Raw genomic sequence first — 57,671 nt, 5'->3', positions numbered from 1 at the left:
GAGCCGGGCCCGTCAGGCCGGCCGGCCCCTGCCCGACGACATCCGGCGCCCGCTGTGGATCCTGCTGGACCGGCCCGGCCTCCTCTGCCGGCTGACCACCGCCACGGGCGGCCGCCCCGACCCCCTCGAACTGCTCCAGGCGCCACTGCGGCACGGCAGGGCGACCGGCGTCACCGTGGTCCTGGCCGACCAGTTCGACAGCCTGGACGCCCTCGGCGAGGGCATCCGCAGGCAGGCGCGGGCCCGGGTCGTGCTCGGCCGCTGCTCCCGCGAGGAGGTGGCGGCGGTGCTCGGCGCCGAGCCGGACACCACCCCCGCCCCCGAGAGCCCGCCCGGCCGGGGCTACGCGCGCCTCGGCACCGGTCCGGTACTGCGCCTCCAGGTCCCGGCCACCCCCGACCCGTACGACGAGACGGCCGACGAGGCACACCGGCAGGCGGTGCTCGGGCTGCTCCCCGGGCGGCGGGACGCGGTCGCGGCGGCCGGGGCGGAGCAGCCCGCCGCCCCGGAACCGACCGGCGTCCCGGAACCCCTGCTGCCGCGCGCGGTGACCGTCGACAACCTGGCGGTCACCGACTGACGGACGGGGCGCCGCGCCCGGTCAGGCGACGTACGTGCGCGGCGCCTCGGCCCCCGCGCCCGTCCCCGAGCCGACCAGCCGGGCCGCCGCCGCGAGCCGGACCGCCGCCTCGTCCGCCACCGGCCCCGCGACCGTGAACGGCAGCCGCACGTACCCCTCGAAGGCGCCGTCGACACCGAACCGCGGGCCGGACGGGACCCGGACGCCGACCTGCTCCCCGGCCACCGCCAGCCGCGACCCGGAGAGCCCGCCGGTGCGCACCCAGAGCGTCAGGCCGCCGCTCGGGACGGCGAACTCCCAGTCGGGCAGCTCCCGGCGGACCGCGGCGACCAGCGCGTCCCGGTTCTCCCGCGCCTGCTCCCGCCGCAGCCGCACGGCCTCCTCCCAGCCCCCGGTGCGCATCAGCCAGTTCAGGGCGAGCTGTTCGAGGACGGGCGTGCCCATGTCGGCGTAGGCGCGGGCGGCGACCAGGCTGCGGATCACGTCCGGGGCGGCGCGCACCCAGCCGATCCGCAGCCCCGCCCAGAACGCCTTGCTCGCCGATCCGACCGTGATCACGGTGGAGCCAGCCGGGTCGAAGGCGCAGACCCGGCGCGGCATGCTCACGTCGGGATCGAGGCGGAGTTCGTTCATGGTCTCGTCCACGACCAGGACCGTCCCGGCCGAGCGGGCCGCGTCGACCAGGCCGCGCCGCCGGTCCTCGTCGGCCAGGGCGCCGGTCGGGTTGTGGAAGTCGGCGACGACGTAGGCGAGGCGCGGCGCCGCCTCCCGCAGGACCTGCCGCCAGCGGTTCAGGTCCCAGCCGCCGAGCCCCTCCTCCATCGCCACCGGGACAAGCCGGGCACCCGCCTCCCGCATCAGCTGGAGGATGTTGGCGTAGCTCGGGGACTCCACCGCGATCCGCTCGCCGCGCCCCGCGAAGAGATGGCAGATCGCGTCGATGGCCCCCATGGCACCGGTGGTGACCATGATCTGTTCGGGCATGGTCGGCACCCCGCGCGCGCTGTACCGCTCGGCGATCATCTGCCGCAGCGCGGGCAGCCCGGCCGGGTAGTCGCCGTGGGTGTGGGCGTACGGCGGCAGTTCCTCGATGGCGCCCTGCACGGCCCGGGTCAGCCACGGCTCGGGGGCGGGCAGCGCTGCGCAGCCCAGGTCGATCAGGGAGCCGAGGGACTCCGGGGGCAGCGGTTCCAGACCCCGCGCGGGCAGCGGATTGCCCGCGGGCACCGCCGTCCAGCTCCCGGCCCCGCGGCGGGACTCCAGGAACCCCTCGGTGCGCAGCGTCTCGTAGGCGGCGGCGACGGTGGTGCGGCTCACGGAGAGGGCGAGGGCCAGCTCGCGCTCGGCGGGGAGCCGGGCGGCGACGGGCACCCGGCCCTCCAGTACGAGCAGGCGGACCCCGTCGGCCAGCGCCCGGTAGGCGGGCGGGCGGCGGGTGCCCGGCCCGGCGGGCCGGGGCTGCTGTGCCTGGAGCTGTCGGGCCAGCTGGGCCGCCCCGACCGCCGAAGTCCACTCGGCCATGGAAATCAGTCCACCTTCCTCGGATTGGCCATGGTTGGCGGCCAATCCCCTGCCACAGAGTGACATGCGGCAGTCCGCCGCCACCACATCAGGGGGTACCACTTGTCCACCGCCTCCGCCCCTCGCGGGGCGCGTCTCACCCGTCGGCTGCTCCAGCTCTACGCCGGTCTCGCGCTGTACGGGGCCAGCTCCGCGCTCCTGGTCCGGGCCGGTCTGGGGCTGGAGCCCTGGGGCGTGCTGCACCAGGGGCTCGCCGGGCGCACCGGGCTGTCCATCGGGGTCGTCTCGATCGTCGTCGGTGCCGTGGTGCTGCTGCTGTGGATACCGCTGCGCCAGCGGCCCGGGCTCGGCACCGTCTCCAACGTCTTCGCGGTCGGCCTCGCGATGGACGGCACGCTCGCGTTCGTCCCCGCCCTGCACGGCCCGGCCGCCCGGATCGCGGTGCTGGTCGCGGGGGTCGTGCTCAACGGTGTCGCGACCGGGCTGTACATCGCGGCACGGTTCGGGCCGGGCCCCCGCGACGGGCTGATGACCGGGCTGCACCTGCGGACCGGCCGCTCCATCCGGCTGATGCGGACGCTGATCGAGGTCGCGGTGGTCGTGAGCGGCTTCCTGCTCGGCGGTTCGCTCGGCGTCGGCACGGTGCTGTACGCCCTGGCCATCGGCCCGCTCGCCCAGTTCTTCCTGCGGATCTTCGCGGACGACCGGGAGCCCGCCGACGAGGAGGAGGACCCGGCCGGTGAGCCCGTCGGGGAGACTCCCGCCGCTCCCGCGCCGGGCGACGGCGGCACCTGCCTCACCCCGCCGACACCCGGGCAGGCCATACTTCCGCGGTGACCTCAGTACGCCACCCCTATCTGGACCATCCCACGACGATCCCCTTCGCCCACCGGGGCGGTGCGGCGGACGGGATCGAGAACACCACCGAGGCGTTCCGCCGGGCCTCCGACGCCGGGTACCGCTACTTCGAGACCGATGTGCACACCACGTCGGACGGCCGGCTGGTGGCCTTCCACGACACCACGCTGGACCGGGTCACCGACGCCCGCGGCCGGATCGCCGAGCTTCCGTGGAGCGAGGTGCGGCGGGCCAGGGTGGCGGGCCGGGAGCCGCTGCCGCTCTTCGAGGAGCTGCTGGAGACGTTCCCGGACGCCCGCTGGAACGTCGATCTCAAGGCCGCCTCCGCGCTGGAGCCGCTGATCGGGCTGATCCGCCGGACGAACGCCTGGGACCGGGTGTGCGTGGGCTCCTTCTCCGAGGCGCGGGTCGCCAGTGCGCACCGGCTGGCGGGCCCCCGCCTCGCCACCTCCTACGGCGTCCGGGGCGTGCTCGCCCTGCGGCTGCGCTCGTACGGGATACCGGCGGCGCTGCGGGCCGGGGCGGTCTGCGCGCAGGTGCCGGAGAGCCAGAGCGGCATCCGGGTGGTCGACCGCCGCTTCGTGCGCGAGGCGCACGCGCGCGGCCTCCAGGTGCACGTCTGGACGGTGAACGAACCGGAACGGATGGCAGCCCTCCTGGACCTCGGCGTGGATGGCATCATGACCGATCACATCGAGACACTGCGCACGGTGCTGAGCGAGCGGGGGGCCTGGGCCTGATGCCTGCCGTGCGGGGTCCTCACGGGGCGATACGAGGGGGTGCGGCTTGAGCACCGAGACCGCGGAAACCACTGGACCGGCGGGCCCGGACGCGGAGGCGGCCGCGGGCCGCAGACGCGAACAGCGCGGCTGGTATTTCTACGACTTCGCGTGCTCCGTCTATTCGACGAGCGTGCTGACGGTCTTCATCGGGCCCTATCTGACCTCGATCGCCAAGGCCGCCGCGGACGCCGAGGGGTACGTGCACCCGCTCGGCATTCCGGTCCGGGCCGGTTCGCTGTTCGCGTACGCGGTATCGGTCTCGGTCGTGCTCGCCGTGATCGTCATGCCGATCGCGGGCGCCGCGGCCGACCGTACGGGGCGCAAGAAGCCGCTGCTGGCGGTCGCCGCCTACACCGGGGCCGCCGCGACCACCGGCATGTTCTTCCTGGACGGCCACCGCTACCTGCTGGGCGCGTTCCTGCTGATCGTCGCGAACGCGGCGATCTCGGTGTCGATGGTGCTGTACAACGCGTACCTGCCGCAGATCGCCGAGCCCGACGAGCGGGACCGGGTCTCCTCGCGCGGCTGGGCCTTCGGCTACACCTCGGGCGCGCTGGTCCTGGTGCTGAACCTGGTCCTGTACACGGGCCACGACTCCTTCGGCCTGTCGGAGTCCGACTCGGTGCGGATCTGCCTCGCCTCGGCCGGTCTCTGGTGGGGCGCCTTCACGCTGGTACCGCTGCGCCGGCTGCGCGACCGGGGCGTGGCGGCGAACGGCGAGGGGGCGGTCGGCTCGGGGTGGAAGCAGCTGCTGGCCACTCTGCGCGACATGCGCCGCCATCCGCTGACGCTCTCCTTCCTGCTGGCGTACCTGGTCTACAACGACGGTGTGCAGACGGTGATCTCCCAGGCGTCGGTGTACGGCTCGGAGGAGCTGGGGCTCGACCAGACCACGCTGATCACGGCGGTGCTGCTGGTGCAGGTGCTGGCGGTGGCCGGGGCGCTGGGGATGGGGCGGCTGGCCCGCTCGTACGGCGCGAAGCGCACGATCCTCGGCTCGCTCGTGGTCTGGACGCTGATCCTCGTCGCCGGGTACTTCCTCCCCTCCGGGGCACCGGCCTACTTCTACGCCCTGGCCGCGGCGATCGGCATGGTGCTGGGCGGCAGCCAGGCGCTCTCGCGCTCGCTCTTCTCGCACCTGGTGCCGCGCGGCAAGGAGGCCGAGTACTTCTCCGCGTACGAGATGAGCGACCGCGGGCTGAGCTGGCTGGGGCCGCTGGTGTTCGGGCTCGCCTTCCAGCTGACCGGCAGCTACCGGGACGCGATCATCTCGTTGGTGATCTTCTTCGTGGTCGGTGCCGCGCTGCTCGCGAGGGTGCCGGTGCGCAGGGCGGTGGCCGCCGCGGGCAATCCCGTACCGGAACGGATTTAGACGTTGAAGTGAAAGGCCGGTAGTGTACGCCTTTGGCCTGCCCGGAGGACCGTTACTGCGCGTGGAAGAGACAGAACCGTTGGGTGACAACTTCCACCAGATGTGACAATCCGGGCATTGCTGGGTACTTGGAACCCTGGGAAACCTTAAGAAGCAGCGGCACGACGGGCGACGCATGACCGGCAACGGGAATCTTTGCCGCCGACCGGACGTTGACCGGATGACGACGACAGCGACACCTGTCCTGTGGGCGACAAGCCCGGGAGGCACGATTCATGAGTGAGCGAGCTCTCCGCGGCACGCGACTCGTGGTTACCAGCTACGAGACGGACCGCGGCATCGATCTGGCCCCGCGCCAGGCGGTGGAGTACGCATGCCAGAACGGACATCGATTCGAGATGCCGTTCTCGGTAGAGGCGGAGATTCCGCCGGAGTGGGAGTGCAAGGCGTGCGGCGCCATGGCACTCCTGGTGGACGGGGACGGCCCCGAGGAGAAGAAGGGCAAGCCTGCGCGTACGCACTGGGACATGCTCATGGAGCGGCGCACCCGCGAGGAGCTCGAGGAAGTACTCGCCGAGCGGCTGGCGGTGCTGCGTTCCGGCGCCATGAACATCGCCGTGCACCCGAGGGACAGCAGGAAGTCCGCCTGACCCCTTACGCACCACCTCAGTACGACAGAGCCGCGGGCCGTGACACCGATCGTGTGTCACGGCCCGCGGCTCTGTCGCGTCCGGGCGTTCCCGGGTCTCAGGGGGTCAGCGGCGGCCGCGGGCCCTCGTCGGGGCGCGGGGCCTGCTGCCCGCCGTCCGGCCGGATGACCTCACCCTGCACGACCTTTCCGTCCGGGCGGTGAATGCGCGCCTGCTGGAAGGCGTCGGAGAAGCTGCCGGGGCTCGCGGCGCGCATCCGGCGCTCCAGCGACCGCTCCGCGTACCGGCCGAGCCGGGTACGGACCGCCGGGACCAGCAGGGCGAGCCCCGCCACGTCGGAGACGATCCCGGGGATCATCAGGAGCAGCCCGCCGAGCATCAGGAAGCCGTTGCCCCGGCTGTCGGCGGGAGTCTCGGCCTGCTCCGGCGCGGCGCCGGGCTGCCCCGGCATCCGCTGGAGCGTCTCGGTGAGGTTGCGGAAGGCCCGGCGGCCGGCCCGCTTGATCACCGCGGCACCGAAGACGATGCCCGCCGCCAGGAGCAGCAGCACGGTGAACCCGCCCGCCGCGTCGGCCACGACGGTGAGCAGCCAGATCTCCAGTACCGCCCAGGCGGCGACGGCGAGGGGGAGGTAGGTGCGGACGCGTGAACGTCCGCGGGCGGTCGGGGGCTGGGTACCGGTCGTCATGGTCCCCAGTGTGCCCGTACGGGCGTAGGAGTGGCGCAAGGGGGTGATCCCGCGCCGGGCTCCGCGGCCGGGCGCGTCAGAGCGGCTTGCGGCCCAGTACCCGGTTCGCGCGGGACGTGACGCCCCAGGCCGTGACCCGCCAGAGCGCCTCGACCAGGATGTCGCGGCTCATCTTCGAATCGCCGACCTCCCGGTCGACGAAGGTGATCGGGACCTCCACGACGTGGTACCCGGCCTCGACGGCCCGGCGCGCCAGGTCGACCTGGAAGCAGTAGCCCTGCGAGGCGACCTTGTCGAGGCCGAGGCCGTCCAGGGTCTCAGCGCGGAAGGCCCGGAAACCGCCGGTGACGTCCCGGGTCCGCAGCCCGAGCAGGAGCCGGGAGTAGGTGCTGCCGCCGCGGGAGATCATCTCGCGCGACTTGGGCCAGTTGACCACCCGCCCGCCCGGCACCCAGCGGGAGCCGAGCACCAGGTCGGCGCTCTTGAGCGCGGTCAGCAGCCGGGGCAGCTCCTCGGGCTGGTGGGAGCCGTCCGCGTCCATCTCCACGAGCACGCCGTAGCCGTGGCCGGTGCCCCAGCCGAAGCCGGCGAGGTAGGCCGCGCCGAGCCCTTCCTTGCCCTTGCGGTGCAGCACCCGGACCTGCTCGTCCTCGGCGGCGATCTCGTCGGCGATCTTGCCGGTGCCGTCCGGGCTGTTGTCGTCGGCGATCAGGATGTCGGCCTCCGGCACCGCGGTACGCACCCGGCTGACGATCGGCTTGATGTTCTCGGCCTCGTTGTAGGTCGGGATGATCACCAGGATCTTGCCGAGCGGCCCGTACCGCCGCTGACCGCCGTCGTTCACTTACTGCCCCTTAAGTCCGTACGCAGGTGCCCACCATATCCAGCGGGCGGGGGGCGCTCGGCGACGCGGTCGGGCCGGATCGCCGCCCGGCCGGGACAGAAGGAGGGAAGTACGGACAGAAGCCCGACCCCCGGGCGGGACGGGTTCTGCGGATGGGGGCCCGGCGCCCTTCGGGCCGACCTGGGGCCCGCTGGCTGCGGGTCGACCTAGAGCCGTTGTCTACTGAACGTCCGGGCCCCATCCGGGTCGCACCGCCGACCGGCTGAAACCTTCCCTCGTCCCGAGGCGCGGGCGCTGAACCTGGCTGACAGTGGTGGTGCGCCGGTGCGGCACACCACCCCGTGACCCAGCGGCGTTCGACGACTGCGTGGAGGCTCGACCGGTCGGACGTCCTGTGGTGGACCCGGCCGAACCTACCGGCCGGTGGGCGCATTCTGTCAATAGCCGTCTGACCTGCAATATTTACGAAACTTGCCTGGTCAGTAGCGAAGATCCCCAGGTGACGGCGGAACGAACCCCGTCGCCGGTGGCGGGACGGGGCATCCGTACGTCACTCGTTCGGCCGCTCGTAGACCGTGTGTCCGAGAACCACGGTCCGCAGGCATACCGGGAGCTCGGCGCCGGGGGTGAGATCGGGCAGTCCGGGGGTGCCGGAACGGGGGTCGGTCGACCAGCGGGCGACCCGGTCGTCCGGGGCCTGGACCAGCAGTTCCGAGGTGCGCCAGACCACGTAGTCGGCCGGGGCGCCGGGGACCAGGAGGCCCGCGTCGTCACGGCCCACGGCCCGCCAGCCGCCCCTGGTGTGCGCGGTGAAGCCGGCCCGTACGGAGATCCGGTGCTCGGGCGTGCGGTGGAAGGCCGCGGCCCGCACGGTGCCCCACGGGTCGAACGGGGTGACCGGGCTGTCGGAACCGAAGGCCAGCGGCACACCGGCCCGCAGGAGCGCCGCGTACGGGTTGAGGGTGCGGGCCCGCTCGGCGCCGAGCCGGCGCGCGTACATGCCCTCCTCGCCGCCCCAGGCCGCGTCGAAGGCGGGCTGGACGGAGGCGGTCAGGCCCAGTTCGGCGAAGGCGGCGACGGTCTCGGGGGTGAGCATCTCGGCGTGCTCGACGCGGTGCCGGGCGCCCCGGATCCGGGCCAGGCCGAGCGTCTCGGCGGCGGCCCGGACGCCCTCGACGACGGCGGTGACCGCGGCGTCGCCGATGGCGTGGAAACCGGCCTGGAGCCCCGCCTCGGTGCACGCGGTGACATGGGCGGCGATCTGCGCGGCGTCCAGGTGGGCGGTGCCGGTGTGCCCGGCCGGGCCGTCGGCGTACGGCTCGTGCAGGCAGGCGGTGTGCGAGCCGAGGGAACCGTCCACGAAGAGGTCCCCGGCGGCGCCGATCGCGCCGAGTTCGCGGATGCGGAGGGCGTCCTTCTCGTCGGCGACCTGCTCGGCCCAGTAGCCGTGGACGCGCGGGCCGCTCTCCTCGGCGGCGAGCTTCAGCAGACCGGCGAAGTCCTCCTCGTCGGAGATGTCCGGGCCGCCGCACTCGTGGAGGGTGCCGATGCCGAGCGAGGCGGCGTGCCGCAGGGCGGCGCGCTGGGCGGCGGCGCGCTGGACCGGGGAGACGGCGCCGTGGGCCGCGGCGCGGACCGCGTGGTGGGCGGCCCCGGTCAGCGGGGCGTCGGGGTGGTAGCCGGTCAGCCCGGTGACGCCGGGGACGAGGTCGAGCAGCGCGGTGGTCACCACCGCGGAGTGCACGTCGATCCGCGGCAGGTAGACGGGGCGGCCCCCGGCCGCCGCGTCGAGTTCGGCGCGCGACGGGGGGCGCTGTTCCGGCCAGCGGGCGGCGTCCCAGCCGTGGCCGAGAACCACCCGGTCCTCGGGGTGCGCGGCCACGTGCGAGCGCAGCAGAACGAGCGCCTCGTCCAGGTTCCGGGCTCCGGAGAGGTCGAGGCCGGTGAGGGCGAGGCCGCTCGACGTGGTGTGGACGTGGGCGTCGGTGAACGCGGGGGTGACCAGCGCTCCGTCGAGGTCGACGACCTCGTCGACGCCGCTCGCGAAGGCGTCGGCGGCCCCTTCCGAGCCCACCCAGGCGACATGGCCGCGTTCGACCACCATGGCGGTGGCGAAGGGGTCGGCGGGGCTGTGGACGTCTCCACCGCGCAGCAGCACGGTGCGGTGGTCGCTCTGAAGGGCGGTGCTCTCGGTCATGGGACCAGTCTCGCGCCTGTCCGGACCCGCGCGGTCCGCGCCCCCCGTCAGATGCGCGGCGGCCGTGCCTCGTACGGGGTGGACAGGACGACCGTGGTGCGGGTGGAGACACCGGCCAGCGAGCGGATCCGGCTGAGCAGGTGCTCCAGCTCCAGCGGCGTGGCGACCCGCACCTTGAGGATGTAGTTCTCGTCGCCCGCGACGCTGTGGCACGCCTCCAGCTCCGGGACCCCGGCGAGCCGCTCGGCGATGTCGTCCGGTGCGCTCGGGTCGAACGGTTTCACCGAGATGAACGCGGTGAGCGGCAGGCCCACGGCCTCCGGGTCGACGACCGCGGCGTAGCCCCGGATCACCCCGCGCTGCTCCAGCCTGCGGACACGCTGATGAACCGCCGACGTGGACAGGCCCGTGGCCTTGCCCAGGTCGGTGTAGCTCATCCGCCCGTCCTTGACGAGCAACTCCACGATCTGTCGGTCCAGCTCCTCCATGCGGATCAACTTATTGCCCCTTGTCCCTCCAGGCACAGCGCCGGGGGCCCCGGAGGGGCGGCACACCGGGTTCATGTGACGAACACCACAGGTTTACGGATGGGTAGCCGACCCCCTCGCGGTTACGGGGGATCCGCGACGGGAAGTGCTTGCTGTGGCCACGGCCACGTCACCTGGCCGGCCCACCCGAGGGGGGAATTTCCCATGCAGCGCCTGAAGCTCACCGAACGCACCGAACCGGACTCCGTCGAGGACGCGGTCTCCGGCGAGGAGCCCGTTCCCGACGCGTACGACACCTTCGAGATGTACCGGGTCGTGTGCCCGGACTGCGCGCAGCCGATCGCGCTGCTCGCGGGCGAGGAGGTGCTCCCGGAGCACGCGCTGTGCCCGACGCCGTGGAATCCGTTCGTGCTGACCGTCTGCTCGGGGACGGGACGCGCCGCCTCGCAGGCGCGGCCCGCCGACGACTCCCTCGACGCCCAGGAGCAGGAGACGGGTCTGCTGCTGACGCTTCCCCAGGGGCTCGACTGGCGGATGCAGCCGTTCTCCCACGCCGGCGGCCCCGGCTCCCGTCCGCTGCGGATGCCGCGGATGCGGCGCGACGCCGCCTGACGGCCGCCCCGTACCGCCCGCCGCTTGCGCGCACCACGACGGCCCCGCCGGTGTGGTGCCCACGGTGGGCACCCGGCCCCGTCCGCGCGGCGGCGCCGCGCCCCGGACGGAGCGTGGTGCGGCCCTCGTGGGCCGCCACGACCGGGGGCGGAGCCGGATCGTGGCGACGCCGGGGCGGCCGGAGCGGCCGCCCGGAGGTCAGCGGGTCTCGGGCCCCGCGAGATGGCGTGCGATGACCATCCGCTGGATCTGGTTGGTGCCCTCGACGATCTGCAGCACCTTGGCCTCGCGCATCAGCCGCTCGACGGGGAAGTCGAGGGTGTAGCCGTATCCGCCGAGCACCTGGACGGCGTCGACGGTGACCTTCATGGCGGTGTCGGTGCAGAACAGCTTGGCCATGGCCGCCTGGCGCGAGAAGGGCTTGCCCGCGTCGCGGAGCCGGGCCGCCTCCAGGTAGAGCGCCCGGCCGGCCTCGATCTGGGTGGCCATGTCGGCGAGCATGAAGCGCAGCCCCTGGAAGTCCGCGATGGGGCGGCCGAACTGCCGCCGTCCGGCGGCGTACTCGACGGCCTCGCTCAGGGCGGCCTGGGCGACACCGATCGCGCAGGCGGCGATGCCCAGCCGCCCGGAGTCGAGCGCGGACAGCGCGATCGCGAAGCCCTGGCCCTCCTCGCCGATCCGGCGCGCGTCGGGGATCCGGACGCCGTCGAAGTTCAGCTGGGCGGTGGGCGAGCCCTTCATGCCCATCTTCTTCTCGGGGGCGGCCGCGTTCAGCCCCTCGGCGTTGCCGGGGACCAGGAAGGCGGTGATCCCGCGGGCGCCCTCGGCGCCGGTGCGGGCCAGGACCGTGTAGAAGTCCGCGACACCACCGTGGGTGATCCATGCCTTGGTGCCGGTGATGACCCAGTCGTCGCCGTCGCGCACGGCCTTGGTGCGCAGCGAGGCGGCGTCGGAGCCCGCGGCGGGCTCGGAGAGGCAGTAGGCGCCCAGCAGGCCGCCGCCCAGCATCGACGGGAGGTGCTCGGCGCGCTGCTCGTCGGTGCCGTATCCGGCGACCGCGTGGCAGGCCAGGGAGTGGACGCTGACGCCGAGGCCGACGGTGAGCCGGGCGGCCGCGAGCTCTTCGAGGACCTGCAGGTAGACCTCGTACGGCTGGTCGCCGCCGCCGTGGGCGGAGTCGTAGGGCAGGCCCAGCAGTCCGGATTCGGAGAGCAGCGAGAAGATCTCGCGCGGGAACAGGCCCGCTTCCTCCTCCTCGGCGGCCTTGGGGACTATCTCCCGCTGGGCGATGTCGCGGACGAGCGCGATCAGTTCCCTGGACTCCTCGGTGGGCAGTCGACGTTCCACCATGTACGAAGCACGGTCGGTCATGACGGCGCTCTCCTCCCTGTCGGGCGTTGCGACGGTCGCGCGCGAGGGGTGTGGGCGGCGCCGCCGGGGGGTTCCGGGCGCGCCCGGAGAAGCACTGCGGTCCGGCCGCTCCCGTCGGCCCCTCGGATCACGAGAGCCGCTGGCCGGCGGCCGTGGCGGGTCGAGTATGCCCGATCGGACGATATCCGTCACGGGGCACCCGGGCGACTCGGCCGGGGGCGGAAGGATCACCGGACTTGGTCCACACCATTGACCCGACTGGTCTAGTCCATCTACGGTTCCCACCGAACGGCATTTGCGCGTTCATGCCAAGTTCGCGCGACGGCCGACTCACTCTCCCCACAAGCGAGTTCCCTCCCCCACGAGGAGACAAGATGTTCGGACCGCATCGACTTCGCGCCCGCTTCCGGGCGTTCGCCGCAGCCGCCTGTACCGCCGCCCTCGGCGCCGCCCTGCTGGGCGTCGCGGGCACCGCACCGGCCGGCGCCACCCCCACCACCACGCGGGCAGCGGCGCCCGCCACCACCGGCGCGACCCCCACCGCGGCCGGCGGCAAAGTGGTCGGATACTTCACCAACTGGGGCGTCTACGGACGCAATTACCACGTGCGGAACATCGAGACCTCCGGCTCGGCCGCCAAACTCACCCACATCAACTACGCCTTCGGCAACGTCACCGGCGGCAAGTGCACGATCGGCGACTCGTACGCCGACTACGAGAAGGCGTACACCGCCGACCAGTCCGTCGACGGCGTCGCCGACACCTGGGACCAGGATCTGCGCGGCAACTTCAACCAGTTGCGCAAGCTGAAGAAGCTGCACCCCGACCTGAAGGTCATCTGGTCGTTCGGCGGCTGGACCTGGTCCGGCGGCTTCGGCGAGGCCGCCAAGAACCCGGCCGCGTTCGCCGAGTCCTGCTACAGCCTGGTCGAGGACCCGCGCTGGGCCGACGTCTTCGACGGCATCGACATCGACTGGGAGTACCCCAACGCCTGCGGCCTGACCTGCGACACCAGCGGCCGTGAGGCCTACGGCAACCTGATGGCGGCGCTGCGCGCCAAGTTCGGCACGAGCAACCTGGTCACCTCGGCGATCAGCGCCGACGCCTCGGACGGCGGCAAGCTGGACGCGGTCGACTACGGGGCCGCCGCGCAGTACGTCGACTGGTACAACCCGATGACGTACGACTACTTCGGCGCCTGGGACGCGAAGGGCCCGACCGCCCCGCACTCCCCGCTCACCTCGTACGACGGCATCCCGCAGGAGGGCTTCAACAGCGAGGCCACCATCGCCAAGCTGAAGGCCCAGGGCGTCCCCGCGTCCAAGCTGCTCCTCGGCATCGGCTTCTACGGCCGCGGCTGGACCGGCGTCACCCAGGACGCCCCCGGCGGCACCGCCACCGGCGCCGCCCCCGGCACCTACGAGGCCGGCATCGAGGACTACAAGGTCCTCAAGAACACCTGCCCGTCCACCGGCACCGTCGCCGGCACCGCCTACGCCCGCTGCGGCAGCAACTGGTGGAGCTACGACACCCCGGCCACCATCGCGTCCAAGATGAGCTGGAAGAACCAGCAGGGGCTCGGCGGCACCTTCTTCTGGGAGCTCAGCGGTGACACCACCGACGGCGAGCTGATCAAGGCCATCGACTAGGCACGCACGGGACTCCGGGCGCGGAGGAGCGGAGCGGGGCGGCGGGCCGACGGGCCTGCCGCCCCGTTCCCCTTGTCGACCGTTCCGTCGCCCCGTTTCCCGTCACCGTCGGATACTCCGCCCGGGTCCGGAAATGCCGTTGAATACTCCGCCCGGGGCCGGAAATGAGCGGGTCACTACCGCTCATGTTGCATGACCATGCGATGTGGTGCATAGTCTTGCCATGTCCAAAGTCCTTACCTCCCTCCCCACCGGCGAGCGCGTCGGCATCGCCTTCTCCGGCGGCCTCGACACCTCCGTAGCCGTCGCCTGGATGCGTGACAAGGGCGCCGTGCCCTGCACGTACACCGCCGACATCGGCCAGTACGACGAGCCCGACATCGCGTCCGTGCCCGGCCGCGCCTCCGCGTACGGCGCCGAGATCACCCGGCTCGTCGACTGCCGGGCCGCGCTGGTCGAGGAAGGGCTGGCCGCGCTCTCCTGCGGCGCGTTCCACATCCGTTCGGGTGGGCGCCCCTACTTCAACACGACGCCGCTGGGGCGGGCCGTGACCGGCACCCTGCTGGTCCGCGCCATGCTTGAGGACGGGGTGCAGATCTGGGGCGACGGCTCCACCTTCAAGGGCAACGACATCGAGCGCTTCTACCGGTACGGGCTGCTCGCCAACCCGCACCTGCGCATCTACAAGCCCTGGCTGGACGCGGACTTCGTCACGGAGCTCGGCGGCCGCAAGGAGATGTCGGAGTGGCTGCTCGCGCACGGGCTGCCGTACCGGGACTCGACGGAGAAGGCGTACTCCACGGACGCCAACATCTGGGGCGCCACCCACGAGGCCAAGACGCTGGAGCACCTCGACACCGGGGTCGAGACGGTCGAGCCGATCATGGGCGTGCGGTTCTGGGACCCGTCGGTGGAAATCCCCACCGAGGACGTGACGGTCGGCTTCGACCAGGGCCGTCCGGTCACCATCAACGGCAAGGAGTTCGCCTCCCCCGTCGACCTCGTGATGGAGGCCAACGCGATCGGCGGCCGCCACGGCCTCGGCATGTCCGACCAGATCGAGAACCGGATCATCGAGGCGAAGAGCCGCGGCATCTACGAGGCGCCCGGCATGGCGCTGCTGCACATCGTCTACGAGCGCCTGGTCAACGCGATCCACAACGAGGACACGCTGGCCGCGTACCACAACGAGGGCCGGCGGCTCGGCCGGCTGATGTACGAGGGCCGCTGGCTGGACCCGCAGGCGCTGATGATCCGCGAGTCGCTCCAGCGCTGGGTCGGCGCGGCCGTCACCGGCGAGGTGACGCTGCGGCTGCGGCGCGGCGAGGACTACTCGGTCCTCGACACCACGGGCCCGGCGTTCAGCTACCACCCGGACAAGCTCTCCATGGAGCGCACCGAGGACTCGGCGTTCGGCCCGGTGGACCGGATCGGCCAGCTGACCATGCGGAACCTGGACATCGCCGACTCGCGGGCACGGCTGGAGCAGTACGCGGGGCTCGGCCTGGTCGGCAGCGGCCACCCGACGCCGATCGGCGCGGCGCAGGCCGCTTCGACCGGGCTGATCGGCGCCATGGACCGCGGCGGCGCCCAGGCGATCGCCTCGCGCGGCGAGGCCGCGGACGAGGAGGCCATGCTGGACCGTGCCGCGATGGAGTCCGGCACGGACTGACACCGGTCACCGGCCGTCACCCGGCGGGCCCCGGCGGATTCCTTCCGCCGGGGCCCGCCGCCGTTCCGGGCGGCACGGGCGCTCCGCACGCGGGGCGCTCCCCCGAACGTGCCGCATGCCATGTCCCGGGCGTCCCGCATGCCACGTCCCGGCAGGACGGAAGCAGCCCGGACGTCACCGGCGGTTCATCCGGCGCTGATGGGCTGTGGTTCGTCGGTGCTGCCCGCCGACCGGATCAAGGAGATATGCATGCCCATACAGCGCCTGTCCCGCAAGCACCTGATGGCCGCCGGCGCCGTCCTCGCGGCGACCGCCACCGCTGCCGTCGCGCTCACCGCCACGGCCGGCGCGCACGACACCAAGGACTACGCGAAGAGCGCCATCAAGGGCGGCAAGGCGAAGAACGTCATCCTGCTCATCGGTGACGGCATGGGCGACTCCGAGATCACCCTGGCCCGCGACTACACCGTGGGCGCGGCCGGCCGCCTGAACATGGACAAGTTCCCGCTGACCGGCGCGTACACCACGTACGCCGTGCACGAGAACGGCACGCCGGACTACGTCACCGACTCCGCGGCCAGCGGTTCCGGCTGGGCGACCGGCGTGAAGACCGTCAACGGCCGGATCTCCAAGACGCCGGGCACCAACAAGGCCGTCCCGACCATCCTGGAGCTGGCGCAGAAGGGCGGCTTCGCCACCGGTTCGGTGACCACCGCCGAGCTGACCGACGCCACCCCGGCCGTCCTCGCCTCGCACGTCACCGACCGCTCCTGCCAGGGCCCGGCCGACATGGCCAAGTGCTCCGTCGACACCATCGCCAGGGGCGGCCCCGGCTCCATCGCCGAGCAGAGCGTGAACCACAAGGTCGACGTCCTCCTCGGCGGCGGCAAGCAGCGCTTCGACCAGAAGATCACCGAGGGCCCGTACAAGGGCCTGACCGTCACCGAGCAGGCGCGCAAGCTCGGCTACCAGGTCGTCACCGACGACGCCTCCCTGAAGGCGACCAAGGGCGACAAGCCGGTGCTCGGCCTCTTCGCCCCGGGCAACGTCCCCACCGAGTGGACCGGCAAGCCCGCCGCGCTCGGCGGCACCGACCCGCAGCGCTGCGTGACCTCCAACGCCAACCGGCCCGCCGGCACCCCGGAGCTGGCCGACCAGACCGCGAAGGCCATCCAGCTGCTGGAGGCGAAGCAGAAGCGGAACCACGGCAAGCAGGGCTTCTTCCTCCAGGTCGAGGGCGCGTCGATCGACAAGCAGGACCACGCCGCCGACCCCTGCGGCCAGATCGGTGAGACCGCCGCCTTCGACCGCGCGGTGAAGACGGCTCGCGCGTACGCGGCCAAGCACCCCGACACCCTGGTCGTCACCACCGCCGACCACGGCCACACCAGCCAGATCATCCCGCTGGAGGCCCAGCCGCCCGGCCTGAGCTCCACGCTCATCACCGACGAGGGCCAGCCGATCAAGGTCAACTACTCGACCAACACGCCCGGCCAGTCCCAGGAGCACACCGGCACCGAGGTCCGGATCGCCGCGCAGGGTCCGCAGGCCTACCGCGTCCTGGGCGTCACCGACCAGACCGACCTGTTCGGCACGATCCGCGAGGCGCTCCGCCTCCGCTGACCCCTCGGGCCCCCGGCACCAGCCCCTTTCACCCTCGCTTCCACCGGAAGCCTCGCGGCACGCGCCCCGGGCCCCGTCGGCACCAGCAGTACGCCGACGGGGCCCGGGGCTTTCGGCGCCGCCACTTGACGCCTACGCGGAGCCTGTTACTCAGCGACGGCCGGACCCTCGTACGTGCCCGGCGACCTCGGAAGCTCACGCAGTACCGCGATCCACGCCTGGGAGGCATTGACGCGGGACGGGGCCGTCCTTAAGGTAACCGTTGACCCCATCGTTTACCCATCTTTAACGTGGCAGTTGGGGTAAACGTTTACCTTCAGGCAGTCAACGACGGGAAGGGCACACGATGCCGACTGGCGGACGCGTGACACTCAAGACGATCGCCGAGTCGCTGGGGGTCTCCGCGAAGACCGTGTCGCGGGCCCTGGCGGGCAAGGACTCGGTCGGTGAGGAGCTGCGAGCGCGCATTCGCGCCGAGGCCGACCGGCTCGGCTACGTTCCGAACTCGATGGCCAGATCGCTGGTGTCCGGCTCCGCGATGACGCTGGGCATGGTCATCACCCACCCGGCCAACCCGTTCTACTCGTTGTTGATCAGCGCCGTCGAGGAGCGTTGCCGAGCGAACGGCTACTCGCTCCTGCTCATGGTCACGGAAGAGGACCTGGAGACGGAGCGGGACGCGGCGGAGGCTCTCCTGCGGTGGGGCGTGGACGGAGCCGTGGTGATTCCCGTCCAGGAGGGCGCGGAGCACTGGGAGCGGCTGAAGGACTCCGGCGTGCCGATCGTGCTGGTCAACCGCGGGCTGGACGGGTTCGAGTGCGACTTCGTCGGTGTCGACCACGAGCGTGGGGCTTATGAAGCGGCTTCCCATCTGCTCGACTCCGGTGCCACCAGCGTTCACCTGCTGGAGGAGGACGTGCCGTTCTCCTCGGCGGCCGACCGACGCGCGGGCTTCCAGCGCGCGCTCGCCGAACGCGGCCTCCCCTCGGACGACGCCATCACGCTGGTGCCGCAGTCCACGCACGGAAGGCGAGTGCTGCCGTGGGAGCCGGAGGCCGCCTACCAGTGCGCCCGGCAACTGGTGAGCAGGCTCGAACCGGGCGCTGCGGTACTGACCGGAAGTGACTACTTCGCTCTCGGCCTGTACCGCGCACTGGCCGAGAAGGGTATCGACATTCCCGGCCACGTCGCGGTGATCGGCCATGGCGATCTGCCGTTCGCCGCCTATCTCCAACCCGCGCTGGCCAGCGTCCGCCCACCCGCCGACGAGATCGGCGCGAGGGCCGCGGACCTGCTGTTCGAGCGCATTCAGGGCTCGACGGCTCCCAGCGTGAGCATCTGCCTCCCGCCGGAGCTGAAGATCCGTGCCTCGGCCAGCGACCGAGACCACCACGAACCGAACCGAGAGAACTAAGAGGACCATGACGATGCCGAATGCGGCAGAGCGACAGATGACTGTGCACGAACAGGCCCGGGAGATCCCGGTGGTGGCCGACGTGGACGTGCTGGTCGTCGGTGGCGGACCGGCCGGTGTGTGTGCCGCCGTCGCCGCGGCGCGGGCGGGGGCGAGCACGTTCCTCGTCGAGCGGCACGGCTTCCTCGGCGGCATGTGGACAGCGGGAATGGTCCTCACGCTCGCTGGTTACAACTCCTGGCTGCGCCCCTACGCCCGCTGCGTGGAGGGTGTCCCCGCCGAGTGGCTGGCCCGTGCCGCCAAGCAGGGCGGTGCGGTCGACGGCGACGGCTGGGTGTTGAATTCCGACCCGGAGGTCATGAAGCGCGTCGCCGACGACATGATCGAAGCCGAGGGCATCGGGATACTGCTGCACAGCTGGGGCGCCCGCCCGATCGTCGAGGACGGTGCCGTACGGGGCGTGTACGTCGAGAACGTCGACGGTCGACGCGCCATCCGTGCCTCGGTCACCGTGGACTGCACCGGCAACGGCGACATCGTGGCCGGAGCCGGTTCCGATTGGGCCAAGGGCAACACGCTGCAGCCCATGACCATGCCGTTCCGTGTGGGCGGCGTGAGCCCGGATCCGGACCGTGAGCACGCCGCACCCGTGAACATCCCGATCGGTCCGGAGGCCACGCTCCTGAAGGAGCCGCTGCTGAGTCGGTATGCCTCGACGCGCAGGGACATCGATCTGGACGTGGACGCCATGCGCGCGGCCCGGGCACGGGGCGAGCTGCCGCCGTTCGGCGGTCCGTGGTTCGGCGGCATGGAGAAGGACATCGCCTGGGTCAACACCACCCGGGTCATCGGCGACGCGTCCGACGCGGAAGAACTCACCCGCGCGGAGATCACCGGCCGCAAGGACTCCGTCGTCATGCTCGACGCCCTGCGCGAGCACAGCCCGGCGTTCGCGAACGGGCGGCTGCTGCACACGAGCACCCAGATCGGTGTGCGCGAGACCAGGCGCCTGGTAGGGGCGTACACGCTGACCGGTGACGACATCCGCACCAACGCCCGCTTCGACGACAGCATCGCGGTCGGCTGCTGGCCGATCGACGTGCACCCGGCCGGGGACGTTGGCGTGCACGCCATGTACGTGCCGCTGCCCTACGAGATCCCGTATCGCAGCCTGCTGCCGCAGACCACCGAGGGCCTGCTCGTGGCCGGCCGCTGCATCTCGGTGGACCGCGAGGCGCTCGGATCGGCGCGAGTGGGCGCCACGTGCGCCGCGACGGGCCAGGCCGCCGGCGTGGCCGCCGCGCTGGCGGCGACCGGCGGGCAGCAGCCGCGGCAGTTGGACACCACGAAGATCAGGACCGTGATCCAGGAACAGGGCGGCCGTGTGTCGCCGCCGGCACATTAGGATTTTCAGGAGAACGCCATGCACAACAAAGACGATGCGGAAGACCAGAGAATCAGTCCGCAGGCCCGCAAGGTGCTTGTGGCGGCGGGCATCGGTCACTTCATCGAGTGGTACGACGTCGGCACCTACGGGCTGCTGGCCACCTTCCTCGCCGCGAACTTCTTCGTCTCCGACAATCCGACGGCCGCGCTGCTCGCCACCTTCGCCGTCTCCGCGGTCGGGTTCGTTCTGCGGCCGCTCGGTGGCCTCTTCTTCGGACCGCTCGGAGACCGCATCGGCCGACAGCGGACGCTGGTGATCGTCGTCCTGCTCACGTCGGGTTCCACCTTCGCGATGGGTGTGCTGCCCACCTACGACAGCGTGGGCGTCCTCGCTCCCGTGCTGCTGGTGATCGCCAGGATGTTGCAGGGCTTCGGGGCAGGCGGCGAGACGTCCAACGCGGTGGCGCTCCTGTTCGAGCACTCGCCCCGCACCCGCCGCGGGTACATGACGAGCTGGATGGACGGAATCGGGTTCGTCGCGTCCGTCGTCGGCTCCGCACTCGCCCTCGTCCTGATCAACGTGCTCGGAGACGGGGCGATGACGGACTGGGGCTGGCGGATTCCGTTCCTCCTCGCCCTGCCGCTGGGGCTCGTCGGCCTGTACCTCAGACTCCAGCTGACGGACTCGCCGGAGTTCCGCGAGATGGAGGCCGTGGGCGAGGTGGCGCAATCGCCGACGAAGGAGGCCTTCCGTACCGGTTACAAGCCGATGCTGATCCTGTGTGGCGTCCTTCTCCTCAAGGCGATCGGGCACTGGGCGCTGGTGTCCTTCCTGCCGAGCTTCCTCAGCGGCGATCTCGGGTTCAGTACCAGCGACGCGTTCACGACCACGACCGTGGCCATCGGTGTCACCGCGCTCGCCGTACCGGTCATGGGCGCGCTCTCCGACCGCGTCGGCCGCAAGCCGATGCTCATCGCGGGCAGCGCGGGCATCGTCGTGGTCAGCTGGCCGGCGTTCTACCTCATGTCGCTCGGCAACATAGCCGCGGCCATCGCCGCGATGCTCCTCCTCGGTCTCATGATTGCCGTGTTCGACGGCGCGCTGAGCGCGATGATGGCCGAGCAGTTCCCCGCCAGGATCCGCAGCGGCGCAATGGCCATTCCGTACAACCTGGTGGTCTCGGCGTTCGGCGGCACGGTTCCCTACGTGGCCACCTGGCTGGTCTCCAGTACCGGCAGCAAGCTCGCGCCCTCCTTCTACGTGATGCTCCTGGCCGCCGTCACCCTGGGCTTCGTGGTGGCGGCGATCCGCGAAACCGCCCCGCGGCGGACACAGGTCGCTCCTGACCAGCACGCCGAACCGATACGGCAGCCGTAGTCCCCGGGCTCTGGCCGCGTACCCGGAGCATGACGACGGCGTGCCGGACCGGCTGCTCCGGGCGCGCGGCGGCCTCGGGCCCGCGAGGCCGTATCGGCCGTCGGGGAACGAGCAGGACCACTCGTGGCCCCGCCGCCGGGAACGCCCGCCCGGCTCACTCACCTGTGTACGGCCTCCGGACCCGAGACCCCGGGCCGCCCGGGACCCCCGCGCCTCGTCGCGCCCGTCCCTCGCGCGGGCCACGCACAACACACCGAACGGAACCTCTTTGCCATGTCCCAGCCGAACCGACGCGTACTCGTCCGGTCCATCGACGACATCAGCCTCGAAGAAGTGCCCACACCTCAGGCCGGCGAAAACGAACTCCTCGTCCGCAGCACGGTCATCGGCGTCTGCGGGTCCGACACCCACGCCGCCCTCGGACACCACCCCTTCATCGACCTGCCCTACCGACCCGGTCACGAGGTCGTGGGCATGGTCGTCTCCGTCGGCCCGGGGGCCGAGGACTTCGCTGTCGGCACCCGCGTGATCGTCGAACCGAATCTGTACTGTGGCCAGTGCCCGCAGTGCCGCTCCGGCCGCTACAACATCTGCCGGGACCTGAAGGTATTCGGTTGCCAGACCCCCGGCGGCATGGCCGACCTCTTCACGATCCCCGCCGACCGCGTCCACCGCGTGCCGGAGGAGATGTCGGACATCCGGGCGGCCCTCGTCGAACCGCTCGCCACGCCCGTCCACGCCGTCGCCAAGGCCGGTGACCTCTCCGGCCGGACCGTGGCCGTCCTCGGCGCAGGCCCGATCGGGCTGCTGGTCGTGGCCGCCGCCCGGCACGCCGGTGCCGCCCGGATCGTGGTCACCGACCTGCTGGAGACCAAACGGGAACGGGCCGTTCGCCTCGGCGCGACCGACGCGCTCTCGGCCGACGCGGCCGACCTGGTCGCACAGGCCCATGCGGTGCTCGGCGGTCCGGCCGACGTGGTCTTCGACTGCGTCGCCCGTGAACAGTCCATGTCCCAGGCCGTCGACATCGTGGCCAAGGGGGGCCAGATCGTCGTCGTCGGCGTGGGCGCTCCCGGGGCCACTCCCATCCGGCTGGACCTTGTCCAGGACCGTGAGATCCGCATCGAAGGGACTCTCATGTACACCGCGGACGACTACCGGACATCCATCGATCTGATCAACTCGGGCGCCGTGGACGTCGAGGCGATCGTCACCGCCACCTACCCGCTGGAAGAAGCCTGCGAGGCGTTCGCCGCGTCGCTGCGCCCGGAGCACGTGAAGGTGCTCCTCACCGCCGACCGCACCGTGAGGGCCGCCTGAACACCGTCGTCGCCCCACGGAGCGGAGGGGCCCGAAGCCGTCGCGCCCCGTCTCCGCCAGATTCCGTCCCTCCCCCTGCGAAAGGAACCCGCAGTGATCGTTGTCGCTGGTGAGGCACTGATCGACCTGGTGCCGGCAGACGATACCGACGCCACGGCACCTCTGCTGCCGGCCCGCGGCGGCGGGCCGTACAACACGGCGGTCGGGCTCGCCCGCCTCGGCACCTCAACCGCCTTCTGCGGGCGAATCTCGACGGACGCCTTCGGCACCGCCCTGGCCGACCGCCTGTGTCAGGAGAAGGTCGACCTCGGCCTCGTGCAGCGAGGCCCGGAGCCGACCACACTGGCCGTGGCCTCCATCGCGAGGGGCGGCTCGGCCGTGTACGCCTTCTACTGCCAGGGCACGGCCGACCGTCTTTTCACCTTGCCGGGGTCACTGCCTGCCGGGACCAGGGCGGTGTCGTTCGGTACTTGTTCGCTGGTCCTGGAGCCAGGGGCGAGCGCCTACGAAGAGCTGATGCACCGCGAGGCCCGACTCGGACGCTTCATCGCCCTGGACCCCAACATCCGCGCCGATCTCATCCTCGACCCGGATGCTTACCGGGCCCGCTTCGACCGCATGTTGCCGTCGGTCTCGCTCCTCAAGCTCAGCGAGGAGGACGCGCGATGGCTCGGGGACGACATCGACGGCTGGCTGGCCGCAGGCCCTTCCGCCGTCGTTGTCACCCGGGGCGGGGCCGGCCTGACGGTCCACACCAGCAGCGGCGGGGAGTTCTCGGTGCCTGGCGAGTCCGTCCGGGTCGCCGACACCATAGGAGCCGGTGACACCGTCAACGCGGCGCTCCTGCACGCGCTGTCCGAACGGAACCTGCTGTCCGCCGAAGCCCTCGCCGTACTGCCCGCAGATGCCTGGCGGCAGATACTGGGATTCGCCGCCCGCGCAGCCGCGATCACCTGCACCCGGGCGGGCGCCGAACCGCCCTTCGCGCACGAAGTCCCGGCCCTCGCGCCCGCCAGACGGTTCGGCTCGCCACGCTGACCGCCGCCCGGGCCGCCGCAGGTCAGAGGAACGGACCGCGCGAGGCAAATCGAGCGCAGACGCGCTGGCGCTGACCCGGTGGTGACTTCCACTGGCGTCCGTTCCGGTCCGTTCGGGTGCGTCGCGCTGGATCGGTGCTGGCCTCCGGAGCCCTCGCCGACCGCGCTCTCCCTGATCCCCACCACCTTCGAGGAGGGGCCCGAAACACACCCGAGCCTTCGGCGTGTCGCGGGAGTGCAGTCGGACGGCGGAGCGATCGGCCTGCCGCGGGTGGAGCGCTCGTCGAATGGCTCGACTGGCGCTGGGTCTTCTTCGTGGACGCGCCGATCGCCTCTGCCTGGCGGCGGCGATCTTCGGCGGGTCCTTCTTCCCGTGCTATTCGTGCAGCAGGTGCTGGGCCTCAGCCCACTGGAGGCGGACCTCGCCTTCCTGCCGGTCAGCACGGTGATCGAGGTGGTGGCCGGCCTCGCCTCCCAACTCCTGCGAAGTACGGCTCGAAGCACTTCATGATCCTGGGCTCGCTCTGCCTGGCCTTGGGCCTCTCCTGGCTGACCCTGACGGACGCCCGCTCCACCCACGAGGGCTCGATCCTCGGCCCGATGCTGGTGTTCAGCACGGTATGGGCATGATGTTCGTCTCGCTGACCCTGATGGCCCTCTCCGACGTCCGGCCCGCCGAGTCCGGCGCGGCCTCCGGCCTCCTCAACGCCACCCAGCAGGTCGGCAGCTCGCTGGGCCCCTCCATCCTGGTGACCGTCTTCGGCACCGCCGACCGCAACGAGATAGACCAGCAGATCCCGACCTTCCTCGCCCGGGCGTACCCGGCCGAGAATGCCCTCTTCGCCCGCTCCGACCGGCTCCCGCCCGCCTGAGGCAACCAGATGCTCATCTCCGGCGTCTCGGCCGGCTTCATCGTCGCCGCCGCCTTCGCCTGGCCGCCTTCCTGGTTGCCCTCTTTGCCATCCAGGTCCATCCCTCCGAAATGGAACGACTCAAGGGCAGCGGGATGATGCCGGGTGGCTAAACAGAAATAACTCGGCCGTTCTATTTGTGATGCGCGCACCGACTTGTGAATTCCATGCCCATCCGGAGTTCCCCTCCTCTAGCTTGACCGCATGAGCGAAGATGATTCTCTTCCGCCGGCTCCTCTGTGTGCTCTGGTGCCGGACGAGGAATGGGCGCGACTGACGCAGTATCCGGAGCAGACCTACCTCGCGGGCCGCGCCCTGCTGCGGCAAGGCGACCGGGGCACGCATGTGCTTGCCCTGGTGGAGGGGCTGGTGAAGGTCGTCAGGACCGAGCCCGATGGGCGGCAGCGCGTGCTCGGTTTCCGGGGGCGGGGCGAGATCCTGGGGGAGATGGCTCTTCAGCCCAAAAGCGTCCGGATGGCCGATGTGTGGGCGCTGAGGAAAAGCAGAGCATGCATTGTGCCCGAACAGGATTTCCATCGCTTCGTCCAGGAGAACAAGCTCGCACCCCCCATTTTTGGATTGGCCTGGAATCGTATGCGCGAACAGGTCGAGCTGTGTGAGGGGGCTGTTCACGAACGTCTCGCCCTGGCCCTGCTCCGCCTGGTCGCGGCCGCCGGTGGAGAGAAACCCTGCTTCTCCCTCACCAGGGAGGAGCTGGCCCAGCACATCGATGTGGGCCGCAAAGCCGTCAGCAAGGCGCTCGAACGGCTCGGCCCTGACTGCGTGCGAGCGGGAAACCGCCGGATCGAGGTGGTGAGCGTGGAGGGCCTGCGCAAGGCGGCCGGCGGCCACGCGGGCAGCTGATACCTCCGTCGGGGATGTGACCCACGTCACTCCTTATCGGGTCCTGCGGAACGGAACGGCTCCCCGCCCGCTGTGAAGCTCGACGTGCTCGACATCGCACGCGACAGCGTCCCCACTCGGCTCGAGAGCGGCCGGGCGGGCTTCACGGAGGAGTGACATGCCCGAGTTCAGTAACGCCCTACCCCGGCGGATCGCCGCCCCGTACACCCACAGCCGGCCGTTGCCTCCCTACCGGGGCATTCTGGCTGTCGATGCGAAGGACTTCACGGGCCGCTCGGCGATCGAGCACGAGGCCGTCAGCCGGGTCGTCCCCGAACTCCTCAAGACCGCGCTGCTCAGGGCCGACCTCGGAGACCTGTGGGAGGACCGTACGTTCCCGGCCACCACCGGGGACGGCTATGTCTTCGGGTTCGACCCGGCACGCATGCCCTTCGTCATCCACCCCCTGCTGCTCGCCCTCCAGGAAGTTCTGACCGACTTCAACGTCCTCTCCCACGGGGCGGTGCCGATCAGGCTCCGCGTCAGTCTGCACGTCGGCCCGCTGCCGGAGACCGGGGACGAGTTCGGCGGCAACGGCACAGCGCGCAACGACACCCACCGGCTGCTCGACTCGCGCCCCGTCAAGGCCGTGCTCACCTCCCACAACGAGAACATCACCCACGTCGCGGCCATCCTCTCCGAGCGGTGCTACGAGGACGCGGTCGCCGGCGGGTACACGGGGCGCCACCCCGACCACTTCGTGGAGGTGGCCGCGACGGTCGAGGGCAAGTCGTTCTCCCGACGGGCATGGCTCTACGTCCCCCAGCCCTCCGGCCCCCTCTACGAGGGCACCCCCGTCGACGGCGCCGCTCCGGAGCCCGTGCCGGAGCCCTCCCCGCGGTCCGCCGAATCGTCCGGCGACGACACGACGGCACGCCGGACGGACGCCATCGCCGCCCCCCGCGGCAACATCAACACCGGTACCGTCCACGGCGGTCAGAGCGTGCGCAATCACCACGTGGCGGGTGACCACGTGGCGGGCGACCAGATCGCTGGTGATTACGTGGAGGGCCACAAGATCGGCAAGATCCGCCGCTTCCAGGGCGATCAGGTCCGCGGCGACAAGCGCCAGGGGCGCAAGTGACGGGGACCGGGAGAACGGGGGCGGCCGGGCTGCCCGGCCCCGGACCCCTGTCCGAGGACGGGGCTCCGCGATCCGAAGCGGAGTACGACATCACCGAGTTGATCGGCGGGGCGAAGGAGTGGGCGTCCGTCATCTACGCTCCCGGAGGGAACATCAACAACGGTTCCGTGTACGGCGGGCAGGGCGTACGCAACGGCTCCGGGCCGGAAGGGCGGCCACGGGAAAGCAGAGTGCGCGAGGGGCCGATCCCCAACATGGAGAGGGAGGCCGCCGCGCACGGTTTCGCACGCCCCGACTGGTTCGAAGCAGCCCTCGCAAAGCTGAAGCAGGGGCCCCTGTTCCTGGCCGGCCGACCAGGAACAGGCCGTCGTACCGCGGCGCTCAACCTGCTACGGGAGAGCTGTGGGGCTGATGCGCCGCTGCGGGCACTGGACGGCGTCACCGAACTGGACCGCTGGAAGCCCACCGACGCCTCGGCGCGGGGCTATCTGATAGACGGGCTGTTCCCCTCCCGACCTCTTTCCCCGGTCATGCTGAGAAACGTGCGGGAGCTGCTCAAGAAGGCCCATGCGTGCATGGTGATCGTCCTGCCCGACGACACGGCCCTGCTGCACCGCCTCGAACGGGACCTCCACATCAGCGCCACCGTGTGCTCCCCGCCGTCACCCTCCCTGGTGTTCGGCAGCCGATTCGAGGCGGTGGTGCCGGAGCGGTGGGAGCGGGACCGGCTGCTGTCCGCGCTCGCCAGCCGTCATGACCTGGGCGAACTTCTGGTGCCGGAGCTGGTACCCGCAGAAGTGGTGGAGCTGGTGACGGCCCTCGTCGAGGCCGATGGCGATCCGGAAGCCCTCGGCGACCTGGGGCTCCGGCTGAGCTACCGGGCCGAGCGGGAGGTCCCGGAGCTCATCAAGAGCTTGTGCGACGAGCCGGAATAACTGGCCTTCCTGCTGGCCGCTTCGGTCTACGAGGGACTGGACCAGCAGATCGTCAGGAATGAGGCCGACCGGTTGACAAAGCTGGCGGGCGACCGGCTGACGGCTGTGCTGCCCGGCACAGACGCCGACGGGGCCGCGAAGCCGGACCGGCCCAATCCGAAGTTCGTCTTCCGGCGCTCCCTGACAGAACTGCTGCACGCCGTGCGCGCGGTCCGCAAGGACCGCGAGATCCGGGCAGAGGGAGCCTACTCGCACAGTGTGGAGGCTGTGACGTTCATCAGGCATCGACAGGCCGAGGCCGTCCTCAGACATGTGTGGCGCGAGTACGGGCAGTTGTCAGAACTGGTCGTCGAGTGGTTGCGGGACGTACCCCGCTCCAGCGGGCTCGCCGGACCGGCAGGCCGGGCCATGGGACGGGTGGCGAGCTGGGGCGGCGGGCACAACGCCCTGGTGCACCTCCGGGAACTCGCCCGGTCGGACCGTGCGACCAGCCGGCTCGTCGTTGCGAACGCGCTGGGCGTCGCGGCCGAGGACCCCGTGCTCGTCGCCGAGATTCGCTACCGACTGCATCACTGGAGCAAAGCGACCGACTTCCGTCTCAGGACGACGGTGGCGCACGCGTGCGGCGAGGAATTCGGCCTGGCCCGACCCGACCTGGCCCTGCGGCTCCTTCAAAATCTCTTCCGCGCGGCACAGGTCGGGAAGGAAGAGGAGTACCAGGTGAAGGTGGCGGTGGAAGCGGCAATCCTGCGGCTGTTCCAGGCCGGCAACGAGACGAAGGTATTCGACTTGCTCCGGAAGTGGCTGGACGACGGGGGGTACGACCAGGAGCAGGTGCTCTCGCTCTTCAGCCGAATGCTCTGGTCTCCCCAGTGGTTCATGAGGAACCTCGCCCTGTGGACGCCCGCGGCGCAGGTGCTGGCCGACCTCACGGGCCGCGCCCTGAACACGGAGAGTTCCTTCGAAACGACGTGCGGGACGTTGCTGCGCTGGGCGGAGTCGGGCCAGTGGGACGACGAACAGTTCCGGGCCGTCGAGAACCTGTTCGCGGCCATGGCCCAGTCCATGCGCTCCGGTGAATTCGGGTTGTTCGTGGAAATGGACCAGGCGGGTGCGAACGGCTGGCCCGGCCTCGTCACCGCCCGCGACGCGCTCCATCGGTGGCGGACCGGCGCGCGCAGGGAGGCAACATGAACGACGACACGACCGACCGTCTCTTTCACCGGCTGGACAGGCCGCCCTGGCGGGAGATCCTCGGCCACCGCTGGTCCGCGTCGAAGGACTGGGCGCTGGTGCTCAGGGACGAGACGGGGGAGTACTCCTTCCTCGGCCGGCGAGGGGACCCGGAGGGTTCCGGTGCCTATGCGCCCCTGGTGGACGAGGCCCCCGCTCCCCACCTGCACGGAAAGTACAGCGACGTCTTCCGGGTGGACACGACGGAGCACGTGGACACGCGGGCGGTCGGTCTCCCCACGGTCTACGGTACGGAGTCGGTCGACCTGTGGGTCTCCTGGTGGGTCCACGACCCCGTACGCGTCGTCCGGGCGAGGAGTCTGCACGGCTGGCACGTGGTACGGACCCATCTCGCCTCTGTCCTGCGTTACTTGGTGGATGCCCAGGCCGACTCCGGCAACGGGCTGGGGGCGCCGGAGATCATGCAGCATCTCGGTCCGCCGCAGCGACTGGAGGAACACGGCCTGAGCTACCGGGTGTTCGACGTGCGGCTCCGGGACAACGGTGAGGAGCTGCTTCTCGGGCGACGGGAAGGCGACGGGGTCCGTTACTCCTGGACGGCCAGCCGTCGGGGCGAGTACGAGTTCTGCCTCCAGACCCTCCACGCCGGCCCGGTATCGCTGGCGGCACTGTGGTTGCTTCGTCACCCCGAAGAGGTGCGGCAGGTGCTGGACTGGGCGGTCGACCACCAGGATCTGCTGAGTCCGCCGCGTTCCGACTGGCAGGAGGAGCTGGCCTCCCTGCTGGGCACGTTGACCGAACAGGAGCGCAAGGAGCTCTCCAGCCTACTGCGTGACCGGATCGGGGCGCTCGGGAGGCAGGTGCCCGGCGAGTACATCTGACCCTGGGGAATATATTCGAATATTGAATTTCTGAGCGGGTGTTTCGCCTTCCGGTGACACACCCGCTCTTCTTCTCCACGCCGTTCCGTAAACCCTTTCCGTGTGTGACTCGGGTTACTTGATTCCTGGTCCTCCGGAGCGGACTCGGGGATGAATCCGCGGGAATCTCGACGTGTCCGAAAGGAAGGCGCCCGCACAATTCCCGGGTGCCCACGGAAGGAAAGGGCGACATGCGAGCAGAAGAACCCCAGGCCCCGGACAATGTCCTCGCGTTCCGCCGGCGACGAGAGACCACAGGCCGGGCGCACGAGGCAGAGGCAGCCCCGGACGCCGCTCCCCGGGCGGCGGCCTCCCCCGCGACGGTGCTGAACGCCGAGCGCGGCATCATCAACACCGGCACCGTCCACGGCGGTCAGCACGTCACCACCGTCGGCTTCTCCGGCCACTCCGGCGGAGGAACCGATGGCGACAGCTGATCTCCCCAGCGAGACCGAGCCCGAGACCGAATTCGCCGAGTTCGCGATGGCTCTGGCGGGTCGGGGGCCGGCGATCTGGGCCCCCAACGGCGTCATCAACACCGGATGGCTGACAGGCGGCCAGCACCAGCGGCTCGCACCTTCGGCGGAGGGCGGCGCGGCCCCGAGGCCGATACGGCAAGGCCCCGTACGGGCGAAGCATGTGCAGGCGGCGCGGCGGCGCTTCGTGCCGCCGCCCGGCTTCGAGGAAGCCCTCGCGGTGCGCGAATCCGGCATCGTGGTGCTCGTCGGCGAGGCCGGGACGGGGCGGGAAACACACGCGCTCAACCTGCTCGCGCACGGCCACGAGGCCCCCGTCCTCGTCCAGGTCGACGGAACGGCCAACCTCTCCCGGTGGTCGCCGCGTGCTCAGGGCGTGGACGGATACCTGGTGACGGAGCCCGCGGATCCTTTCGCGCTCCGGGCGTGGGACCTGGCCCGCCTCGAAGGGCTCCTGACGGAGGCGGGCGCCCGCCTCGTCATCGTCCTGGCGGAGGCCCCCGGCCTGGTGGGCGCACTGGAGGACCACCTCGGCATGCCGGTCCTGCGCCACCGGCCGCCGGACCCCCGGAAGGTCTTCACCACCCACCTCGCGGACAGCTGCCCCGACGAGGCGGTACGCGCCCAGTTGCTGCGGGCCCTGAAACCCGGCGATCTCGACGAACTGTTGCCCGACGGCCTGCCGCCACGCCACGCCGCACAGGCCGCGGACACCCTGCGGCGCCTGGGGGCGGCGGGCGGCCCGGCCCCGGGGGAGCTCATGCGCACCCTGGCCGGGGCCGAGGGCCCCGAGATCCTGGCCCGGGCCCAGCGCGATCCCGCCCTCCTGGCCTGTCTGCTCTCCCTCGGCGTCTACGGCGGGCTGCACCGTGCCGTCGTGATGGAACGGGCGCGGGAACTGCTGCGGCTGGCAGACACGGACAGGATGCGGGGCCCCGGCTCCTACCGTCATCCGGACGAGGACCCCCCGACGAGGCCACCGGCCGAGGTCCTGCGGATCCTCGGAGCCCATCGCGTGAGCCGCGCCGATGACGAGGTCACCGACACGGTGTCCTTCTTCTGGCCCGCCGTGAGCGGGGCCGTGTGGGAGAGCCTGTGCCGGGACCGTGCGGACCTCGTGCCGGTGGTCCACGCCTGGCTCGCCGACCCCGGCCCGGAGGAGGACCAGATCGAGCGGGCCGGCCGGGCCGTCGCCGCTCTGGCGGAGGCCACGAGCGGCCAGTCCCTGGAACTGCTGCCCGCGCTGGCCTCCGCTCCGGTCCTTCCCGCCCCGCGGGTGGCTGCGCGATGCCTGGCGACACGCTTCCGGGACCCGGCGGTGGCACAAATGGCGGCCGACCTGCTCGACCTGTGGAGCGTCACGCCCGAAGCCTCCTTGAAGCACGCTGTGGCGTACGCCTGTGAGGAGCCCGAGGGGCTCGGGGACGAGCAGGCGTTGCAACTGCTGGAAAAGCTCACGGAGACCCTGGGCGCCGGGCCGGACGATCTCTCCGTCTTCGAGGCTGCCAAGGGGGCACTCGTACGACGCTTCAACAGAGGCGACCACACCACCAGGGTGACCGTCCTGCACCGGATGCGGGACTGGGCGCGGACCGACACCACGGTCGGCCTGCTGACCGCCTGCGCCTTTCCCGTCCTGGCCCGCACCGACTTCCTGTGGTGGAGCGGACGGGTTCTGGCCCGCGCCGGGTCGGCGGCGGTCGCTGTCCACCTCGTCGGACACTCCCTGAACGAGTCGGTCGCCTTCTCCAGCATGGGAGACGCCCTGCTCACCTGGTGTGCCGGGACGGCTGGCACCAAGGGCCGGTCCCGGGCGGTCGCCCGGCTCCTCGACGGGCTGGTGACCGCCCGGGAGCCGGGTTTCCTCCGCTGGCTCCTGGCCGTGGAAAGAGGCCCGGACACGATGCCCGGCAAGGTACCCGCCGCCCGCGCGCTGAAGACCTGGCGGGACAACACCCCGGCCCCACAGGCCGGTTGAACAGGAGGCAACCCATGACTTTCTTCTCTCGCCCCGGCATCTTCACCACCATCGAACGCCGGTGGGCCGACAACGACCCCACGCCCCCGCTGCGTTTGTTCGACGGCACGGAACCGGCGGGCGTACCCCTTTCCCTGAACCGGGCCCGTGCGTTGCTCTACGACCGCACGGCGTGCTCCCTGGCACGGGCTTCCCTGTGGCACCAGGTCGCGGAGCGCTTCCGGACCGGAGGGACCGACTGGCGGGAGGCGGTGGTGTGGCTGGGGCTCCGGGGATTGCGCCGCAACGCGTCCCGGATCACCTGGTGCCGCCGTGCCGTCCGCGAGGACGTCGAGGCGGAGCTCGTCACCTGCTACCTCGAAGAGCTGGCGAAGCTGGACCCGCGGGACCCTGAACCCGGGAGGACGGTGCTGCGGTCTGCCTGTTCCCGCGCCTGGGAGGTATGGCGCGACACGCACCGCGAGAACACGGTGGAGGACGTGGAACGCGCGGTTGGTACTTCCCCCAGCGCGGGCAGCGACGACGTCTGGCGGGCGGACTACGACCCGGCCCCGCGCCGGTCGGGGCTCTCCGCGAGTCTGCGGATCTCCGTACCCGCGCACCGTGTCGAAGGCGTACGGATCGGCGCTCTCGCCAGTGCCTGGGACGTGGCCGGTACGGCCACGAGTGTCGGGCACTCCGGCCGGGGCCGCCGGGTCGCCACCCTTTCCCTGCGCCGGGTAGGGAGGAAGGGATGAGCGGCCGCCACGACACCCCCCTCACCTTCCGCGAGATCTTCGACCTGCCGGTGAGCGTCGACCTGCGCACGGCGGCCCGGGCGTTCGGTATGTGCATGGGCACCGCCTACCGGTTGGTCGCCCGTGACGAGTTCCCCTGTCCCACTGTGCCCGTCGGCCGCCGCCACCGGGTGCGGACCGTGGAACTGCTGGCCGCGCTGGGCATCGAGGAGCGTCCCGTCTTCGCTGACGAGATCGCCGACGGCGTGGCACTCACGCTCTTCGACTGACCCCTTTCCCGCCCTGCCGGACCACCACCGAGAGGAATCCACCATGCCCACCTGCCTCGTCATCGACGGGACCGCTGCCACCACCTACTCCGCCGCCCCCTGCCTCCCGGAGGCGCGGCACCGGTCCGCCGTCCTCCACGAGGAGATCGTGCGCCCGGTATGCGAACAACTCGGCCTCACCCTGCTGAGGGCGGGCAGCCTCGCCGAGGCCGGCCTGCCCCTGGACCAACTGCTGCACCTGCTCACTGAGGCGGACGTCGTCGTCGCGGACCTCGGCGGTTCCGACCCGGAGCTGGCCTTCGCCTTCGGCGCGCGCCACGCGCTCGGCCGGCGCACCGTCCACGTCACCCAGGACGCCGAGTGCCGTCCCGCTCCCGGGACAGTGCTCCACCTGGCCTTCCCGTCCCACCCGGGCGGCACCGCCACTGCCCGGAAGCAGCTGCTGGACACGCTGGCGGCGGACCCGCTGCGGACGGACGGCCCGATCGAGACGGGCTCCGCGACCGAAGTGGAAAACGGCCCCGACGAGAACCTCCCGGGCATGTTCGATCTGATCGTGGAGGCCGAGACCCAGCTGGAGCTACTCGCCGACGACATGGCCGACGTGGACGCGGCCATGTCGGACCTCACGGAGCTCATGATGCTCCTTGGGGAGGAAATGACCCAGGCCAACCACTCCGGGGCCCCGGCGAGCAAGAGGATGGCCGTGGTGAACCGTCTGGCCAAGGCCATCGAGGGACCGACCGAAGAACTGGAGGCTGCGGCGGACCGCTTCGTCGAACGTATGCGCACCTCCTACACCGCCTTCCAGGTATTCCTGGACTGGCTGGCCACCACTCCTCCCGCCGAATGGCCGGAGGATGCGGAGGAAGCGCTGGAACAGATCGCCTTGATGGACTGGGGCGCCGAGATCGAATCGGCTTCCGTCCAGGAAGGCACGGCCATGATCAACATGTTCGGTGCCGCCAGCCGCCTCATGCGCCGCCCCGCACGCAGGATCACGTCGGCCTTCCGGAAAATGCTCCACAGCATCACCATGATGCAGGAACTGCACTCCAAGGCAGTGGAGTTGCGTCGCTCCTGAACAGTGCCCCCGGCGCGGCGCGGCCCCTGGGATTGTCGAACTCGCCGACCATCACGACGTTGTCCGACGTCGAACTGAAACGGTCAGGTGTGCCATCCCCGCTCAACACCACGCGGCAGCTGGTGGGTTGGGTTCCTTCGCCCTGTCGCCCCTGAGTGACGGTCTTCGACACCATGAGCCGCAACAGGGAGGCGGAGACCTTGGTCTCCGCCTCCCCCGCCCGGGCGGCCCCGCGCAGCAGGCCGGATTCGCCCAGGCCGGCCAACTTCCCTCCCCACTGGGGCGGCCAGACCCTCATCGCCGCCGTCGCGGCCGAACTGTCCACGCTCCCTTGAAGCGGGCGGCTTCCTGTCCGAAACGCGATCGGCGGATTGCCGTACCTCGATCTCCTGCGCAGGTCGTGGTGCCGCGCTGGCAAGCGGCGGTCGATCAAGTTCACAGTGGACCGGTACGGCCAGCTCACGCAGGACGGCCAGGAGCGCTGCCGCTAAGTCGCGGAGACGGCCGCAGCGCCGCACACGCTCACAGCAGGCCGAACGACTCCAGCACCCGGCGCTGCGCCGGAGTCGGCCGGGCAGGCCAGTAGACGTAACAGACCCCGCCCGTACCCCCCACGACCTTGCCGCTCGCGTTGTAGCGCTTGGTGCGCAGCCAGATGTTCTCCCACTCGCGGCGTCGGTAGATCCGGCGCACCGCCTCGTCGCTCGGCGAGGCCGGGTCGTTGGCGATGACGTCGCCGTCCTCGGTGAAGCCGATGACGGTCATCAGGTGGCCGGAGGTTCCGTAGCCCGCGCCGGTCAGTTCCTCCTTGAGGAAGGACTGCGACGTTATGACGGGGATGCCCGCCCGGATCAGGGTCTCCAGGTCGGTGAGCGAGCCCAGCCGGGTCACGGCGGCGCTCATGTCGTCGTACGTCGAGGCGTAGGCGGCGTTGAACGGCCAGTTGCCGCAGCCCTCGTACTGATAGTCGTAGGTGAAGCGGGCGGCGTGGCAGACCTGCGGGTCGGGGAGGCCCGGCTCGACCCAGGAGAGGTCCTCGGCGGTCGGGCGGCGGCCCCAGTACTCGATGATCATCTGCGAGGAGGTGGGGCTGCACCAGGCCTCGCCGCCGTTGTCGTACTCGGGGTACTGGCCGGCGTGGATGTTCTGCGAGTAGCGCGGCACGATCAGCTCGCGGGCGAGGCCCGGGGTGCTGGCCGGGACGGTGAAGCGGTCCGGGACGTCGGAGGCCATCGCGCCGACCCGCCAGACCGTGGGCGTCAGGCGGCTCCCGGGGGTGCGGTACAGGGTGAGGCGCAGCCGGTACGCGGCCAGCCGCAGCCCGCTCGCCGCGTCGTCCACCGAGAGCGTGTCGGTCCACACCGAGCTGCGGCCGTCGGTCTGGTCGTCCACGGAGGTGCGCCGGATGTCGCCGTCACCGGCGGCCCAGCGGCCCATCACGTACCAGGGGGTCGCGGTCCCGTCCGAGTAGCGGCCCTGGAGCTCGATCTGGATCCAGGTCCCCGCCGGGGTGTGCGCGTTCCAGGAGGCGATGACCTCGGTCGCCGGGACGGCGGAGCGGTGGAGCGGCGAGGTCCAGCTCGCGTACTCCCAGGTGGCGGTGGTGCCCGTGTGCGGGTCGGTGTAGTCGGTGCGGCCCTCGGCGTGGCCGATCACCAGTCCGGGGCGGCGGCCCGCGACCGGCCGCGTCCCGGCGCCGGAGCCGGACCGCCAGTCGGTGAAGCCGTGCCAGGAGTGGTTGTCCACGGTGGGACCCGTCGTCGGGGCCGCCCCGGACGGGGCGGCGGGAACGGCGGCCGAGGCGGACGTGGCGGAGGACACCGCGCCTGCGGTGGCCGCCACCGCGAGCGCGGCGGTCAGCACGGTTCTGCGTGAGGTCGGTCGGTTCATGGGCGAGACCCCCGGTCGTCGGCGGAATGCGGCTACAGGTTCACGGCAGTGCGCCAACTATCGCCGGTCGCGACCGGATCCGGCCAGGGATTCGACTCGTGCCGACCAACCAATATTGGTCTGGTCCACTGACGTGACCTGCGGATGCTCCGGGGCGGCTCGTAGGCTGGTGGGCATGACCGACCTCTCGCCGCTCGCCGCGCGGCTGCGCGCCCTGGCCCCGTCCTGCGGACCGGTGCGGCTGATCGCCGTGGACGGCCACGCGGGCTCCGGCAAGAGCACCTTCGCCGCCCGCCTGGCCGCGGCCCTCGGCGACGCCCCGGTCCTTCACCTGGACGATCTGGCCAGTCACGACGCCTGCTTCGCCTGGACGGAGCGGCTGCGGGAGCAGGTGCTGGAGCCGCTGGGGCGCGACGCGTGCGCGCGGTACGCGCCGTACGACTGGACCGCCCGGCGGTTCGGCGCGGCGCGGACGCTCCGGCCCGCCCCGGTGGTGCTGGTCGAGGGGGTCGGGGCCGGGCGAAGGGCGGTGCGACCCCGGCTGGCCCGGCTGCTGTGGATGGAGATGGACGCCGCGGAGTCCTGGGCGCGCGGGCGGCGCCGGGACGGGCCGGCGCTGACGGAGTTCTGGGACGGGTGGACGGCGGCCGAGGCGGAGCACTTCTCGGCCGATCCTTCGCGCCCGTACGCGGACACCCTGGTGCGGCAGTTGCCGGTGGGATACGCGTTGCTGGACGGCCCCGCCCCGGCAGCAGGAATGAACCATTCCGTCACCGAGCGTGAGCGCGGTGCGGCACCCCGGTGAATAGGGGGAAATCGCCCCGGAAGTACCCCAACTCGGCTTGACCCGGGGACGGTACAGGTCTTACGTTCTCAATGTGCGGCTTTTCGGAGCCCATACAGACGCGAAGCCCCCGGTTGTTCCCCCGTGATCGGGGGCTTCGTTCTGCCCTCGCACCCCTCCCCCGCGCCGGTTCGAGCGCGTTCCGATCACCCTGGGTCACAGTCTTCCTTCCGTCTGCGGAGCCCTTAGTCGCATACTCCCTGCGCAGGTACGATGCCTCTCGGTGCGGTCAATTCCCGTTCGCGGCCAAGTGATTCGACGCTCCCCGGTGGGCAGGATCGTGCGGCGGGACATCCTGGGGGCACGGTTTGTGGGGGACCAGATGGACATCGGCACGCAGGGCGCACAGGCCCCGGCCGACCTCGCCTGGCTGCGCGGCGTGGACGCCTACACCGTGGGCGCCTATCCGCAGGCCGAGGAGGAGTTCAGGGCGGCGGTACGGCTCGACCCCGGCATGGCGGACGGCTGGCTCGGCCTCCACGCCCTGAGGGTCGACACGACGACCGCGCTGCTGCGCATGTACCGCCACCGCGAACGCTTCGGCGAGCAGCGCACCCGCCACCGGCGCACGCTCAACTCCTGGTACTGGCTGGGCTGGTGGGTGCAGCCGGTGCTGGAGAGCGGGCGCGATCTGCTGCTCGCGCACGCCTCGCACTGGCTGGACGGCCGCCATGTCCCCGAGCTGGACCGGGCGCTCGCCGGCCTGCCCCCGGTGGACACGGACCCGCAGGTCCGCTTTCTGCACGCCTGCCGCTCGTACCTGGTCAAGGACTGGGAGCAGCTGGTCCGCAACACCGAACAGCTGACGGACGATCCGCTGCTCGGCATCGAGGCGGGGCTGTTCGGCGGGATGGCACGGGTGCGGCTGGAGATGTACGGGCAGGCCGAGCCGCTGCTGGCCACCGCCCTGATGCGCTGCCGCAGCGAGCAGCCGCAGCGCAAGGAGCTGCGCTACTGGCTGGCCCGCGCCCATGAGGGCACCGGCCGCAGCGCCGCCGCCCTGCCGCTGTACCGGGCGGTGCACCGCATCGACCCGACGTTCATGGACACCGCCGCGCGGCTCGCCGCCATCGCGGACTACGACGGGCTGGAGGGCTCCGACGACGCGGCGAGCCTGGCCGCCGTGTCGCTGGCCGGGCTCGGTACGGACGGGTCCGTGTCGGAGGTGCAGCCGGAGCCGGAGCCGCCGCTGCCCGGCACCGATCCGCTGGACGGCCGGGAGCTGCGGCCGGACGGCGAGCCGCCCGGGATCCCGGGTGCCGGGATGCTTCCGCCGTCCGGCGGGGCGCGGCACCGGTCGGCGGTGCCCGGTCAGCCGCCCGCGCCGTTCCCGGCGGGGCCCAGCGATCCGGTGCTGCTGGCCGAGGCGCTGGCGGAGCTGGAGCGGATGGTGGGCCTGGAGCCGGTGAAGCGCCAGGTGAAGGCGTTGTCCGCGCAGCTGAACATGGCGCGGCTGCGGTCCGGGCAGGGGCTCCCGGTGCAGCCGCCGAAGCGGCATTTCGTCTTCTCCGGCCCGTCCGGTACGGGCAAGACGACGGTGGCCCGCATCCTGGGCCGGGTCTTCTACGCGCTGGGGCTGCTGGGCGGCGACCATCTGGTGGAGGCCCAGCGGGCGGACCTGGTCGGCGAGTTCCTCGGCCAGACCGCGGTCAAGGCCAATGAGCTGATCGACTCGGCGCTCGGCGGGGTGCTCTTCGTCGACGAGGCGTACAGCCTCGCCAACAGCGGCTACAGCAAGGGGGACGCGTACGGGGACGAGGCCCTCCAGGTCCTCCTCAAGCGGGCGGAGGACAACCGGGACCACCTGGTGGTGATCCTGGCCGGGTATCCGGAGGGCATGGACCGGCTGCTGGCCACCAACCCCGGGCTCTCCTCGCGCTTCACCACCCGGGTCGACTTCCCGAGCTACCGTCCGGCGGAGCTGACCGCGATCGGCGAGGTGCTCGCGGCGGAGAACGGCGATCTGTGGGACGAGGAGTCCCTGGAGGAGCTCGCCTCCATCAGCGGTCATGTCGTCGAGCAGGGCTGGATCGACGAGCTGGGCAACGGCCGGTTCCTGCGCACGCTGTACGAGAAGAGCTGTGCCTACCGCGATCTGCGGCTCTCGGGGTACACGTCGTTGCCGGGCCGGGACGACCTGGCGACCCTGCGGCTTCCGGACCTGATGCAGGCCTACGGCGAGGTGCTGTCCGGGCGGGGGCCGGTGGGCCGGGGGCAGCAGGAGCCGCCGCCCGCGCTGTGAGGCTCCCGGCTGCCGGAGGGACCGCGGAACCGGGTCCGCTCCGGCAGCACGGGGCCCCTCAGCCGACCACCGTGGCGGCGGGCTCGGCGGCCCGGCGCGGGACCGCGATCCGGTGGGCCGGGTCGCGCACCTCGCCGACGAGCGTCTCCAGGACGTCCTCCATCGCGACCAGGCCGAGGATCCGGCCCGAGGCGTCGGCGACCTGCGCCAGATGGGTGGCCGCCCGGCGCATCACGGTCAGCGCGTCGTCGAGCGGCAGCTCGGCCCGTACGGTGACCATCGGCCGCCAGAGCTGCTGGGGGACGGCCCGTTCGCCGTCCTCCAGGTCCAGTACGTCCTTGACGTGCAGATAGCCCATGAACGGACCACCGCCCTCCGCGCAGACCGGGAAGCGCGAGTAGCCGGTGCGTACGGTCAGCTCCTCGATCCGGCGCGGGGTGACGGACGGGTCGACGGTGACGAGGGCGGCCCGGCGCAGCAGTACGTCGGTGACCGGCCGGCTGCCCAGCTCCAGCGCGTCCTCCAGCCGTTCCTGCGCCTCCGGTTCCAGGAGTCCGGCCTGGCCGGAGTCCTCGACGAGCCGGTTGAGCTGCTCGCTGGTGATGACGGCCTCCACCTCGTCCTTCGGCTCGACGCCGAAGAGCCGGAGCACCAGCCGGGCGCAGGCGCCCAGCGCGGCGGTCACCGGACGGCAGAGCCGGGCGAAGCCGACCAGGCCGGGGCTGAGCCAGAGCGCGGTCCGCTCGGGCGCGGCCATCGCGAGGTTCTTCGGGACCATCTCGCCGATGACGAGGTGGAGGAAGACCACGAAGGCGAGCGCCAGGACGTAGCCGAGCGGGTGGACGAGCCCCTCGGGGAGGTGGACCGCCGCGAAGACCGGCTCCAGGAGGTGGGCGATGGTCGGTTCGGCGACGGCGCCGAGGGTCAGCGAGCAGACGGTGATGCCGAACTGGGCGGCGGCCATCATCTGCGGGAGGTTCTCCAGGCCGTACAGCACCTGGCGGGCCCGGCCGGACCCGGCCGCGGCGAGCGGCTCGACCTGGCTGCGGCGTACCGAGACCAGGGCGAACTCGGCGCCGACGAAGAAGCCGTTCGCCAGCACGAGGAGCGCGGCGAAGAGCAGTTGGGCCAGGCTCATCGGGCGCCCTCCAGGACCTGGTGCGTCCGGGGGGCGTCGGGGCCGGGCTGTTCGGCCAGGCGGACGAAGCGGACCCGTTCGGCGCGGTAGTGGCCGACCTGGCGGACGGAGATCCGCCAGCCGGGAAGCTCGGCCCGGTCGCCGGGGGCGGGGATGCGTCCCAGCAGGTCGGCGACGAGCCCGGCCACCGTCTCGTACGGTCCGTCGGGGACGTCGAGGCCTATCCGGCGCAGGGTGAGGACCCGGCAACTGCCGTCGGCCTCCCAGGCCGGGCGGCCGTCCTCGGGGGCGGCGGGGGCCAGTTCGGGACGGTCGGCGCCCTCGGCGTCGTGCTCGTCCCTGACCTCGCCGACCAGTTCCTCGATGATGTCCTCCAGGGTGACGACCCCGGCGGTGCCGCCGTACTCGTCGACCACGACGGCGATCGGCTGCTCGTTGCGGAGCCGCTGGAGGAGCTGTTCCACGGGCAGGGTCTCCGGCACCAGCAGCGGTGGTACGGCGATCCGGCCGGCCGGGGTGCGCAGCCGGTCCTGGGCGGGCACGGCGAGCGCGTCCTTGAGGTGGATCATGCCGATGACCTCGTCGATCCGCTCCCGGTAGACGGGGAAGCGGGAGAGGCCGGTGGCGCGGGTGAGGTTGAGGACGTCCTGTGCGGTCGCGGAGGACTGCAGGGCGCTGACCTTCACGCGCGGGGTCATGACGTGCTGGGCGGTGAGCCCGGCGAGCGACAGGGTCCGTACGAAGAGGTCGGCGGTGTCCTGTTCGAGGGTTCCGGCCTCGGCCGAGTGCCGGGCCAGGGACACCAGCTCGCCGGGCGTGCGGGCGGAGGCCAGCTCGTCGGTGGGCTCGACGCCCAGCATCCGGACGAGGCGGTTGGCCACGGTGTTCAGCAGGCTGATCACCGGCCGGAAAGCGGCGGAGAAGCGGCGCTGGGGGCCGGCGACGAACCGGGCGACCTGGAGCGGCCGGGAGACCGCCCAGTTCTTGGGCACGAGTTCGCCGATCACCATCTGGACGGCGGAGGCCGCCATCATCCCGATCAGCACGCTGACGCCGGAGACCAGGCCGTCGGGGAGGCCGATCGCGTTGAGCGGACCCTCCAGCAGCTGGGCGAGGGCCGGTTCGGCGAGCATGCCGACGACCAGTGAGGTGATGGTGATGCCGAGCTGGGTGCCGGAGAGCTGGAAGGAGAGTTCGCGCAGGGCGCCGACGACGGTACGGGCCCGCCGGTCTCCCTCGGCCGCGGCGCGCTCGGCGTCCGGCCGCTCCACGGTGACGAGACCGAACTCGGCCGCCACGAAGAATCCATTGGCGAGGATGAGAAGGAACGCCGCTCCGAGGAGCAGCAGGGGGGTGGTCATGCCGCCGCCTCCGGGGAAGGGGCGGCGCAGGTACTACCGGACGATCCGTCCATTGCTGGAAGGAGTCACTCCTTGGGTCGCAGGAAGGCCCCGCCGGTCCTGTTGTTCATGGACCTTCCGGTGCGGGGCGGGGGTACACAGGGGTACCGCCGTGCTCCAGAGTAGTCAAGAACAGGCCGTGCGGGGCAGGGGGCTCAGCCGAGATCCGTTCCGGTGCCGTGGTTCTCGGCGAGCACCCGGAGCGTCCGGGCGTCCCTGATGGCCTGCTCCTTGGCGATGCCCGGCTGGATGCCGAGGGCGGGCAGGCTGGTGCCGTCGCTCAGGTCGAGGAAGACCCAGGGGTCGCCGACACGCAGGTTGACCCGGAGGATCTCCGCCCAGGACAGCCGGCGCGTCCGGGTGAGATTGACCACGGTCACCCCGTCCTCGTCCGCGACGACCTTGGGGCGGCTGAGCAGGGCGAGCACCCCGAAGAACAGCAGCGCCGTGAAGACGAAGCTGGCCCGCTCGCCCGGCCCCAGCTGCTCCAGGGTCAGGGCGACCGCGGTGATGACGAGGAACATCGCCGCGCCCACCGTCAGCAGGACGATCCGGGTCCGGGTCGGCCGGAACGTGACGGGGAGGGCGGGGAGTTCGGGCCGGGCTGCGGGGGCGGACATGTCGTTCTTCTGTCTTCTCGGTCTTCGCTTCGGGGTGCCGTGTCCTGCCGTGCCGTCAGAGGCGGCAGGCGTGGATGGCGGTGGTGAGGATGGCGCGGGCGCCGAGGGCGTACAGGTCGTCCATGATCCGCTGGGCCTCCCGGGCGGCGACCATGGAGCGGACGGCGACCCAGCCCTCGTGGTGCAGCGGCGAGATGGTCGGCGACTCCAGGCCGGGGGTGAGGGCTACGGCGCGCTCCAGGTGCTCGACGCGGCAGTCGTAGTCCATCATCACGTAGGAGCGGGCGACCAGGACGCCCTGGAGGCGGCGGAGGAACTGCTGCACCTTGGGGTCGTCGCCGGGGGCGCCGGTGCGGCGGATGACGACCGCCTCCGACGTCATGATCGGTTCGCCGATGACTTCGAGTCCGGCGTTGCGCAGGCTGGTGCCGGTCTCCACGACGTCGGCGATGACCTGGGCGACCCCGAGCTCGATGGCGGTCTCGACCGCGCCGTCGAGGTGGACGACGGAGGCGTGGACCCCGGCGTCGGCGAGGTGCTTGGCGACGATGCCCTCGTAGGAGGTGGCGATCGTCTTGCCGTCGAAGTCCTGCGGGCCGCTCGCCGTGCCGGGCTTGGTGGCGTAGCGGAAGGTGGAGCGGGCGAAGCCGAGCTGGAGGATCTCCTCGGCGTCCGCTCCGGAGTCCAGCAGCAGGTCGCGGCCGGTGATGCCGATGTCGAGGCGGCCGGAGCTGACGTAGATCGCGATGTCGCGGGGGCGCAGGTAGAAGAACTCGACCTCGTTCTCCGGGTCGACGAGGACGAGTTCCTTCGACTCCTTGCGCTGCTGGTACCCGGCCTCATGGAGCATCGCCATCGCAGGCCCGGAGAGTGAACCCTTGTTGGGGACGGCGATGCGCAGCATGAGGTCGGATTCCTTTGCGAGGAGGGGGTGGGTGCTGGGGTGCGGGTGTGCGCGGTGCTGGGGTGGTGCGGGTGGGGATCAGAGATGGGCGTAGACGTCGTCGAGCGAGATCCCCCGGGCGACCATCATCACCTGGACGTGGTACAGCAGCTGGGAGATCTCCTCGGCGGCGGCGTCCTTGCCCTCGTGCTCGGCGGCCATCCAGACCTCGGCGGCCTCTTCGACGACCTTCTTGCCGATGGCATGGACGCCCTTGTGGACGAGCTCGGCGGTGCGGGAGGTGGACGGGTCGCCGTTGGCGGCCTTGTGCTGGAGCTCGGTGAAGAGCTCTTCGAAGGTTTTGTTCGCCATGATGGGTCTTAGAGTACGGGGTCCCCGGCCCGTGTTCAGCGCCAGGGCTCGCTGACGGTCCGCAGCGTGGCGGCGGTGGCGACGGCCGCGGTGACCGCCTCGTGGCCCTTGTCCTCGTGGGAGCCCTCCAGGCCGGCCCGGTCGAGCGCCTGTTCCTCGGTGTCGCAGGTGAGGACGCCGAAGCCGACCGGGACGCCGGTGTCGACGGCGACCTGGGTCAGCCCGTTGGTGACACCGGTGGACACGTATTCGAAATGCGGGGTGCCGCCGCGGATGATCACCCCGAGGGCGACGACCGCGTCGTAGCCGCGGCCGGCGAGGACCTTGGCGACGACCGGGAGTTCGAAGCTGCCGGGCACCCTCAGCAGGGTCGGCTCGTCGATCCCGAGGTCGTGCAGGGCCCGCAGCGCGCCGTCGACGAGCCCGTCCATGACCTTCTCGTGCCACTGCGCGGCGACGACCGCCACGCGCAGGTCGCCGCAGTTGCGTACGGACAGTTCGGGTGCGCCCTTGCCGCTCATGTCTCTCCCGTGGTTCGTTTCCGTGAGGTGGCCGTGATGGCCGGGTTCACTGGTTGCCGCAGGTCGACGCCGTGGCGGCGTCGAGCCAGGGCAGGTCGTGCCCCATGCGGTCGCGCTTGGTGCGCAGGTAGCCCAGATTGTGCTCGCCGGCCTGGACGGGCATCGGTTCCCGGCCGGTGACGGCGAGTCCGTGCCGCAGGATCGCGGCCGTCTTGTCGGGGTTGTTGGTCATCAGCCGCAGGCTGCGGACGCCCAGGTCCTCCAGGATCCGGGCGCCTGCCGCGTAGTCCCGGGCGTCGGCGGGCAGGCCGAGCTCCAGGTTGGCGTCGAGGGTGTCGACGCCGCGCTCCTGGAGCTCGTAGGCCCGGAGCTTGGACAGCAGGCCGATGCCCCGGCCCTCGTGGCCGCGCAGATAGACGACGACGCCGCGGCCCTCCTCGGTGATCCGGCGCATGGACGCGTGCAGCTGGGGGCCGCAGTCGCAGCGCTGCGACTGGAAGATGTCGCCGGTCAGGCACTCGGAGTGCACCCTGACCAGCACGTCCTCGCCGTCGCCGAGCTCGCCGTGGACCAGTGCGACGTGCTCGACGCCGTCGGTCGTGGAGCGGTAGCCGTACGCGGTGAACGCGCCGAACGCGGTCGGCAGCCGTACCTCGGCCTCGCGGCGGACGGTCGGCTCGGAGCTGCGGCGGTAGGCGATCAGGTCCTCGATGGAGATGATCGTGAGGCCGTGCTTGCGGGCGAAGGGGACCAGCTGGGGCAGGCGCAGCATCACCCCGTCCTCGCCCGCGATCTCCACGATGGCCCCGGCGGGGCGCAGTCCGGCGAGCCGGGCGAGGTCGACGGCGGCCTCGGTGTGGCCGTTGCGGACCAGGACGCCGCCGGGGCGGGCGCGGAGCGGGAAGACGTGGCCGGGGCGGACGAAGTCGCCGGGGCCCGCCTCTCCGCGGGCCAGCAGCCGGAGCGTGGCGGCCCGGTCGGCGGCGGAGATGCCGGTGGTGACGCCGTGGGCGGGGGCGGCGTCGACGGAGACGGTGAACGCGGTGCGCATCGACTCGGTGTTGCGGTCGACCATCTGGGGGAGGTCGAGCCGGTCCAGCTCGTCGCCCTCCATCGGCGCGCAGATCAGGCCCCGGCACTCGCTCATCATGAACGCGACGATCTCGGGGGTGGCCTTCTCGGCGGCGACGACGAGATCGCCCTCGTTCTCCCGGTCCTCGTCGTCGACGACCACGACGGGCCGTCCGGCGGCGATGTCGCGGATCGCCTGCCCGACCGGGTCCAGGCGCAGGTCCTCGTCGGCCGCGCCGGGTTCCCGGTGCAGCCAGGTGGGCTGGGCGGTCATGCCGTGGCTCCCTTCAGAGCGGGTGTCCGCGAACGCAGCCACCAGTCGCGCATGCCCCACAGGACCAGGGCGCCGTACACGACGTAGATGAGACCGGAGAAGGCGAGCCCGCTGTGGAAGTTCAGCGGTACGCCGACGAGGTCGACCAGCAGCCAGGCGAACCAGAACTCGACCATGCCGCGGGCCTGGGCGAGCATCGCGACGAGCGTCCCGGCGAAGATGTACGCGTCCGCCCAGGGGCTCCAGGACAGCGAGGGGAACGCGGTGAACAGGCCGCCCACCGCGAGGGTGCCGAGCGCGGCGCCGCCGAGCAGCAGGCCGCGCTCGCGCCAGGTGGCGAACCGTACGGCTATGGAGCCGTCCTGCGCCCGCTGCCGGCCCCGGGTCCACTGCTGCCAGCCCCAGACAGCCACCGCGATGACGATGATCTGCTTGCCGACGCTGCCCGCCTGCTGCACGGAGACGTTGGCGGCGACCAGGACGACGCCGGAGAGCAGCTGCGCGGGCCAGGTCCACACGGAGCGGAGCCAACCGAGCGTCAGCGCGATCAGACCGACGGTGTTGCCGATCATGTCGGACCAGATGATGTGCTGGCCGAAGAGGGTGAACGCCTCCGCGTTCAGCCAGTGCAGAGAGGTCATGCCACCGGCTCCTCGGGGTCCTGGGGGGTGTGGCCGAGCAGCCGCTCGACGTACTTCGCGATGACGTCCACCTCCAGGTTGACCGGGTCGCCGGGCTTCTTGATGCCGAGCGTGGTCAGGGCGAGGGTGGTGGGGATGAGGCTGATGGTGAAGTAGTCGGGTCCGGCGTCCACCACGGTGAGGCTGACCCCGTCGACGGTGATGGAGCCCTTCTCCACCACGTAGCGGCTCAGCTCCGCGGGGAGGGAGACCTTCACGACCTCCCAGTTCTCGGAGGGTTCGCGCGCGACGATCCGGCCCGTGCCGTCGACGTGGCCCTGAACGATGTGGCCGCCGAGCCTGCCGCCGACCGCCATCGGGCGCTCCAGGTTGACCCGGGAGCCGGTGGCCAGGGCGCCGAGGCTGGACCGGTTCAGGGTCTCGGCCATGACGTCCGCGGTGAACTCGCCGTCGCCGAGCTCGACGACGGTGAGGCAGACGCCGTTGACGGCGATGGAGTCGCCGTGCTTGGCGCCCTCGGTGACCACGGGGCCGCGCAGTCGGAAGCGGGAGGCGTCGGCGAGCTGCTCGACGGCGGTGACCTCACCCAGTTCTTCGACAATTCCGGTGAACACTCAGTTTCCCTTCCGGTCGGTGCCGGGGACGGCGGTGATGCGCAGATCGGGGCCGATGCGGACGGTCTCGGTCACATCGAGGCGCAACGCCTCGGCGATGGTGGTGATTCCGGCGTCGGCGAGGGCCGCGGGCCCGGCGCCGAGGAGTACGGGGGCGAGGTAGCCGACGACCTTGTCGACCACGCCCGCGGCGACGAAGGCCCCGGCCAGGGTCGGCCCGCCTTCGAGGAGCACGGAGCGGACCCCGCGCCCGTGCAGGGCCCGGAGCAGGGCGGGCAGGTCCAGGCCGGGGCCGGTGGCAGCGCGGGGCAGCCGCAGGACGGCGTCCGGGGGCAGGTGCCCGGCGTCGGCGTCCTCGGCGACGGCGATCAGCGTGGGGGCGGTGGTGTCGAGGACCCGGGCGCCGGGGCGCACGGCGGTGGCGGCGGTGTCGACGACCACCCGCAGCGGCTGGACGGCGCCCTCGATGCCGCGTACCCCGAGCTGCGGGTCGTCGGTGCGGGCGGTGCCCGAGCCGACCACGACGGCGTCCGCCTCGGCGCGCAGCCGGTGGACGTCGGCGCGGGACTCCGGGGAGCTGATCCAGCGGCTGGTGGCGTCGGCGGCCGCGATCCGGCCGTCGAGGCTCGCCGCGTACTTCCACAGGACGTACGGGCGGCCGAGCCGCACGGAGGTCAGCCAGGCCGCGTTGCCCGCCTCGGCCTCCTCCGCGAGGAGGCCCTGCCCGACCGTGACCCCGGCCGCACGCAGGGTGTCGGCACCGCCGGTGGCCTGCGGGTTCGGGTCGCCGACCGCGTAGACGACCCGGGCGATCCCGGCCTCGACGAGGGCCTGGGCGCAGGGGCCGGTGCGGCCGGTGTGGTTGCAGGGTTCGAGGGTGACGTAGGCGGTTCCGCCGCGGGCCCGGTCGCCCGCCTCGCGCAGGGCGTGGATCTCGGCGTGCGGTCCGCCGGCGCGCCGGTGGAAGCCCTCCCCCGCAGGGCGGCCCGCGGCGTCGAGCACGACGCAGCCGACGACGGGGTTGGGGCTGGTGGAGCCGAGACCTCGGGCGGCGAGTGCGATCGCGCGACGCATGGCGGTGATGTCGGCCGCGGTGTCCACCGGTGTCCTCCTGCCTCTTCGGGCACGGACTCCGGGGCCTGTCGACGACGACAGAAAGAGCGGGAACGCAACGGAGGAACGCCGGAAATGCCGGACAACCCGGATGGAATCGGTCGCCCGAAATCCATCCGCCGACGGCGGCGTACCCGCGAAACGGCCCGCCGCGCACTGCCTCCCATCCGGACTTTAACCGTCGGTCCAGGAATCCCACCTGGTCAACCGGCCGCTGGATGCGGACGGGTCGCGGACTATAACCGCCGGTTCGGAATTGCACCGACCCCGGAGTGCGCTGCTGCTGGTACAGGGCCAGTGTGCCACGGACCGCGGCGGGTCAACCCGCGGATGCCTGTGGACTGCCTCACAGACCACCCTTCCGGAATCTCCCCGTCCCCTGATGGTCCAGACCTATTGACGCACTGGTCTAGTCCTCTTAATGTCTGCGTCACCTCCGAGGAGCCGTTCCGTGGTGTGCGCACACCCGGGGCATCAACACGACCCACCCCCTTGCAAGTTGTGTGCCGCCGAACCTCCCCGGGAGGAACCGAACGTGCTGTCCCCCACCCGTGCGAGAGCCACCCTGCTCGCCGCCGGCGCCGCCGTCGCCGGACTGCTGATGAGCTCGCTCACCGCCACCCCGTCCGCCGCCGCCGACCAGGAGTCCTGTCGCCCCGACGGGCTCTACCGGACGCCCGGCGTCACGGTCCCCTACTGCTCCGTGTACGACACCGAGGGCCGGGAGAAGATGGGCGCCGACCACCAGCGCCGGGTCATCGGCTACTTCACCGGCTGGCGGACCGGCAAGGACGGCAAGCCCGCCTACCTCGCCTCCGACATCCCCTGGGACAAGGTCACCCATCTGAACTACGCCTTCGCCCATGTCGACGGCGCCAACAAGCTCTCCGTGGGCTCCGACGGCCCGGACAACCCCGCGACCGGCATGACCTGGCCGGGCGTCGCGGGTGCCGAGATGGACCCGGCCCTCCCCTACAAGGGCCACTTCAACCAGCTCACGAAGTTCAAGAAGAAGTACCCGAACGTGAAGACCATGGTGTCGGTGGGCGGCTGGGCCGAGACCGGCGGCTACTTCGACGACAGCGGCAAGCGGGTCGACTCCGGCGGGTTCTACTCGATGGCGACCAACGCCGACGGCTCGGTCAACCAGGCCGGCATCGACACCTTCGCCGACTCGGCCGTCGCCTTCGTCAAGAAGTACGGCTTCAACGGCGTCGACATCGACTACGAGTACCCGACGACCATGAAGGACTCGGGCAACCCGCTGGACTGGACGCTCTCCAACGCGCGCCGGGCCGGTCTCGTCAAGGGCTACGCCGCGCTGATGAAGACCCTGCGCGAGAAGCTCGACCGGGCCTCGGCCGCCGACGGCACCCACTACCTGCTGAGCGTGGCGGCCCCCTCCTCCGGCTACCTGCTGCGCGGCATGGAGACCTTCCAGGTCCAGAAGTACCTGGACTACGTCAACATCATGTCGTACGACCTGCACGGCGCCTGGAACGAGTACGTCGGCCCGAACGCGGCGCTGTACGACGACGGCAAGGACGCCGAACTGGCCCAGGCGGGCGTCTACTCCACCGCGCAGTACGGCGGTGTCGGCTACCTCAACACCGACTGGGCGTACCACTACTTCCGCGGCTCGATGCCGGCCGGCCGGATCAACATCGGGCTGCCGTACTACACCCGCGGCTTCAAGAACGTGCAGGGCGGCACCGACGGGCTGTGGGGCCGGGCCGCCACCACCGACTGCCCGGCCGGTGCGGGGCTGACCAAGTGCGGTGACGGCGCGGTCGGCATCGACAACCTCTGGCACGACCAGGACGCCAACGGCAAGGAGTCGCCGGCCGGCTCCAACCCGATGTGGCACGCGAAGAACCTGGAGAAGGGCGTCGTCGGGGACTACGTCACGGACTACGGATTCCCCGCCGGCACCAAGCTGACCGGCACCTACGCCCGCAAGTACGACTCGACGCTGGTCGCGCCCTGGCTGTGGAACGCCGAGAAGAAGGTCTTCCTCTCCACCGAGGACGAGCAGTCGGTCGCCGCGAAGGCGAAGTACGTCGTCGACCGGGGCATCGGCGGCACCATGATCTGGGAGCTGGCGGGCGACTACGGCTGGAACGCCGCCAAGGGCCAGTACGAGCCGGGCTCGACGCTGACCTCGACGATGTACGACGCGTTCAAGTCGGCCGCCCCGTACGGCGCGAAGCGCTCCACCGTCGAGCTGCCCACCGAGGCGCTGGACATCGACGTGTCGTTCGGCCAGTTCCCGCTCGGCGACTCCAACTACCCGATCAGCCCCAAGCTGACGATCACCAACCACACGAGGGCGACACTGCCCGGCGGCACGGAGTTCCAGTTCGACTACGCCACCTCGGCGCCCGCCAACGCCAAGGACCAGTCCGGCTTCGGCACCACGATCGTGCGCAGCGACCACCCGGGCACGGGCAACGTCGGCGGGCTCAAGGGCGACTACAACCGGGTCGCGCTGAAACTGCCGGGCTGGCAGAGCCTGGCTCCGGGCGCGTCGGTGCAGCTGGACTTCGTCTACTACCTGCCCACCTCCACCCCGTCGAACTGGACGGTGACCTTCGGCGGGAAGTCCTACGCGCTCGCCGCCGACCTGGCACGCGGCACCACCGTGGTCGAGCCGGGCACCGGCACCTCGCCCACGCCCGACCCGTCGACCAGCCCGACCCCGGGCCCCGGCGGCGGAAGCTGCACCGCCACCGCCTGGTCCGCGACCGCCGAGTACGGCACGGGTACGACGGTCGCCCACGGCGGGCACCAGTGGAAGGCCAAGTGGTGGACGAAGGGCGAGACGCCCGGCTCCACCGGTGACTGGGGTGTCTGGCAGGACCTCGGCGCCTGCTGACCCTCTCCCCGTGACCGCCCGGCGGTGACCGGTTCGCCCCCGGTCGCCGCCGGGCCCCTCCGCGTCCGGGGCCTGGCCGCGCGGCTCGGCCCGCGGCTCAGGCCGTCGAGCCGAAGAGGTCGTCCTGGGCCGCGTCGCGGGCGGCCAGCAGGGCGCCGCGGAGGACCGCGCCGCCGCCCAGCCGGCCGGCCCTGACCTCGGTGCGCAGCGGCGACATGGCGGCCAGCCGCCCCTCGACGCGGGCGGCGAGCGCGCCACCGCCCGCGTGGCCGACCTCGCCCGCCAGAACCACGCAGCCCGGATCGAGGACGGCGGCGATGGCGGCGGCCCCGACCGCGAGGCGCCCGGCGAGCTCGTCCAGGAACGCGTCGCCGTCCCCCGCCCCGGCCAGTGCGGCCCGGACCGCGAAGGCCGCGCCCGGCTCCTTGCCCTCCTCCTCGCCCTCCCCGGTGTCGAGGGGCACCGCGATGCCGTGGGCGATGGCCAGTTCACAGACCGGGGCGGAGCCCACCAGTGAGTGGAAGCCCCCCTCGCAGTTGAGCGCCGACGGGGTGGCGGTGATGCCGGGCACCGGCATGAAGCCGATCTCGCCCGCACCGCCGGAGGCCCCCCGGCGCAGCCTGCCGTCCAGCACGACGGCGGCGCCGACGCCGTGGCCGAGCCAGAAGAGCACGAAGGTGTCCTGGCCGACGGCCGCGCCGTCGCGGTGCTCGGCGACGGCGGCGAGGTTGGTCTCGTTCTCGACCAGCACGGTCGCGGGCAGCCGTTGCTGGAGCACCCGGACCAGCCGCCGGTGCCAGGCGGGCAGTCCGGTGGTGTCGCGCAGTTCGCCGGTGGCCGGGTCGATCAGGCCGGGCGCGCCGATGCCGACGCTGTGCAGCGGCCCGGCCCCCGCCTTCCGGGCGGTGCGCTCCAGGAGCGCGGCGGCCTGCTCGGCGGCGGCCTCGGTGGCGGTGTCGCCGCCGATCGGCAGGGTCGCCTCGGCGAGCGTGGTGCCGAGCAGGTCGGCGACGACCACCGCGACGCTGCCGGTGCGTACGTCGAGGGCGGCGAGGTGGGCGCGGTCGGCGACGATCCCGTACAACCGGGCGTTGGGGCCCCGGCGTTGGGCTCCGGTCTCGCCGACGACCCGGATCAGCCCGGCGCCCTGGAGGCGTTCGACCAGGTCGGCGACGGTGGGCCGGGAGAGGCCGGTCAGTGTCTTCAGCTGCGCGGCCGTCAGCGGGCCGTCCTGTTGGAGCAGTCCCAGGGCGAGCCGGTCGTTGATGGCCCGTGCGGTGCTCGGTGATGCGGGCATGCCGGGATCCTTCCAGATCTCCGTCGCACCGGAGTGCCCGGCGCACTATTTATCAGGCAGGGTTCCTGATAGTTTACGGCCCGCACCCGTGCACACGGGCACCGGACCACCGGCAGCAGAACGTTTCCAAGGGAGGGTACGGCGGTATGACAGCGGATTCCACCGACACGGAGTTCGGGGCGAAGCAGGTGGTACGGGCCAGATACGCCGTCGCCACCGTGTTCACCGTGCACGGTGCGGTGACCGGCAGCTTCGCCACCCGGGTGCCCTGGATCCAGGAGCATGCCGGGATCGGCGCCGGTCAGCTCGGCCTCGCGCTCGCCTTCCCCGCCATCGGCGCCTCGCTCGCCATGCCGCTGGCCGGTGCGATCAGCCACCGGCTGGGCGCCAGGACCGCGCTGCGCGCCCTGCTCGCCCTGTGGACGCTGGCGCTGGTGCTGCCCGCGCTGGCGCCCAACCTGCTGACGCTGTGCGCGGCGCTCCTGGTGTACGGGGCGACGGCCGGCATGTCGGACGTGGCGATGAACGCACTCGGCGTCGAGGTGGAGAACCGCCTCGACAAGTCGATCATGTCGGGGCTGCACGGGATGTGGAGCGTGGGCGCGCTGCTCGGCTCGGCGGCGGGCACGGTCGCCGCGCATCTGGGCACCGACGCCCGGCTGCACCACACGGTGGCCGCCCTGGTCCTCACCGTGCTGGGCCTGATCGCCTGCCGGAACGTACTGGACCTGCGCGGCCGGCCGGACGAGGAGCCGCCGCCGCGCTTCACGCTGCCGCCGAGGTCGGCGCTGATCATCGGCGCGGTGGGCTTCTGCGCGGTGTTCGCCGAGGGCGCGAGCCTGGACTGGTCGGCGGTCTACCTCCGGGACGTCATGGACACCTCCGCCGGGCTCGCCGCGGCCTCCACCACGGCGTTCGCACTGACCATGGCGATCGCCCGGATCGCGGGTGACAAGGTGGTGGACCGCTTCGGCGCGGTCCGGACGGTGCGGGCCGGCGGCGCCCTCGCGACGGTCGGCGGGCTGCTCGTGGTGGCCTCGCCCGACGCGGTGCTCGCGATGTGCGGCTTCGGGCTGCTGGGGCTCGGGGTGGCCGTGGTCGTCCCGCTGGCCTTCGCCGCCGCCGGGCGCAGCGGGCCGAACCCGAGCCAGGCGATCGCGGGTGTCGCCACGATCACGTACACCTCGGGGCTGATCGCCCCGTCCGCGATCGGATCGCTGGCCCAGGCGACCTCGCTGGTGGTCTCCTTCGGGCTGGTGACGGTCCTGGCCTTCGGGCTGGTCCTCGGGGCCGGGGTGCTCCGGGCGGGCGACCGCCGGGCGGTGGCGTCCCGGAACGCCGGCGCCCCGGAGGCGGCGGCCACCGAACCGCGCGGCTGAGCCGCCCGTCCGGCCGGTCCGCTCCCGGCCGGACGGCGCCGACCTGCGTGAAAGCGGTGCCCCGCCGCGAGCACGCCGGGAACCGGCATTACCATGGCGCTGATCATTTCAGCGGTAGCGACGTGCCGATCGAGGCAATCCGTTCCGCGCCTACACACATCAGGGAGCGACCATGGGCCTCGGCGTGCGCTGGACCTTGCACGGCGACGGGAAGACCCCCGCACCGGGGGCCGTGGTGCGGCCCGACGAACGGCTCTCGTGGCCGCGTACGTTCGGGCTGGGCGCCCAGCACGTGGTCGCGATGTTCGGCGCGTCGTTCGTCGCCCCGGTGCTGATGGGCCTGGACCCGAACCTGGCGATCATGATGTCGGGTGTCGCGACGGCCATCTTCCTGCTGGCCACGCGCGGCCAGGTGCCCAGCTACCTGGGCTGTTCGCTCTCCTTCGTCGGGGTCGCGGCGACGATCCGGGCCAGTGGCGGCAGCAGCGCCACGGTCACCGGCGCGGTCTTCGCCGTCGGCGTGGTGCTCTTCCTGGCCGGTCTGGCCGTGCAGCGCTTCGGCGCCCGGATCATCCACGCGGCCATGCCGCCGGTCGTCACCGGCGCGGTCGTGATGCTGATCGGCTTCAACCTGGCGCCGGTGACCGCGTCGACCTACTGGCCGCAGGACCAGTGGACGGCCCTGCTGGTGATGCTGTTCACCGGATTGGCCGTAGTGTGCCTGCGCGGATTCTTCTCCCGCATCGCGATCTTCCTCGGCCTGGTCTTCGGGTACGTGCTGTCCTGGGTGCTCGACCGGGTCTTCGGCAAGATCCACTCCCCGGCGGGCGGTGCCGAGGCGGTGGACCACTGGCGGCTGGACCTGTCCGGGGTAGCCAAGGCGGACTGGATCGGGCTGCCCTCCTTCCACGCCCCGAGCTTCGAGTGGTCGGCGATCCTGGTCGCCCTGCCGGTGGTCATCGCGCTGATCGCGGAGAACGCCGGGCACGTGAAGGCGGTCGGCGAGATGACCGGCGCCTCGCTGGACGGCAAGCTCGGCACCGCCATCGCCGCCGACGGCGCCGCGTCGATGCTGTCGACCGCGGTGGGCGGTCCGCCGAACACCACGTACTCGGAGAACATCGGCGTGATGGCCGCGACCCGGGTCTACTCCACCGCCGCGTACTGGGCCGCCGCCTGCTTCGCCCTGCTCTTCGGCCTCTGCCCGAAGTTCGGCGCGGTCGTCGCCGCCATCCCGGGCGGGGTGCTCGGCGGCATCACCGTCATCCTCTACGGCATGATCGGCCTGCTGGGTGCCCAGATCTGGCTGAACGCCAAGGTCGACCTGCGCAACCCGCTCAACCTGGTTCCGGCCGCGGCGGGCATCATCATCGGCGTCGGCGGGGTCAGCCTGAAGATCACCGACAACTTCGAGCTGAGCGGGATCGCGCTCGGCACCATCGTCGTGATCACCGGTTACCACGTGCTGCGCGCCTTCGCCCCGGCGCATCTCAAGACCCAGGAGCCCCTGCTGGACTCGGGCACCTCGGCGTACGACTCGGGGTCGTCGAAGGACTCGGACCGCTAGGACCTGTCCCTGGGCTCGTCCCTCCCCCGCTCGGGGGCGGGTCGTAGTCCGCGAGGGAACGCCCGGCCGTCCACCCCCGCGAACTCGGCCCTGGACACGTCCAGGACCACGGAGTGCGCCAGCTGGTCGACGGCGTAGCGGGGGAGCGGCGGCTCCGCGTGCGGGCGACCGGCAGCGGGACGTGGGCGACGCGCGCACGGATCCCGTGGGCGCGCAGGTCCGTACGGACCGCCTCGTCCCGGCCGTCGACGTTGACGGCCCGCATGGCCTCCTCGGCCGGGGAGCCGGGCACGGGGTCGCCGACGGCCGCCGCGCAGTGCACGACGAGGTCGGCACCGGTCAGGTCCGGCACCTCGCACGCGGCGTCCCCGGATCCGGCCGTCGCCCGGGTCGGCCGTCCTCGGGGGACCGGGGCGGCGGGATCCGTACCGCCCCGGAGGTCAGAAGCAGTCGCCGTACCAGTGGATCGCGCCGGGCGCGGTGACCGTGGCGCGGACGGCCGGGGCCGGGGCGAGGAGCGGCCGGGCCATGCCCACGTACTCCGTCGTCCGCCGGGCGTCCGCCAGCAGGCGGGGGAGGGCGGCGGCGGTGCCCGGTTCGTCGGGGAGCCGCACCCGGGCCCGGTCGAGCCCGGCCGCGCGGCCCCGTTCCCCGGCGGCGGCCAGCAGTGCGCCCAGGCACTCCGGGGCACCGGCGAACTCCCGTACCTCCAGCCACTCCTCCTCGTGCCGGGCCACCAGCCAGCCGGCGGGCGCCCCGGTGCGGGGGTCCTCGGCCACCAGTGTCCCGTCGAGCGGGCCGTACCAGGCGGGCACCCGCACCGCCCAGTCCTCGGCCGACCGGACCGTGCTGAGCGGCCGGTCCGCGTTGTACGCCCGGTGCAGCGCGGCCACCTCCGGGGCGTCGCGGGCGGTGGCCGCGCGGATCCGGAACTCCCCGGCGGCGGGCGCGGGGGCGAGCCGTCCCTCGACGCAGCCGCTGCCGAACTCCTCCCAGCCCGAGCCCCGGTAGACCCCGGGCGTCCCGGTGAACAGCAGCGACCAGGCGCAGCCCTCGGCCCGCATGGTGCGCTCCGCCGCCGCCAGCAGCAGCCGCACCAGGCCCCGGCCCCGGGCCTCGGGGCGGGTGGCCACGCTGCCGATGCCGCCGACCCGCCGCGGGGCGCCGTCCGCGTCGCGGATCGTCCTCGGTACGTAGACGACGACCGCGTCGAGCACGCCCTCCCCGGCGCCCGGCACGACGAAGGTGTGCCGGTGCCGGTCCGGGTCCAAAGCGTGCAGGGCGGTGATCTGCGGGGCGTCGAAGCACCGCCGCCACAGGGCGGCCAGTGCCGGGTCGTCGGCCGGGGCGGCGGGGCGGACGGCGGCGGGGGTCACAGGATCAGGTTTCCTTCCGTGCGGGCCGTGGTGCCGTCGTCCGGCATCGCGACGCGCTTCGTGCCGTCCTCGACGCAGGCGGTGTGCAGGGCCGAGGCGAGCGCGCCGGGGACGAGGTGGAGGGTGCCGCCGGTGAAGCGGTTGCCGGTCGCCAGGTAGTGGTTGGTGCCGTCGGCGATGCGGACATGGGCGGTCGCGGGGTCGGTGGTGCTGCTGAGGCCGGTGAGGTCCCAGGTCACCTTCCCCGGACCGGCCGCGCGGCCGAGCAGCGCGCCGGCCCTGTTGCGGCCGGTGAGCCGGGCCCCGCCGGTGACGGTGATCCGCTGGTCGCGCACGGCACTGAGTTCGATGCCGGTGTTCTCGTAGCGTCCGCCGTCGATGGTGAGGTCGGCCGAGCCGACGGAGAGCGGGGCGGCGTCCTCGGCCCCGGTGACGGTGCAGTCGGTGAGGCGGACCGGTCCGGCCCCGCGCAGCACCGCGCCGTCGACGCCGGTGAAGGTGCAGCGGACGAAGTGGACGGGGGCGGTGACCGGGGTCTGGACGAGCACGCCGCCCGCGGGGAGGTCGAAGGAGCAGTCGCTGACGGTGGTGGGCCGGGTGGAGCGGGCGGAGCGCTGGGCGACGGCGAAGGTCTTCGCGGTGCAGCCGCGCACCTGGGCCCCGTCGGCGTTGATGGTGAGGGTGCCCGCCTGGTCGAAGGTGGGGCGGGCGATCACCGTCACGTCCTCCAGGGTCAGGTCGGTGATCTTCGTGTTGGCCACGAACCAGGAGCAGACGTGCCGGCGTACGGTGATCCGTTTGGCCGAGATCCCCCACTGGGCGCCGGAGTTGGCGATGTCCATCAGCCCGGAGTTGCCGTCGAAGAGGAGGTCGTGCTCGTACTGTCCGTGGGTGGTGAAGGGGTTGCCGCCGGCGTCGTCGCCGTCGCCGTGGCAGTTCACGACGGTGCAGTAGGCCGAGGCGGTGAGGTCGTTGAGGTGGCGCACGTTGCTGGTGGTGCAGTCCGCGACCCGCCCGTACAGGCAGTAGATCTGCTGGGTGAGGTACCCGGCGCCGCCGTACTCGACGGTGGGCGGGTTCTTCAGGGAGCAGTCCTCGGTGCGGAAGCGGGTGCACCAGCGGCGCATGACGACCGGCCAGAAGGTGCCGGTGGCGTGGATGCCGGAGACGTCGCAGCCCACCGCGTACTCGAAGCTGACCGGGTGCGAGCCGGTGTACTCGTCGGGGCCCGCGCCCTCGAAGACCATGTTGCGGACATGGCTGTTGCGGACGGGTTCGACGCGGGTCCAGGTCAGGGTGCGGCCGGCGGCGAGCTCCCAGCCGTTGAGGTAGCCGATGCGGACGTGGGTCGCGTCGACGATCTCGGTGATCTCGACGAGCTTCTGGAGTTCGCGTTCGTCGCGTCCGCCGCCCTCGACCGGGGCGACCTGGACGGTCCACCACTGGCCGACCCCGAACGCCTTGGCGTCGGGGACCGGGAAGGTGTCGGTCAGCTCGATCACCGTGGCGGCGAGCGGATGGCTGAGGGTGGTGTCGGTGACGGTGCCGCGGAAGGAGAGGACGGCGCCGAAGGGGTTGTCGTGGGTGTTCTTCTCGATGTTCTCGGTGCGTATGCGGTGGC

50 protein-coding genes, 1 pseudogene and 1 riboswitch (1 of these 52 running past the window's edge) are annotated in these 57,671 nt (G+C 71.9%); of the genes and pseudogenes, 31 read left to right on the top strand and 20 right to left on the bottom strand.

Going from position 1 to position 57,671, the window contains the following annotated elements:
* Positions 1–580, top strand: partial view of a hypothetical protein gene (locus tag ACWC97_RS30885; protein ID WP_450652895.1) — the end only. It extends 1,040 nt beyond the left edge of the window; only the last 580 of its 1,620 coding nucleotides appear in the window; its start codon lies beyond the left edge, outside the window; the stop codon is at positions 578–580.
* A gap of 21 nt (positions 581–601) precedes the next feature.
* Here the strand turns inward: ACWC97_RS30885 and ACWC97_RS30880 are convergent, their stop codons facing one another.
* Positions 602–2,101, bottom strand: a complete 1,500-nt coding sequence (locus ACWC97_RS30880) for an SCO1417 family MocR-like transcription factor (protein WP_352280107.1) — start codon at positions 2,099–2,101, stop codon at positions 602–604.
* 102 nt (positions 2,102–2,203) lie between these two features.
* Between ACWC97_RS30880 and yczE the strand changes: the two genes are divergently transcribed.
* From yczE to ACWC97_RS30860, 4 genes are all read left to right on the top strand, one after another.
* Positions 2,204–2,938 (top strand): membrane protein YczE, encoded by a 735-nt coding sequence (gene yczE / locus ACWC97_RS30875; protein ID WP_450652893.1) that lies wholly within the window; start codon positions 2,204–2,206, stop codon positions 2,936–2,938.
* Complete coding sequence (locus ACWC97_RS30870; protein ID WP_392281511.1) at positions 2,935–3,699, top strand: glycerophosphodiester phosphodiesterase; 765 nt, start codon at positions 2,935–2,937, stop codon at positions 3,697–3,699. Before yczE ends, ACWC97_RS30870 begins: the two co-directional genes overlap by 4 nt.
* Positions 3,700–3,745: 46 nt before the next feature.
* A complete protein-coding gene (locus ACWC97_RS30865; RefSeq protein WP_450652891.1) occupies positions 3,746–5,113 on the top strand; it encodes an MFS transporter in 1,368 nt (455 codons plus the stop codon).
* Between the two features lie 275 nt (positions 5,114–5,388).
* Entirely contained in the window at positions 5,389–5,763 is a 375-nt protein-coding gene (locus ACWC97_RS30860; protein WP_007262928.1) for an RNA polymerase-binding protein RbpA, read from the top strand.
* Between the two features lie 97 nt (positions 5,764–5,860).
* Here the strand turns inward: ACWC97_RS30860 and fxsA are convergent, their stop codons facing one another.
* The 4 genes from fxsA to ACWC97_RS30840 all read right to left on the bottom strand — a co-directional run bounded on the left by fxsA (position 5,861) and on the right by ACWC97_RS30840 (position 9,980).
* Positions 5,861–6,451, bottom strand: a complete 591-nt coding sequence (gene fxsA, locus ACWC97_RS30855; protein ID WP_352280103.1) for an FxsA family membrane protein — start codon at positions 6,449–6,451, stop codon at positions 5,861–5,863.
* A gap of 76 nt (positions 6,452–6,527) precedes the next feature.
* Entirely contained in the window at positions 6,528–7,295 is a 768-nt protein-coding gene (locus ACWC97_RS30850) for a polyprenol monophosphomannose synthase (RefSeq protein WP_352280102.1), read from the bottom strand.
* 550 nt (positions 7,296–7,845) lie between these two features.
* A complete protein-coding gene (locus tag ACWC97_RS30845; protein ID WP_450652888.1) occupies positions 7,846–9,492 on the bottom strand; it encodes an amidohydrolase in 1,647 nt (548 codons plus the stop codon).
* 47 nt (positions 9,493–9,539) lie between these two features.
* Complete coding sequence (locus ACWC97_RS30840; RefSeq protein WP_352280100.1) at positions 9,540–9,980, bottom strand: Lrp/AsnC family transcriptional regulator; 441 nt, start codon at positions 9,978–9,980, stop codon at positions 9,540–9,542.
* 204 nt (positions 9,981–10,184) lie between these two features.
* Here ACWC97_RS30840 and ACWC97_RS30835 point away from each other — a divergent pair, with 204 nt between their 5' ends.
* The gene (locus ACWC97_RS30835; RefSeq protein ID WP_352280099.1) at positions 10,185–10,592 is read left to right on the top strand and encodes a hypothetical protein; all 408 of its coding nucleotides are present in this window, start codon (positions 10,185–10,187) and stop codon (positions 10,590–10,592) included.
* 198 nt (positions 10,593–10,790) lie between these two features.
* Here the strand turns inward: ACWC97_RS30835 and ACWC97_RS30830 are convergent, their stop codons facing one another.
* Positions 10,791–11,963 carry an acyl-CoA dehydrogenase family protein gene (locus ACWC97_RS30830; protein ID WP_352280098.1) on the bottom strand — a complete coding sequence of 391 codons (1,173 nt, stop codon included), beginning with the start codon at positions 11,961–11,963 and terminating at the stop codon, positions 10,791–10,793.
* 374 nt (positions 11,964–12,337) lie between these two features.
* Here ACWC97_RS30830 and ACWC97_RS30825 point away from each other — a divergent pair, with 374 nt between their 5' ends.
* The 20 genes and pseudogenes from ACWC97_RS30825 to ACWC97_RS30730 all read left to right on the top strand — a co-directional run bounded on the left by ACWC97_RS30825 (position 12,338) and on the right by ACWC97_RS30730 (position 34,268).
* Complete coding sequence (locus ACWC97_RS30825; protein ID WP_352280097.1) at positions 12,338–13,612, top strand: glycoside hydrolase family 18 protein; 1,275 nt, start codon at positions 12,338–12,340, stop codon at positions 13,610–13,612.
* Between the two features lie 223 nt (positions 13,613–13,835).
* A complete protein-coding gene (gene argG / locus ACWC97_RS30820; RefSeq protein ID WP_352280096.1) occupies positions 13,836–15,284 on the top strand; it encodes an argininosuccinate synthase in 1,449 nt (482 codons plus the stop codon).
* Between the two features lie 249 nt (positions 15,285–15,533).
* On the top strand, positions 15,534–16,907 hold the full coding sequence (locus tag ACWC97_RS30815; protein ID WP_450652885.1) for an alkaline phosphatase: 1,374 nt from the start codon (positions 15,534–15,536) through the stop codon (positions 16,905–16,907).
* A gap of 364 nt (positions 16,908–17,271) precedes the next feature.
* Entirely contained in the window at positions 17,272–18,321 is a 1,050-nt protein-coding gene (locus ACWC97_RS30810) for a LacI family DNA-binding transcriptional regulator (protein WP_385211029.1), read from the top strand.
* Positions 18,322–18,358: 37 nt separating this feature from the next.
* Positions 18,359–19,726, top strand: a complete 1,368-nt coding sequence (locus tag ACWC97_RS30805; RefSeq protein WP_450652883.1) for an FAD-dependent oxidoreductase — start codon at positions 18,359–18,361, stop codon at positions 19,724–19,726.
* A gap of 18 nt (positions 19,727–19,744) precedes the next feature.
* A complete protein-coding gene (locus ACWC97_RS30800; RefSeq protein ID WP_385211024.1) occupies positions 19,745–21,085 on the top strand; it encodes an MFS transporter in 1,341 nt (446 codons plus the stop codon).
* Between the two features lie 273 nt (positions 21,086–21,358).
* A complete protein-coding gene (locus ACWC97_RS30795) occupies positions 21,359–22,405 on the top strand; it encodes a zinc-dependent alcohol dehydrogenase (protein WP_450652881.1) in 1,047 nt (348 codons plus the stop codon).
* A 93-nt stretch (positions 22,406–22,498) separates the two neighbouring features.
* Positions 22,499–23,443, top strand: a complete 945-nt coding sequence (locus tag ACWC97_RS30790) for a carbohydrate kinase family protein (RefSeq protein WP_450652879.1) — start codon at positions 22,499–22,501, stop codon at positions 23,441–23,443.
* A gap of 153 nt (positions 23,444–23,596) precedes the next feature.
* A pseudogene (locus ACWC97_RS30785) lies at positions 23,597–24,466 on the top strand (MFS transporter); the annotation flags it as partial.
* A 91-nt stretch (positions 24,467–24,557) separates the two neighbouring features.
* Positions 24,558–25,217, top strand: coding sequence for a Crp/Fnr family transcriptional regulator (locus ACWC97_RS30780; protein ID WP_450652877.1), 660 nt, complete (start codon positions 24,558–24,560; stop codon positions 25,215–25,217).
* A gap of 157 nt (positions 25,218–25,374) precedes the next feature.
* A complete protein-coding gene (locus ACWC97_RS30775; RefSeq protein ID WP_450652875.1) occupies positions 25,375–26,340 on the top strand; it encodes a hypothetical protein in 966 nt (321 codons plus the stop codon).
* A complete protein-coding gene (locus tag ACWC97_RS30770; protein WP_450652873.1) occupies positions 26,337–27,275 on the top strand; it encodes a hypothetical protein in 939 nt (312 codons plus the stop codon). Before ACWC97_RS30775 ends, ACWC97_RS30770 begins: the two co-directional genes overlap by 4 nt.
* A 72-nt stretch (positions 27,276–27,347) precedes the next feature.
* Positions 27,348–28,469 carry a hypothetical protein gene (locus tag ACWC97_RS30765; RefSeq protein WP_450652872.1) on the top strand — a complete coding sequence of 374 codons (1,122 nt, stop codon included), beginning with the start codon at positions 27,348–27,350 and terminating at the stop codon, positions 28,467–28,469.
* Positions 28,466–29,350 (top strand): hypothetical protein, encoded by an 885-nt coding sequence (locus ACWC97_RS30760; protein ID WP_450652870.1) that lies wholly within the window; start codon positions 28,466–28,468, stop codon positions 29,348–29,350. The genes ACWC97_RS30765 and ACWC97_RS30760 overlap by 4 nt, the downstream gene beginning before the upstream one ends.
* A 230-nt stretch (positions 29,351–29,580) precedes the next feature.
* Positions 29,581–29,826 carry an S-type pyocin domain-containing protein gene (locus ACWC97_RS30755; RefSeq protein WP_450652868.1) on the top strand — a complete coding sequence of 82 codons (246 nt, stop codon included), beginning with the start codon at positions 29,581–29,583 and terminating at the stop codon, positions 29,824–29,826.
* Complete coding sequence (locus ACWC97_RS30750) at positions 29,813–31,843, top strand: hypothetical protein (RefSeq protein ID WP_450652866.1); 2,031 nt, start codon at positions 29,813–29,815, stop codon at positions 31,841–31,843. Before ACWC97_RS30755 ends, ACWC97_RS30750 begins: the two co-directional genes overlap by 14 nt.
* Positions 31,844–31,857: 14 nt before the next feature.
* Positions 31,858–32,580, top strand: a complete 723-nt coding sequence (locus tag ACWC97_RS30745; RefSeq protein WP_450652864.1) for a hypothetical protein — start codon at positions 31,858–31,860, stop codon at positions 32,578–32,580.
* Positions 32,577–32,849: a DNA-binding protein gene (locus ACWC97_RS30740; protein WP_360113630.1), complete on the top strand. Its 273-nt coding sequence runs from the start codon at positions 32,577–32,579 to the stop codon at positions 32,847–32,849. The genes ACWC97_RS30745 and ACWC97_RS30740 overlap by 4 nt, the downstream gene beginning before the upstream one ends.
* Positions 32,850–32,892: 43 nt before the next feature.
* Complete coding sequence (locus ACWC97_RS30735; RefSeq protein ID WP_450652862.1) at positions 32,893–33,933, top strand: hypothetical protein; 1,041 nt, start codon at positions 32,893–32,895, stop codon at positions 33,931–33,933.
* A gap of 173 nt (positions 33,934–34,106) precedes the next feature.
* Entirely contained in the window at positions 34,107–34,268 is a 162-nt protein-coding gene (locus ACWC97_RS30730; protein WP_450652861.1) for a hypothetical protein, read from the top strand.
* A gap of 187 nt (positions 34,269–34,455) precedes the next feature.
* Here the strand turns inward: ACWC97_RS30730 and ACWC97_RS30725 are convergent, their stop codons facing one another.
* Positions 34,456–35,823 (bottom strand): peptidase C39 family protein, encoded by a 1,368-nt coding sequence (locus ACWC97_RS30725; protein ID WP_450652859.1) that lies wholly within the window; start codon positions 35,821–35,823, stop codon positions 34,456–34,458.
* Between the two features lie 175 nt (positions 35,824–35,998).
* On the opposite strand from ACWC97_RS30725, the gene ACWC97_RS30720 reads away from it, so the two are divergent.
* Entirely contained in the window at positions 35,999–36,628 is a 630-nt protein-coding gene (locus tag ACWC97_RS30720) for a uridine kinase family protein (protein WP_450652857.1), read from the top strand.
* A 361-nt stretch (positions 36,629–36,989) separates the two neighbouring features.
* Complete coding sequence (locus ACWC97_RS30715; RefSeq protein WP_352280092.1) at positions 36,990–38,909, top strand: AAA family ATPase; 1,920 nt, start codon at positions 36,990–36,992, stop codon at positions 38,907–38,909.
* 58 nt (positions 38,910–38,967) lie between these two features.
* Here ACWC97_RS30715 and ACWC97_RS30710 read toward each other — a convergent pair whose 3' ends face one another.
* From ACWC97_RS30710 to ribD, 10 genes are all read right to left on the bottom strand, one after another.
* Entirely contained in the window at positions 38,968–40,047 is a 1,080-nt protein-coding gene (locus tag ACWC97_RS30710) for a hemolysin family protein (RefSeq protein ID WP_352280091.1), read from the bottom strand.
* Complete coding sequence (locus ACWC97_RS30705; protein ID WP_402403280.1) at positions 40,044–41,408, bottom strand: hemolysin family protein; 1,365 nt, start codon at positions 41,406–41,408, stop codon at positions 40,044–40,046. Before ACWC97_RS30705 ends, ACWC97_RS30710 begins: the two co-directional genes overlap by 4 nt.
* Positions 41,409–41,602: 194 nt before the next feature.
* Positions 41,603–42,067 (bottom strand): PH domain-containing protein, encoded by a 465-nt coding sequence (locus tag ACWC97_RS30700; protein WP_352280089.1) that lies wholly within the window; start codon positions 42,065–42,067, stop codon positions 41,603–41,605.
* 55 nt (positions 42,068–42,122) lie between these two features.
* Positions 42,123–42,971, bottom strand: coding sequence for an ATP phosphoribosyltransferase (gene hisG, locus ACWC97_RS30695; RefSeq protein WP_352280088.1), 849 nt, complete (start codon positions 42,969–42,971; stop codon positions 42,123–42,125).
* A gap of 78 nt (positions 42,972–43,049) precedes the next feature.
* A complete protein-coding gene (locus ACWC97_RS30690) occupies positions 43,050–43,322 on the bottom strand; it encodes a phosphoribosyl-ATP diphosphatase (RefSeq protein ID WP_352280087.1) in 273 nt (90 codons plus the stop codon).
* 35 nt (positions 43,323–43,357) lie between these two features.
* Entirely contained in the window at positions 43,358–43,843 is a 486-nt protein-coding gene (gene ribH, locus ACWC97_RS30685) for a 6,7-dimethyl-8-ribityllumazine synthase (RefSeq protein WP_352280086.1), read from the bottom strand.
* Positions 43,844–43,889: 46 nt separating this feature from the next.
* Positions 43,890–45,188, bottom strand: a complete 1,299-nt coding sequence (locus ACWC97_RS30680; protein ID WP_352280085.1) for a bifunctional 3,4-dihydroxy-2-butanone-4-phosphate synthase/GTP cyclohydrolase II — start codon at positions 45,186–45,188, stop codon at positions 43,890–43,892.
* Positions 45,185–45,829: a nicotinamide mononucleotide transporter family protein gene (locus ACWC97_RS30675; protein WP_352280084.1), complete on the bottom strand. Its 645-nt coding sequence runs from the start codon at positions 45,827–45,829 to the stop codon at positions 45,185–45,187. Before ACWC97_RS30675 ends, ACWC97_RS30680 begins: the two co-directional genes overlap by 4 nt.
* The gene (locus tag ACWC97_RS30670) at positions 45,826–46,443 is read right to left on the bottom strand and encodes a riboflavin synthase (protein ID WP_352280083.1); all 618 of its coding nucleotides are present in this window, start codon (positions 46,441–46,443) and stop codon (positions 45,826–45,828) included. Before ACWC97_RS30670 ends, ACWC97_RS30675 begins: the two co-directional genes overlap by 4 nt.
* Positions 46,444–47,544, bottom strand: a complete 1,101-nt coding sequence (gene ribD / locus ACWC97_RS30665; protein WP_352280082.1) for a bifunctional diaminohydroxyphosphoribosylaminopyrimidine deaminase/5-amino-6-(5-phosphoribosylamino)uracil reductase RibD — start codon at positions 47,542–47,544, stop codon at positions 46,444–46,446.
* 161 nt (positions 47,545–47,705) lie between these two features.
* Positions 47,706–47,836, bottom strand: a riboswitch (FMN riboswitch).
* 255 nt (positions 47,837–48,091) lie between these two features.
* On the opposite strand from ribD, the gene ACWC97_RS30660 reads away from it, so the two are divergent.
* Positions 48,092–50,431, top strand: a complete 2,340-nt coding sequence (locus ACWC97_RS30660) for a chitinase C-terminal domain-containing protein (RefSeq protein WP_450652854.1) — start codon at positions 48,092–48,094, stop codon at positions 50,429–50,431.
* A 97-nt stretch (positions 50,432–50,528) separates the two neighbouring features.
* Here ACWC97_RS30660 and ACWC97_RS30655 read toward each other — a convergent pair whose 3' ends face one another.
* A complete protein-coding gene (locus ACWC97_RS30655; RefSeq protein ID WP_352280080.1) occupies positions 50,529–51,728 on the bottom strand; it encodes an ROK family transcriptional regulator in 1,200 nt (399 codons plus the stop codon).
* A gap of 146 nt (positions 51,729–51,874) precedes the next feature.
* On the opposite strand from ACWC97_RS30655, the gene ACWC97_RS30650 reads away from it, so the two are divergent.
* Together ACWC97_RS30650 and ACWC97_RS30645 are read left to right on the top strand one after the other, a co-directional pair.
* Positions 51,875–53,107: an MFS transporter gene (locus ACWC97_RS30650; protein WP_352280079.1), complete on the top strand. Its 1,233-nt coding sequence runs from the start codon at positions 51,875–51,877 to the stop codon at positions 53,105–53,107.
* A gap of 172 nt (positions 53,108–53,279) precedes the next feature.
* Complete coding sequence (locus ACWC97_RS30645; protein ID WP_352280078.1) at positions 53,280–54,674, top strand: uracil-xanthine permease family protein; 1,395 nt, start codon at positions 53,280–53,282, stop codon at positions 54,672–54,674.
* A 440-nt stretch (positions 54,675–55,114) separates the two neighbouring features.
* On the opposite strand, the gene ACWC97_RS30640 is transcribed toward ACWC97_RS30645, so the two are convergent.
* Positions 55,115–56,050, bottom strand: coding sequence for a GNAT family N-acetyltransferase (locus ACWC97_RS30640; RefSeq protein WP_450652851.1), 936 nt, complete (start codon positions 56,048–56,050; stop codon positions 55,115–55,117).
* The coding region (locus ACWC97_RS30635) for a peptidase C14 (protein ID WP_352280076.1) at positions 56,047–57,671 on the bottom strand (1,625 nt) is incomplete at its 5' end. The genes ACWC97_RS30640 and ACWC97_RS30635, both read right to left, overlap by 4 nt.

Source organism: Streptomyces sp. NPDC001108, from assembly GCF_053598535.1.
The sequence above is the reverse complement of the archived record's forward strand: the minus strand, read 5'-3'. Positions and strand labels throughout refer to the sequence as shown.

Excerpts from the sequence above, each read along its gene's own strand:
- ACWC97_RS30880 (WP_352280107.1), bottom strand. The coding sequence starts at position 2,101 with ATGGCCGAGTGGACTTCGGCGGTCGGGGCGGCCCAGCTGGCCCGACAG.
- ACWC97_RS30860 (WP_007262928.1), top strand. The coding sequence starts at position 5,389 with ATGAGTGAGCGAGCTCTCCGCGGCACGCGACTCGTGGTTACCAGCTAC.
- fxsA (WP_352280103.1), bottom strand. The coding sequence starts at position 6,451 with ATGACGACCGGTACCCAGCCCCCGACCGCCCGCGGACGTTCACGCGTC.
- ACWC97_RS30845 (WP_450652888.1), bottom strand. The coding sequence starts at position 9,492 with ATGACCGAGAGCACCGCCCTTCAGAGCGACCACCGCACCGTGCTGCTG.
- ACWC97_RS30840 (WP_352280100.1), bottom strand. The coding sequence starts at position 9,980 with ATGGAGGAGCTGGACCGACAGATCGTGGAGTTGCTCGTCAAGGACGGG.
- ACWC97_RS30835 (WP_352280099.1), top strand. The coding sequence starts at position 10,185 with ATGCAGCGCCTGAAGCTCACCGAACGCACCGAACCGGACTCCGTCGAG.
- ACWC97_RS30830 (WP_352280098.1), bottom strand. The coding sequence starts at position 11,963 with ATGACCGACCGTGCTTCGTACATGGTGGAACGTCGACTGCCCACCGAG.
- ACWC97_RS30825 (WP_352280097.1), top strand. The coding sequence starts at position 12,338 with ATGTTCGGACCGCATCGACTTCGCGCCCGCTTCCGGGCGTTCGCCGCA.
- argG (WP_352280096.1), top strand. The coding sequence starts at position 13,836 with ATGTCCAAAGTCCTTACCTCCCTCCCCACCGGCGAGCGCGTCGGCATC.
- ACWC97_RS30815 (WP_450652885.1), top strand. The coding sequence starts at position 15,534 with ATGCCCATACAGCGCCTGTCCCGCAAGCACCTGATGGCCGCCGGCGCC.
- ACWC97_RS30805 (WP_450652883.1), top strand. The coding sequence starts at position 18,359 with ATGACTGTGCACGAACAGGCCCGGGAGATCCCGGTGGTGGCCGACGTG.
- ACWC97_RS30800 (WP_385211024.1), top strand. The coding sequence starts at position 19,745 with ATGCACAACAAAGACGATGCGGAAGACCAGAGAATCAGTCCGCAGGCC.
- ACWC97_RS30795 (WP_450652881.1), top strand. The coding sequence starts at position 21,359 with ATGTCCCAGCCGAACCGACGCGTACTCGTCCGGTCCATCGACGACATC.
- ACWC97_RS30780 (WP_450652877.1), top strand. The coding sequence starts at position 24,558 with ATGAGCGAAGATGATTCTCTTCCGCCGGCTCCTCTGTGTGCTCTGGTG.
- ACWC97_RS30775 (WP_450652875.1), top strand. The coding sequence starts at position 25,375 with ATGCCCGAGTTCAGTAACGCCCTACCCCGGCGGATCGCCGCCCCGTAC.
- ACWC97_RS30760 (WP_450652870.1), top strand. The coding sequence starts at position 28,466 with ATGAACGACGACACGACCGACCGTCTCTTTCACCGGCTGGACAGGCCG.
- ACWC97_RS30755 (WP_450652868.1), top strand. The coding sequence starts at position 29,581 with ATGCGAGCAGAAGAACCCCAGGCCCCGGACAATGTCCTCGCGTTCCGC.
- ACWC97_RS30750 (WP_450652866.1), top strand. The coding sequence starts at position 29,813 with ATGGCGACAGCTGATCTCCCCAGCGAGACCGAGCCCGAGACCGAATTC.
- ACWC97_RS30745 (WP_450652864.1), top strand. The coding sequence starts at position 31,858 with ATGACTTTCTTCTCTCGCCCCGGCATCTTCACCACCATCGAACGCCGG.
- ACWC97_RS30740 (WP_360113630.1), top strand. The coding sequence starts at position 32,577 with ATGAGCGGCCGCCACGACACCCCCCTCACCTTCCGCGAGATCTTCGAC.
- ACWC97_RS30735 (WP_450652862.1), top strand. The coding sequence starts at position 32,893 with ATGCCCACCTGCCTCGTCATCGACGGGACCGCTGCCACCACCTACTCC.
- ACWC97_RS30730 (WP_450652861.1), top strand. The coding sequence starts at position 34,107 with ATGAGCCGCAACAGGGAGGCGGAGACCTTGGTCTCCGCCTCCCCCGCC.
- ACWC97_RS30725 (WP_450652859.1), bottom strand. The coding sequence starts at position 35,823 with ATGAACCGACCGACCTCACGCAGAACCGTGCTGACCGCCGCGCTCGCG.
- ACWC97_RS30720 (WP_450652857.1), top strand. The coding sequence starts at position 35,999 with ATGACCGACCTCTCGCCGCTCGCCGCGCGGCTGCGCGCCCTGGCCCCG.
- ACWC97_RS30715 (WP_352280092.1), top strand. The coding sequence starts at position 36,990 with ATGGACATCGGCACGCAGGGCGCACAGGCCCCGGCCGACCTCGCCTGG.
- ACWC97_RS30710 (WP_352280091.1), bottom strand. The coding sequence starts at position 40,047 with ATGAGCCTGGCCCAACTGCTCTTCGCCGCGCTCCTCGTGCTGGCGAAC.
- ACWC97_RS30705 (WP_402403280.1), bottom strand. The coding sequence starts at position 41,408 with ATGACCACCCCCCTGCTGCTCCTCGGAGCGGCGTTCCTTCTCATCCTC.
- ACWC97_RS30700 (WP_352280089.1), bottom strand. The coding sequence starts at position 42,067 with ATGTCCGCCCCCGCAGCCCGGCCCGAACTCCCCGCCCTCCCCGTCACG.
- hisG (WP_352280088.1), bottom strand. The coding sequence starts at position 42,971 with ATGCTGCGCATCGCCGTCCCCAACAAGGGTTCACTCTCCGGGCCTGCG.
- ACWC97_RS30690 (WP_352280087.1), bottom strand. The coding sequence starts at position 43,322 with ATGGCGAACAAAACCTTCGAAGAGCTCTTCACCGAGCTCCAGCACAAG.
- ribH (WP_352280086.1), bottom strand. The coding sequence starts at position 43,843 with ATGAGCGGCAAGGGCGCACCCGAACTGTCCGTACGCAACTGCGGCGAC.
- ACWC97_RS30680 (WP_352280085.1), bottom strand. The coding sequence starts at position 45,188 with ATGACCGCCCAGCCCACCTGGCTGCACCGGGAACCCGGCGCGGCCGAC.
- ACWC97_RS30675 (WP_352280084.1), bottom strand. The coding sequence starts at position 45,829 with ATGACCTCTCTGCACTGGCTGAACGCGGAGGCGTTCACCCTCTTCGGC.
- ACWC97_RS30655 (WP_352280080.1), bottom strand. The coding sequence starts at position 51,728 with ATGCCCGCATCACCGAGCACCGCACGGGCCATCAACGACCGGCTCGCC.
- ACWC97_RS30650 (WP_352280079.1), top strand. The coding sequence starts at position 51,875 with ATGACAGCGGATTCCACCGACACGGAGTTCGGGGCGAAGCAGGTGGTA.
- ACWC97_RS30645 (WP_352280078.1), top strand. The coding sequence starts at position 53,280 with ATGGGCCTCGGCGTGCGCTGGACCTTGCACGGCGACGGGAAGACCCCC.